Annotated in this window: 54 protein-coding genes and 4 pseudogenes (2 of these 58 only partly in view); 17 read left to right on the forward strand and 41 right to left on the reverse strand. The window is 71.4% G+C overall.

From position 1 onward, the window contains the following. The 3 genes in view from IEZ11_RS19140 to IEZ11_RS19150 are tightly spaced (at most 51 nt apart) and all read left to right on the forward strand, a layout consistent with a single transcriptional unit that may run on beyond the window. Positions 1–734, forward strand: the 3' end of a protein-coding gene (locus IEZ11_RS19140) for a sugar ABC transporter ATP-binding protein (protein WP_189264020.1). The gene continues 904 nt to the left of window position 1, outside the view; the window shows 734 of its 1638 coding nt (coding positions 905–1638); the start codon falls outside the window, past its left edge; its stop codon occupies positions 732–734. Next, the gene (locus IEZ11_RS19145; RefSeq protein WP_189264021.1) at positions 731–1711 is read left to right on the forward strand and encodes an ABC transporter permease; all 981 of its coding nucleotides are present in this window, start codon (positions 731–733) and stop codon (positions 1709–1711) included. The genes IEZ11_RS19140 and IEZ11_RS19145 overlap by 4 nt, the downstream gene beginning before the upstream one ends. A gap of 51 nt (positions 1712–1762) precedes the next feature. Beyond that, positions 1763–3460 (forward strand): amidohydrolase, encoded by a 1698-nt coding sequence (locus IEZ11_RS19150; RefSeq protein ID WP_189264022.1) that lies wholly within the window; start codon positions 1763–1765, stop codon positions 3458–3460. Between the two features lie 120 nt (positions 3461–3580). Here IEZ11_RS19150 and IEZ11_RS50955 read toward each other — a convergent pair whose 3' ends face one another. From IEZ11_RS50955 to IEZ11_RS19165, 4 genes and pseudogenes are all read right to left on the reverse strand, one after another. Next, complete coding sequence (locus tag IEZ11_RS50955; protein WP_229713168.1) at positions 3581–3925, reverse strand: MmyB family transcriptional regulator; 345 nt, start codon at positions 3923–3925, stop codon at positions 3581–3583. A 176-nt stretch (positions 3926–4101) separates the two neighbouring features. Further along, positions 4102–4197: pseudogene (locus tag IEZ11_RS50960) on the reverse strand (transcriptional regulator); the annotation flags it as partial. A 103-nt stretch (positions 4198–4300) separates the two neighbouring features. Continuing rightward, a pseudogene (locus IEZ11_RS19160) lies at positions 4301–4579 on the reverse strand (epimerase); the annotation flags it as partial. A gap of 120 nt (positions 4580–4699) precedes the next feature. Then, positions 4700–4903: pseudogene (locus IEZ11_RS19165) on the reverse strand (IS3 family transposase); the annotation flags it as partial. A gap of 267 nt (positions 4904–5170) precedes the next feature. On the opposite strand from IEZ11_RS19165, the gene IEZ11_RS19170 reads away from it, so the two are divergent. From IEZ11_RS19170 to IEZ11_RS19185, 4 genes and pseudogenes are all read left to right on the forward strand, one after another. Then, a complete protein-coding gene (locus tag IEZ11_RS19170) occupies positions 5171–5725 on the forward strand; it encodes a hypothetical protein (RefSeq protein WP_189264023.1) in 555 nt (184 codons plus the stop codon). Positions 5726–6156: 431 nt separating this feature from the next. Continuing rightward, positions 6157–7071, forward strand: coding sequence for a hypothetical protein (locus IEZ11_RS19175; RefSeq protein WP_229713171.1), 915 nt, complete (start codon positions 6157–6159; stop codon positions 7069–7071). Then, a complete protein-coding gene (locus tag IEZ11_RS19180; protein ID WP_189264024.1) occupies positions 7068–7373 on the forward strand; it encodes a hypothetical protein in 306 nt (101 codons plus the stop codon). The genes IEZ11_RS19175 and IEZ11_RS19180 overlap by 4 nt, the downstream gene beginning before the upstream one ends. A gap of 71 nt (positions 7374–7444) precedes the next feature. Then, a pseudogene (locus IEZ11_RS19185) lies at positions 7445–7657 on the forward strand (ISAzo13 family transposase); the annotation flags it as partial. Between the two features lie 138 nt (positions 7658–7795). On the opposite strand, the gene IEZ11_RS19190 reads toward IEZ11_RS19185, so the two are convergent. The 3 genes from IEZ11_RS19190 to IEZ11_RS19200 form a co-directional block, all read right to left on the reverse strand. Next, a complete protein-coding gene (locus tag IEZ11_RS19190; protein ID WP_229713174.1) occupies positions 7796–8989 on the reverse strand; it encodes an extracellular solute-binding protein in 1194 nt (397 codons plus the stop codon). A 91-nt stretch (positions 8990–9080) separates the two neighbouring features. Further along, a complete protein-coding gene (locus IEZ11_RS19195) occupies positions 9081–10298 on the reverse strand; it encodes a sensor histidine kinase (protein WP_189264026.1) in 1218 nt (405 codons plus the stop codon). Beyond that, on the reverse strand, positions 10295–10951 hold the full coding sequence (locus IEZ11_RS19200; protein WP_189264027.1) for a response regulator transcription factor: 657 nt from the start codon (positions 10949–10951) through the stop codon (positions 10295–10297). The genes IEZ11_RS19195 and IEZ11_RS19200 overlap by 4 nt, the downstream gene beginning before the upstream one ends. Positions 10952–11081: 130 nt before the next feature. Between IEZ11_RS19200 and IEZ11_RS19205 the strand changes: the two genes are divergently transcribed. Then, entirely contained in the window at positions 11082–11537 is a 456-nt protein-coding gene (locus IEZ11_RS19205; protein WP_189264028.1) for a hypothetical protein, read from the forward strand. A 130-nt stretch (positions 11538–11667) separates the two neighbouring features. Here IEZ11_RS19205 and IEZ11_RS19210 read toward each other — a convergent pair whose 3' ends face one another. After that, positions 11668–13107, reverse strand: a complete 1440-nt coding sequence (locus tag IEZ11_RS19210; RefSeq protein WP_189264029.1) for a gamma-aminobutyraldehyde dehydrogenase — start codon at positions 13105–13107, stop codon at positions 11668–11670. A 165-nt stretch (positions 13108–13272) separates the two neighbouring features. Between IEZ11_RS19210 and IEZ11_RS19215 the strand changes: the two genes are divergently transcribed. The 7 genes from IEZ11_RS19215 to IEZ11_RS19245 all read left to right on the forward strand — a co-directional run bounded on the left by IEZ11_RS19215 (position 13273) and on the right by IEZ11_RS19245 (position 20410). After that, entirely contained in the window at positions 13273–13791 is a 519-nt protein-coding gene (locus tag IEZ11_RS19215; RefSeq protein ID WP_189264030.1) for an Lrp/AsnC family transcriptional regulator, read from the forward strand. Further along, a complete protein-coding gene (locus IEZ11_RS19220) occupies positions 13776–15158 on the forward strand; it encodes an aspartate aminotransferase family protein (protein WP_229713176.1) in 1383 nt (460 codons plus the stop codon). The genes IEZ11_RS19215 and IEZ11_RS19220 overlap by 16 nt, the downstream gene beginning before the upstream one ends. A gap of 240 nt (positions 15159–15398) precedes the next feature. Further along, on the forward strand, positions 15399–16139 hold the full coding sequence (locus tag IEZ11_RS19225) for an ABC transporter ATP-binding protein (protein ID WP_189264032.1): 741 nt from the start codon (positions 15399–15401) through the stop codon (positions 16137–16139). After that, positions 16121–17842, forward strand: coding sequence for a hypothetical protein (locus IEZ11_RS19230; RefSeq protein WP_189264033.1), 1722 nt, complete (start codon positions 16121–16123; stop codon positions 17840–17842). Before IEZ11_RS19225 ends, IEZ11_RS19230 begins: the two co-directional genes overlap by 19 nt. A gap of 95 nt (positions 17843–17937) precedes the next feature. Continuing rightward, positions 17938–18345, forward strand: coding sequence for a VOC family protein (locus IEZ11_RS19235; protein WP_189264034.1), 408 nt, complete (start codon positions 17938–17940; stop codon positions 18343–18345). Between the two features lie 124 nt (positions 18346–18469). Beyond that, positions 18470–19546, forward strand: coding sequence for an LOG family protein (locus tag IEZ11_RS19240; RefSeq protein ID WP_229713210.1), 1077 nt, complete (start codon positions 18470–18472; stop codon positions 19544–19546). 138 nt (positions 19547–19684) lie between these two features. Then, on the forward strand, positions 19685–20410 hold the full coding sequence (locus IEZ11_RS19245; protein WP_189264036.1) for an LAETG motif-containing sortase-dependent surface protein: 726 nt from the start codon (positions 19685–19687) through the stop codon (positions 20408–20410). 83 nt (positions 20411–20493) lie between these two features. On the opposite strand, the gene IEZ11_RS19250 is transcribed toward IEZ11_RS19245, so the two are convergent. The 11 genes from IEZ11_RS19250 to rpsB all read right to left on the reverse strand — a co-directional run bounded on the left by IEZ11_RS19250 (position 20494) and on the right by rpsB (position 32805). Next, positions 20494–21513, reverse strand: coding sequence for an ABC transporter ATP-binding protein (locus IEZ11_RS19250; RefSeq protein ID WP_189264037.1), 1020 nt, complete (start codon positions 21511–21513; stop codon positions 20494–20496). Beyond that, the gene (locus IEZ11_RS19255) at positions 21513–23111 is read right to left on the reverse strand and encodes an ABC transporter permease (protein WP_189264248.1); all 1599 of its coding nucleotides are present in this window, start codon (positions 23109–23111) and stop codon (positions 21513–21515) included. Before IEZ11_RS19255 ends, IEZ11_RS19250 begins: the two co-directional genes overlap by 1 nt. Before the next feature lie 35 nt (positions 23112–23146). Next, positions 23147–24235, reverse strand: coding sequence for a thiamine ABC transporter substrate-binding protein (locus IEZ11_RS19260; RefSeq protein WP_229713177.1), 1089 nt, complete (start codon positions 24233–24235; stop codon positions 23147–23149). Between the two features lie 223 nt (positions 24236–24458). Beyond that, positions 24459–25565: a dual-specificity RNA methyltransferase RlmN gene (gene rlmN / locus IEZ11_RS19265; protein WP_189264039.1), complete on the reverse strand. Its 1107-nt coding sequence runs from the start codon at positions 25563–25565 to the stop codon at positions 24459–24461. A gap of 68 nt (positions 25566–25633) precedes the next feature. After that, positions 25634–26422, reverse strand: coding sequence for a VOC family protein (locus IEZ11_RS19270; RefSeq protein WP_189264040.1), 789 nt, complete (start codon positions 26420–26422; stop codon positions 25634–25636). A gap of 27 nt (positions 26423–26449) precedes the next feature. Beyond that, a complete protein-coding gene (locus IEZ11_RS19275; protein ID WP_189264041.1) occupies positions 26450–27694 on the reverse strand; it encodes a cytochrome P450 in 1245 nt (414 codons plus the stop codon). A gap of 220 nt (positions 27695–27914) precedes the next feature. Then, positions 27915–29219, reverse strand: a complete 1305-nt coding sequence (locus IEZ11_RS19280; RefSeq protein ID WP_373294940.1) for a phosphatidate cytidylyltransferase — start codon at positions 29217–29219, stop codon at positions 27915–27917. Continuing rightward, positions 29219–29776: a ribosome recycling factor gene (gene frr, locus IEZ11_RS19290; protein ID WP_093827946.1), complete on the reverse strand. Its 558-nt coding sequence runs from the start codon at positions 29774–29776 to the stop codon at positions 29219–29221. Before frr ends, IEZ11_RS19280 begins: the two co-directional genes overlap by 1 nt. A gap of 147 nt (positions 29777–29923) precedes the next feature. Next, positions 29924–30682 carry a UMP kinase gene (gene pyrH / locus IEZ11_RS19295; RefSeq protein WP_123973834.1) on the reverse strand — a complete coding sequence of 253 codons (759 nt, stop codon included), beginning with the start codon at positions 30680–30682 and terminating at the stop codon, positions 29924–29926. A 214-nt stretch (positions 30683–30896) separates the two neighbouring features. Continuing rightward, complete coding sequence (tsf, locus tag IEZ11_RS19300; protein ID WP_189264044.1) at positions 30897–31733, reverse strand: translation elongation factor Ts; 837 nt, start codon at positions 31731–31733, stop codon at positions 30897–30899. 133 nt (positions 31734–31866) lie between these two features. Then, a complete protein-coding gene (gene rpsB / locus IEZ11_RS19305) occupies positions 31867–32805 on the reverse strand; it encodes a 30S ribosomal protein S2 (protein ID WP_189264045.1) in 939 nt (312 codons plus the stop codon). A gap of 278 nt (positions 32806–33083) precedes the next feature. On the opposite strand from rpsB, the gene IEZ11_RS19310 reads away from it, so the two are divergent. Beyond that, entirely contained in the window at positions 33084–33665 is a 582-nt protein-coding gene (locus tag IEZ11_RS19310; protein WP_229713179.1) for a M23 family metallopeptidase, read from the forward strand. A gap of 224 nt (positions 33666–33889) precedes the next feature. Here IEZ11_RS19310 and IEZ11_RS19315 read toward each other — a convergent pair whose 3' ends face one another. From IEZ11_RS19315 to IEZ11_RS19395, 17 genes are all read right to left on the reverse strand, one after another. Continuing rightward, a complete protein-coding gene (locus IEZ11_RS19315; protein WP_189264250.1) occupies positions 33890–34447 on the reverse strand; it encodes a TetR/AcrR family transcriptional regulator in 558 nt (185 codons plus the stop codon). 127 nt (positions 34448–34574) lie between these two features. Continuing rightward, a complete protein-coding gene (whiG, locus tag IEZ11_RS19320; protein ID WP_189264046.1) occupies positions 34575–35417 on the reverse strand; it encodes an RNA polymerase sigma factor WhiG in 843 nt (280 codons plus the stop codon). A 328-nt stretch (positions 35418–35745) separates the two neighbouring features. Further along, complete coding sequence (dprA, locus tag IEZ11_RS19325; RefSeq protein WP_189264047.1) at positions 35746–36891, reverse strand: DNA-processing protein DprA; 1146 nt, start codon at positions 36889–36891, stop codon at positions 35746–35748. Then, entirely contained in the window at positions 36888–38498 is a 1611-nt protein-coding gene (locus IEZ11_RS19330; RefSeq protein ID WP_189264048.1) for a YifB family Mg chelatase-like AAA ATPase, read from the reverse strand. Before IEZ11_RS19330 ends, dprA begins: the two co-directional genes overlap by 4 nt. Before the next feature lies 1 nt (position 38499). Then, entirely contained in the window at positions 38500–38871 is a 372-nt protein-coding gene (locus IEZ11_RS19335) for a YraN family protein (RefSeq protein WP_189264049.1), read from the reverse strand. 142 nt (positions 38872–39013) lie between these two features. Beyond that, positions 39014–39322 carry a DUF2469 domain-containing protein gene (locus tag IEZ11_RS19340; protein ID WP_003965949.1) on the reverse strand — a complete coding sequence of 103 codons (309 nt, stop codon included), beginning with the start codon at positions 39320–39322 and terminating at the stop codon, positions 39014–39016. Positions 39323–39378: 56 nt separating this feature from the next. After that, a complete protein-coding gene (locus IEZ11_RS19345; protein WP_189264050.1) occupies positions 39379–39885 on the reverse strand; it encodes an NUDIX hydrolase in 507 nt (168 codons plus the stop codon). Further along, positions 39875–40660 carry a signal peptidase I gene (gene lepB, locus IEZ11_RS19350; RefSeq protein WP_189264051.1) on the reverse strand — a complete coding sequence of 262 codons (786 nt, stop codon included), beginning with the start codon at positions 40658–40660 and terminating at the stop codon, positions 39875–39877. Before lepB (IEZ11_RS19350) ends, IEZ11_RS19345 begins: the two co-directional genes overlap by 11 nt. Positions 40661–40797: 137 nt before the next feature. Then, positions 40798–41760, reverse strand: a complete 963-nt coding sequence (lepB, locus tag IEZ11_RS19355; RefSeq protein WP_229713181.1) for a signal peptidase I — start codon at positions 41758–41760, stop codon at positions 40798–40800. After that, entirely contained in the window at positions 41660–42802 is a 1143-nt protein-coding gene (lepB, locus tag IEZ11_RS19360; protein WP_229713182.1) for a signal peptidase I, read from the reverse strand. The genes lepB (IEZ11_RS19355) and lepB (IEZ11_RS19360) overlap by 101 nt, the downstream gene beginning before the upstream one ends. Beyond that, positions 42795–43490 (reverse strand): signal peptidase I, encoded by a 696-nt coding sequence (gene lepB / locus IEZ11_RS19365; protein ID WP_189264053.1) that lies wholly within the window; start codon positions 43488–43490, stop codon positions 42795–42797. The genes lepB (IEZ11_RS19360) and lepB (IEZ11_RS19365) overlap by 8 nt, the downstream gene beginning before the upstream one ends. Positions 43491–43573: 83 nt before the next feature. Beyond that, on the reverse strand, positions 43574–43924 hold the full coding sequence (rplS, locus tag IEZ11_RS19370) for a 50S ribosomal protein L19 (protein WP_143636014.1): 351 nt from the start codon (positions 43922–43924) through the stop codon (positions 43574–43576). A 136-nt stretch (positions 43925–44060) separates the two neighbouring features. After that, positions 44061–44894 (reverse strand): tRNA (guanosine(37)-N1)-methyltransferase TrmD, encoded by an 834-nt coding sequence (gene trmD / locus IEZ11_RS19375; protein ID WP_189264054.1) that lies wholly within the window; start codon positions 44892–44894, stop codon positions 44061–44063. Positions 44895–44897: 3 nt separating this feature from the next. Further along, positions 44898–45440, reverse strand: coding sequence for a ribosome maturation factor RimM (gene rimM / locus IEZ11_RS19380; protein WP_189264055.1), 543 nt, complete (start codon positions 45438–45440; stop codon positions 44898–44900). 125 nt (positions 45441–45565) lie between these two features. Beyond that, positions 45566–45805, reverse strand: coding sequence for an RNA-binding protein (locus tag IEZ11_RS19385; protein ID WP_003973401.1), 240 nt, complete (start codon positions 45803–45805; stop codon positions 45566–45568). A 5-nt stretch (positions 45806–45810) separates the two neighbouring features. Then, positions 45811–46230 (reverse strand): 30S ribosomal protein S16, encoded by a 420-nt coding sequence (gene rpsP / locus IEZ11_RS19390; protein WP_123973851.1) that lies wholly within the window; start codon positions 46228–46230, stop codon positions 45811–45813. Between the two features lie 290 nt (positions 46231–46520). Further along, positions 46521–47117, reverse strand: a complete 597-nt coding sequence (locus IEZ11_RS19395; RefSeq protein ID WP_089098503.1) for a hypothetical protein — start codon at positions 47115–47117, stop codon at positions 46521–46523. A 555-nt stretch (positions 47118–47672) separates the two neighbouring features. Between IEZ11_RS19395 and IEZ11_RS19400 the strand changes: the two genes are divergently transcribed. Next, on the forward strand, positions 47673–48533 hold the full coding sequence (locus tag IEZ11_RS19400) for an SAM-dependent methyltransferase (protein ID WP_189264056.1): 861 nt from the start codon (positions 47673–47675) through the stop codon (positions 48531–48533). A 107-nt stretch (positions 48534–48640) separates the two neighbouring features. Here IEZ11_RS19400 and ftsH read toward each other — a convergent pair whose 3' ends face one another. From ftsH to IEZ11_RS19425, 5 genes are all read right to left on the reverse strand, one after another. After that, the gene (gene ftsH / locus IEZ11_RS19405) at positions 48641–50578 is read right to left on the reverse strand and encodes an ATP-dependent zinc metalloprotease FtsH (protein WP_189264057.1); all 1938 of its coding nucleotides are present in this window, start codon (positions 50576–50578) and stop codon (positions 48641–48643) included. A gap of 49 nt (positions 50579–50627) precedes the next feature. Further along, positions 50628–52178 carry a signal recognition particle protein gene (ffh, locus tag IEZ11_RS19410; protein WP_189264058.1) on the reverse strand — a complete coding sequence of 517 codons (1551 nt, stop codon included), beginning with the start codon at positions 52176–52178 and terminating at the stop codon, positions 50628–50630. Positions 52179–52271: 93 nt separating this feature from the next. Further along, positions 52272–54728 carry a [protein-PII] uridylyltransferase gene (locus IEZ11_RS19415; RefSeq protein ID WP_189264059.1) on the reverse strand — a complete coding sequence of 819 codons (2457 nt, stop codon included), beginning with the start codon at positions 54726–54728 and terminating at the stop codon, positions 52272–52274. A gap of 35 nt (positions 54729–54763) precedes the next feature. Continuing rightward, complete coding sequence (locus IEZ11_RS19420) at positions 54764–55102, reverse strand: P-II family nitrogen regulator (RefSeq protein ID WP_089098508.1); 339 nt, start codon at positions 55100–55102, stop codon at positions 54764–54766. After that, a protein-coding gene (locus IEZ11_RS19425) for an ammonium transporter (protein WP_189264060.1) crosses the window boundary here: on the reverse strand, positions 55099–56002 show its 3' portion. Its footprint extends 434 nt past the window's final position; only the last 904 of its 1338 coding nucleotides appear in the window; the start codon falls outside the window, past its right edge; its stop codon occupies positions 55099–55101. Before IEZ11_RS19425 ends, IEZ11_RS19420 begins: the two co-directional genes overlap by 4 nt.

Here is a 56002-nt window from a genome sequence, read left to right on the forward strand (position 1 = left end):
TCGGCAGGCGCAGGTCCACCGGCGGCACGGTACGGCTCGGGGAGCGCGCCGTGGCCCCCGCCCGGCCCGCCCAGGCCCTCGCGGCCGGGATCGCCCTGGTGCCGGCCGACCGGCGGGCCCAGGCCCTCTTCCCGCCGCTGACCGCGCAGGACAACGTGCTCCTGCCCTCGATGCGGCCGCTCGCCCGCGGAGGTCTGCGCGCGCTGGGCACCGAGCGGCGCGTCTTCGGCGCCCTGGCCGACGCCGTAGGCCTGCGGCCCGCCCTTCCGGGGCTGCCCGCGGGCGCCTTCTCCGGCGGCAACCAGCAGAAGCTGGTCCTCGGCCGCTGGATCAACACCGCCCGACAGGTCCAGGTCCTGCTGCTCGACGAGCCGACCCAGGGCGTGGACGTCGGCGCCCGGCACGAGATCTACCGGGTGGTGACGGGGCTGGCGGAGGAACGCGGCACGGCCGTGCTGTTCGCCTCCAGCGACCCCGAGGAGATCGTCGCCCTCGCCGACCGGTGCCTGATCGTCGCCGGCGGCCGGGTGGTCGGCGAACTCTCCGGCGCGAGCCTTACCGAGCAGGCCTTGCTCTCGGCCGTCCACGACAGGGCCGTATCCGGCACGGCCGTCCACGACAGGGCCGCCTCCGGCACGGGTGGCACGGCCGACGTGGCCCCGGACCAGCACGCCGACCCGGGCGCCGACAACGATCCGGGGCCGCTCGCCCCGCCCGCCGAAGGAGCAGCATGACCACCGCCGACACCGCCCTGTTCCGACCCCGTGCCCTGGCCACCGGCGGCCTGGCCGCCGTACGACGCCACCCGCTGATCCTCGTCCTCGCCGCGATGGTGCTGGTCTTCCAGGTCTCCACCGGCAGCTTCCTCGCCCCGGCCAACCTCAGCGGCATCGCCACGGATGCCGCCGCCCTGGCCGTCGTCGCCGTACCGCTGGCGCTCCTCGTCATCAGCGGCTACCTCGACCTGTCGGTCGGCTCCACGCTCGCCCTCGGCGGACTCGTCGCGGGCAGGCTCGCGAACGAGGGGCAGTCGCCTGCCGTCGCCGTCCTGGGCGCGCTGGCGGTGGGCGCCGCGGTGGGCGCCGTGAACGGTGTGCTCTGCTGCTACCTCGGTCTCTCGCCGTTCATCGTGACCCTCGGCATGCTGACCGCCGTACGCGGACTGGACCAGCAGCTCTTCCCGCTGCCGCTGAGCGGCTTCGGCTCCGGTTTCGCATGGCTGGGCGGGGCGACGATCGCCGGGATCGCCGCGCCGGTCGTCATCGCGGCGCTCGTCCTGGTCGCGGGCGCCCTGTTCCTCGCGTTCGCCCCGGGCGGCCGGCACGTGTTCGCCATCGGGGTCAACCGGGAGGCGGCACACCTGTCGGGCATCAACATCCGCCGCACCCCCTTCCTCCTGTTCGTGGCCACCGGCGTGGCGGCCGCGCTGGCCGGGGCCGTCAAGGCGTCGGTGCTGGACAGCGTGGTGGCCGGCACCTCCGGCGCCGGGTTCGAACTGACCGTGCTGACCGCCGTCCTGATCGGCGGGGTCGCGCTCACCGGCGGCTCCGGATCGATCCTCGGCGTTCTGCTCGGCGTGCTCTTCCTCGGCGGACTGCAGAACGGCCTCACCCTGCTGAACGTGCCGACGTTCTGGCAGCAGATGGCGCAGGGCACGGCGCTGGTGGCAGGCGCCGCACTGGCATACCTCGCACCACGGACCGGCCGCTGACGCCATGTCCCGCCGCTTTTCTTCGTTCCCCTCCTCTCTGAAAGGCCCGCCGTGAGCGACACCGCTCCCACCCTCGTCCTGACCGGCGGTCAGGTCCTCACCGTCGACCGTGACTTCACCGTCGCGGAAGGCGTGGCCGTGCGCGGCCGGGACATCGTCGCCGTCGGCACGGACGCCCAGATGCGCGCGCTGATCGGACCCGGTACCCGGGTCGTCGAACTGGGCGGGCGGACGGTCCTGCCCGGAATCAACGACTCCCACCTGCACGGTGCCGCGTACGGGATGACGAAGCCGCCGTTCGCCCTCGCCGTGGGCCACCCGGCGGTCGGCTCGATCGACGACATCGCCGCTGTCGTCGGCGACGCGGTGCGCACCGCGTCGCCAGGGGAGTGGATCGTCGGCCTCGGCTGGGACCCCGGCTACCTCGACGAGTGCCTCTCGGACCAGGGCCGGTTCCCGCACCGCCGGGACCTGGACGCGGTGGCCCGGGACAACCCGGTCTGCCTGACCGACTTCTCCTCGCACATGGTGTGGGCCAACAGCGCGGCACTGCGCGCCTGCGGCATCGACCGGGACACCGTCGCCCCGCCCGGTGGTGTCATCGACCTCGGCTCCGACGGAGAGCCCACGGGCATCCTGCGCGAGGCCGCCCAGCGGCTGGTCCAGGCGGCCCTGCCGTCCCCGACGACCGCCCAGCGTCGGGAGGCCGTCCAGGGAGTCATCCACGAACTCCACTCCCGGGGCATCACCAGCTACACCGAGCCCGGCCTCGGCCCCGGCGGCGCGGGAACCCTGTTCGGCGGCCTGAGCACGGACAACTGGACCGCGTACGCCGAGCTGGCCGCCGAGGGTGAACTCGACGCCAGGGTCAGCGTGCTCCTGCTGCCCGCACCCATGGGCGGTTCCGCCGACGACGTCCGCAAGGGTCTTGCCGAGCTTGACCGTCCCGAGTCCGCCGACCCGCGCGTGCTCAACGCGATCGGTGTCAAGATCTTCGCCGACGGGGTACCCCCGAACCGCACCGCCTGGATGCGCGATCCCTACCCCGGCGGCGGCCACGGCGCGCTGTGCGTGCACGGCGAGAGCCCCGCGCTCCAGGTGGAGGAACTGCGCGAGATGATCCGCCTCGCCCACGAGGCGGGTTTCCAGCTCGGCGTGCACGTCACCGGCGACCGGGCCATCGACACCGTCGTGGACGCCTTCCTCGCCGCGGACGAGAGGGCACCCCGCCCCGACGCCCGCCACTACGTCATCCACGGCGACTTCGTCGGCCCGGCCAGCCTGGCCAAGCTCGCAGCGCACGGGTACGGCGTCAACATGAACCCCGGCATCAAGTGGACCATCGCGGACCTCATGGACGAGGTCGTGGGTCCGGTCCGCTCGGCCTACCAGTGGCCCGTGCGCTCGGCGATCGAGGCCGGTGTGACCGTCTGCGCCAGCTCCGACGCGCCGATCACCGAGCCCGACTGGCGCCAGGGCGTGGCCGCGATGATGCTGCGCCAGTCCAAGGCCAGCGGCCGGCAGAGCGGCCCCGACCAGTGCGTGCCGCTCGCCGACGCGCTGCGCGCCTACACGGCCAACGCGGCCTGGCAGGACTTCGCCGACGACTGGAAGGGCACGATCGAACCCGGCAAGGTCGCGGACCTCTGCGTCCTCGACCGCCCGCTGCTCGACCTCGACCCCCATGACATCACCGATGTGGAGGTGGTTCTCACGGTGTTCGACGGACGAGTGGTCCACGAACGGTGAGCTCCACGGGAATCCCGGCATCGGCTGGTTCCTCATGTCCGCCTGACGCGAGTCGCCGGCCGGGATTTGGCCCTCAGCCCTGGTGAGCTGTTCGGCTTCGGCCGCCGGCGCCGAGCACGCTCAGGACGGCGTCCGGTGGTTCTTCCTCTCCGGTGCCGTGCGTTCGGCAGAGGAGTCTGGGGTGGACGCGAGGGAGGCCAGGAAGGCGCGGCGTTCGGCGGACGGGGTGCCCGCCAGCGGCCCGACCTGCGGGTGTTCGAAGACGGTGGAGCGGCTGTGCTCGGGCCGGACGTCGTGCCTGGACCACAGCGTGCGGAAGTGTCCGCTGCGGACGGAGAGTTCGCCGACCAGTTCGGTGCGGGCGAGGTCGTCGACGTCGGGCAGGCTGGTGCCGGGGGTGAGGACAGGGGTGAGCGCCTGGGCGAGGGGATTGGCGGCGAGGACGTCCATGAGCCGGCCGTGCACGCAGGCGGGGGTGTACGGCCAGGTGTCGATGAGCCGCCGGATACCCGCCGGGACACGCTCGGGGCGGCGGGGCGCCGGGCACTTGCGGGAGCGCTCCGGGCCGGCGAGGCGGTGAGCTGGCGGGCGGCAGCGTCGTCGAGGCGCAGGGCGCGGGCGAGGGCGTCGAGGACCTGGGGTGAGGGGTTGCGGTCGCGGCCCTGTTCCCGACGCAGGTAGTAGTCGGCGCTGATACCGGCCAGCAGGGCCGGCTCGTCCCGTCGCAGGCCGGGCACCCGGCGCCGGCCGGACGCCGGCAGGCCATCGGAACCGTGCCGGTAGGGCTTGGCATCAGCATCTTGAGGCGCGGAATCAGAGACATAGTTGGCACTTTGGTACAGCCTCGTCGTTGGGGGCGTCGAAGCGGTGCGCGTACGCCGTGGCGGTGCTCATCTGCAGCCAGACCCGGGGCGGTCGGGCAGCGCCCGCGATCGCGGCGCCCACGACCCGGGTGGAGTCGACCCGGGAGTCCATCATTTCGTGCAGATTGGCCGCCGTGTATCGGCAACTCACCGTGCGTCCGGCCAGATTGATCACGACCTCGTGGCCGGCGGCGTCCAGTGCGCGCTTCAGGACCGCGCCGACCTGTCCGGTGCCCCCGGGAATCACCATCTTCATCGGCTCCCCCTCCTTCGTCTCGGGGGAGCCTGGACCAAAGAGTTGAACGCGTTCAAAACCATCTGGCACAATCCGCGATTTCAGCCAGCCTCGCCGTGAACGGGTCTGCTGCAGGTTCGGTCACGCGGCCTGGAGAGCCGGTGCGGTCATGACGGTCTCGAATTCGACGGGGGTCGGTCGGCCCAGTGCGGCTTGTCTGCGGCGCCGGTGGTAGGTCCTCTCGATCCAGGTCACGATCGCGATCCGCAGCTCCTCGCGGGTGGTCCAGCCCCGGCGGTCGACGACGTTCCTCTGCAGCAGGCTGAAGAAGGACTCCATGGCCGCCAGGCGGATGTGAGACAGGTGCCCGTGCGCCGCAGGCGCCCCTGCGGCGCACGTAAGCAGGTGGCCCTCACCACGGCCGCCGACTGCCTTCCCGACCTTCCTGGACCAGCACGGCGTCCCCCGGTCCAAGTCCTGGCGAACCCTCGCCAGCTGACCTCGACCACTCGAGATCGCCGGCAGAGTCAAGCTCAAGCCACGACTCCCCGCGGTGGGTGCGAATACTGCGATGCGGTTCCCTGACGCTGCGTGGCCTTCTAATCTCGGCTCATGGACTGGTTAATGGCCGCAGGGGTGGGGGTGGCTGGTGGCGCCACCATGGAGGCCGTCGATGTGATCAAGTCCGTCAAGTGGCACCGCACGATGCCATGGAACGTGCAGCCGGACACGATCGATCCTCCACGGCGCCAGCCTGATATGCGGCCGGGGGAGGAGCAGTTGCCCGCGCCCGGCTGGCAGGGGTATTGCGTTGCCACAGTGCTGCGGCTGTTCGTAAGTGGGGCTCCGACGGGCGTCCTCGCCGCGACGTACACGCACAGTGTGAACCCGCTCGTGGCCTACATGGTCGGCTTGGGGGCGCTGTCAGTCGTTCAACAACTCGCTTCGCTGGTGCCATTAGCGGTCAAGAACGCCGGCCGGGCAGCCTTGGGCGGTATGGCTGAGGAGGCACAACAGCAAGCCGCTCAGCCATACCCCAACGGTCATGGGCAGGCCAATGGTGTTCCTGAGCTGACGCAACCACGGGGTAGCACCACGCACGTTCCGCAGCCAGGCACGGGCATCACCGCGCCACAGGGACCAGCAGACGCCGGGGGGCAGGTATGACCCTGGCTGCTGAGTCCTTCGCCGGCCGTGTTCTGGCTGTCTTCTCGCGCCGGTCCCCAGGCTTTCGGCCGCCCGCAGCGTCGTTCAGGCTCGCTGCCGCTCGGGATCGGACCGTCGTTCCGCCCGTTCCTTCGCCTGCCAGCACCCCCGACCCGCCCGAAGCGCCGCCAACCGGCACAGACCGCGTTCAGGCAAGGCCAAGTGACGCCTCAACCCCACACCGGCCTCCCCTCGGTCGCCGTCTGCTCGCTTCGGCCCTGCGCATCCGGATGCATCCAGCGAAGGCGTCCGACACATCCGCGCGGGATGAAGGAGGGAAGGCTGCAGCACAGAAAACCGATCGCACGAGCAGCCCCACCGCGCCGCCGCCCACGCCGAGCCCGCGACCACGGCCCCAGCAGAAGGGACATCCCAGGTACGAAAGCGGTGCCGTGCCGCAACGCCTGCCGGGCGAGGACCGCCAGGAACACGGCGCGCGGCGGCAGGGGTCGGTTCCGCAGCACCTGCACAGCGAGGACCGCCAGGAGTACGAGCGGATCCTCGATGAGGCACTGCGCTCCGCACCGTACCGCCCGGAACTGGGCGCTGTGGGACAGCGTCTGAACACCGAACAGCTGCGCACCATGGCGCTCAACGCCGCCGCACTCATCACGGCGGCCGCGGCGACCGAGTACCAGCACTACGTGAAGGTCCGCGAGGAACTGCGCAACCCTGCGCGGTCCACCCCGGCCGCCGTCCAGGACTCCGGCTCCGCGGAGCCGGGCACGGGCGGCGCGCTGGGGCTCGCCACCACCCTCGGTGAGGCCACCGACAGTAAGCCTGCCGGCGCCGTCGCTGTCGTCGCGGTGCTGGCCCCCGTCCTCTCCGGCGCAGCCACAGCAATGCTGCTCCTCGTCGGCTACGTCCTGAAGATGCTGGACCCGCAGCCGGCATTCGCCCAGACCATGCTGACCGTCGGATGGGTGTTCGGCGCCGTGACGGCAGCCGCGATACTCGTAGCCGCCGTCGGGCTGCTGTTCACGGCTCTGCGCAACAGCCCCACGCTGGACGCCGGAGCCTACGGCGAGGCGAGCGGGGAGGTGGCCCGGGCCAGGGAGGCCTGGCGGGGGGCACTGCTGGAGCGCGGCATCCTGCCGTTCCTGAAGGCAGCGCTGGCAGACCCGGACACGAGCGCCATGCACCGCACGGCATCTTCGGCTCCGACTGGCCACATGCCGCATATCGGCTACGACCGCCCGGGCTTCACCAGCCCCGACGACGGCTCGGCCTGGGGATCGCGCCCGAGCTTCACCAGCCCCGACTACACCAGTCCGGACTTCGGGGGCCCGGAACACCAGCCGGAGTGACCAGACCGGCGACGAGCGGCTGGTGCCGCAGCAACACAGTGCTCGGATCCCGGGCCGTCTCTCCCTGTCCGGCACCGACGGCGGCGACCGGCTGGGACGTCGACTACCACGAGCGGCCCATCGTCTGGTTCACCTACTTCCTCCAGGAGGCCGGGCACGTCCTGCTCGACGAGCGGGACTGCGAGGGCTTGTGGCCGCGCGGGGTACGCCACGACGACGCCCCGTTCTGCGAGACCGGGATCACCCACCGTCGGACACTAGCCACCGGACACCGGGTAGGTCATTCCGTTAGGACCTCTTAGGGCGTGCCGGGAAACAAGTCGTGGCTTCCAACTCCGAGGATCGTTGCAGTGGTATGGGGAGACCGTAGGGCATCGAGGCCGTCCTGGCCGCGAAGTTCGAGACGCTGTTGCCGCATCTCGACGAGCGTCAGCGCCGGCTGGCCATAGGCGCGGAGGCTCGGTCACTGGGACACGGCGGAAACAGACTCGTCGCCCGTGCGGCCGGAGTCCAGGAGGGCACGGTCTCGCGCGGGGTGGCTGAACTGGAGTCCGGCCAGGACCCGTTGGGACGAGTGCCGTATCCGCGGGACCGATCTGACGCCGCCCGAGCTGCGTGCATCGAGGTGATGCGCCGCCACCTCGGCGAACGGTCGTGATCTTGGTGCCAACCATCCCACTTTTGTGCCAACCAAGAATCCTCGTCACAGAACCTGCCCCGGCCCCTACAGCCCCACGATCGCGTTCCATCGCTTGGCGAAGTCGACCCGTTCCTCCGAGGTGATGTCGCGGGCGATGGCGAGGCGCTTGCGCATGGCGGTGTTCGGGAAGATCAGGGGATTGTCGGCGAGGGCCGCGGTGTCCTTGTCCTTGGAGTCGGCGAGGACCTGCTGGGCGGCCGGGACGGGGCAGACGTAGTTGACCCAGGCGGCCAGCTCGGCGGCGACCTGCGGGTCGTAGTAGTAGTCGATGAGACGTTCCGCGTTGGCCTTGTGGGCGGCGCGGTCCGGGATCATCAGGGAGTCCGACCAGAGCTCCGCGCCCTCCTCGGGGACGACGAACCGGATGTCGGGGTTGTCGGCCTGGAGCTGGATGACGTCGCCGGAGTACGCCTGGCAGGCCAGGACGTCGCCGCTGACCAGGTCCTTCGTGTAGTCGTTGCCCGTGAAGCGGCGGATCTGGCCCCGGTCGATCTGCTTCTGCACCTCGTCGCAGACGTCGTGGAAGTCGTCGGCCGTCCACTGGGTGATGTCCACGCCGTTGCCCTGCATGAGCAGCGCGAACGCCTCGTCGAGGCCGGAGAGCAGGGTCACCCGGCCCTTGAGGTCGCTCGCCCAGAGGTCCTTGACGTGCCGGATCTCGCGGCCGAGCTTCCTGCGGTTGTACGCGATGCCGGTGATGCCCGACTGCCACGGCACGGTGTAGAGGCGGCCCGGGTCGAAGGCGGGCGAGCGGAGCAGCGGGTCCAGGTACTTCGCCACGTTCGGCTGCCGGGCGCGGTCCATCCTCTGGACCCAGCCCAGACGGACGAAGCGCGCACACATCCAGTCGCTGATGACGATCAGGTCCCGGCCGGTGGACTGGTGGTTCATCAGCGCGGGGCTGATCTTGCCGAAGAACTCGTCGTTGTCGTTGATCTCCTCGATGTAGTCGACGGAGATCCCGGTGTGCTTCTCGAAGGCGTCCAGGGTGGGCCGCTTGTTCGGGTTGTCGTCGTCCACGTCGATGTACAGCGGCCAGTTCGCGAAGACCAGTCTGTGGTCCGTGGCGGACAGGTCGGTGACGGCGCGGTCGCCTGCCTTCACGTAGGCGGCCGGCACCCCGCAGCCCGCCAGCGCACCGAGCGCGGCGGTGCCGCCGAGCGCGCGCAGCAGGGAACGACGGGAGAGCGCGGGCGTTCGGGGAGGATTCTGGGGCACCCCTGCAGCATGCCGCCGATGCCGGTGATCGGACAATCGACGCTGCGTCGAGCGCCCCGACGCGGACCGGACACCTTGTCGATGACCCATGTCAACACCGGGTTACGTGGGCGGTCACCGGCGGTAGGGCCAGCTCGACGGTGAGTCCTCCCGTGGGGTGCGGGTGCGCCCGTACCCGGCCGCCGTGGGCCGCGACGACCGCCGCCGCGATGGACATCCCGAGGCCGAGACCGTCCCGATGGGGGCCCCTCCCGCGCGAGCGTGTTCGAGCGTGGGGGAGCACCCGGTCCTCCGCGCCGAGCCGCCGGAACGGCTGGAACAGCTCCGCCGCCCGGTCCGCCGGGATCACCGGCCCGCTGTTGGCGATCCGCAGCCCCGGCCGCCCGGCCGCGTCCACCCCCGTCCACACCCGCACCCAGCCGCCCTCCGGGAGGTTGTGCCGGACGGCGTTGTCGGCGAGGTTGACGACGAGCCGTTCGATGAGCTGCGGATCTCCGTACACGGGCGCGTGTTCGAGCCGCACCGCCAGCCGTACGCCGGTGTGCGGGAGCCACGCCTGTACGACCTGCGCCAGGTCGACCAACTCCCGCCGCTCCAGACCGCACTGGCTGCGGGCCAGGGTCAACAGCGCGTCGATGAGCCGCTCCTGCTCCTGCCCGGCCGCCCGCACTCGCAGCAGGGCAGCCCGCAACGCGTCCACGGAGGCGTCAGGGTCGGCGAGAGTGACGTCGACGACCGCCTGTTGGAGCGTGAGCGGGGTGCGCAGCTCGTGCGAGGCGTTGGCGACGAACCGCTTCTGGGCCTCGAACGCGCCCTCCAGCCGGGCGAGTACACCGTCGATGGTGTCCGCCATCGCCTTCAGCTCGTCCCCCGGTCCGGTCACGGCGAGCCGTTCGTGCAGGTTGTCGGCGGAGATCCGGCGGGCGGCGGCGGTCATGGTGCGCAGCGGCGCCAGCACCCGCCCGGCCATCAGCCAGCCCAGGGCGACCGACAGGACGACCATCACGGCGAACGCGACACCGGCCTCGATGAGGAGCTGCCGCATCTGGTCCGCGCGGACGGCCTCGGCGAACGCGCGGACGGACGGCGGGACCGGCGCGCCGGTTGCCGAGGAGTCCCCGTCGGGTACCGGACCGTCGCCGCTCCCGCCGGAGGCAAAGGTCTCGCCGCCCTCCGCGCTCGCGGCGAGGAAGTAGGTGAATCCCAGCAGCAGCGCGCCGGCCACCGTGAACAGGGCGCTGTAGAGGAGGGTGAGACGCCAGCGGATGCCGCGCGGACGCCAGGAGACCCACGGGATGCGGCCGTTCATCGGATCCGGTACCCCGCCCGCTCCACCGTCTCGATCAACGGCGGTGTCCCCAGCTTGCGTCTGAGCCTGCTGACCGTCACCTTCACGGTCTGGCTGAACGGATCGGCGGCCTCGTCCCATGCCCGCTCCAGCAGTTCCTCGGCCGACACGACGGTTCCCTGTGCGCCCAGCAGCAGTTCGAGCACGGCGAACTCCTTGGGGCTGAGCGCCAGTCGGAGTCCGCCCCGGGTCGCCTCCCGTCGAGCCGGGTCGAGCCGTAGCTCGCCGCGAACCAGGACCGGCGGCAACGAGGGCTGCGCACGCCGCGCCAACGCCCGTATGCGGGCGACGAGTTCGGCGAACGCGAACGGCTTGGGCAGATAGTCGTCGGCGCCGAGCCCGAGCCCCGCGACCCGGTCGGCCACCGTCCCGGACGCCGTCAGCATCAGCACCCGCGCCCGGCCGCGCCCCTCGGCGAGGGTCCGGCACACCTGGTCGCCGTGCAACCCGGGCAGATCGCGGTCCAGTACGACGACGTCGTAACCGTTGATCTCGGCCCGCTCCAGCGCGGTCGGACCGTCGAAGGCCAGGTCGACCGCCATGCCCTCGCGGCGCAACCCGGCAGCCACGGTCGCGGCGAGCTCCTCGTGGTCCTCGGCCACCAGCACACGCATGCGGTCAGTGTGGCCGGTCGGCGGTTACAACGCGATAAGCCCGGCCGTTCCCGCGCCGTAACCGTCCCGCCGGTTGCCTGGAGTCCGTCAGCACGACAGTGCGAACACCACGACCACCACGGAGGAACCCATGCGTGCACTGGCAACCCGGCCGCGACGGATCGCCATCGGCATCGCCGTCGTATCGGCCGCCGCACTCGGCACGGTCAGCGCGGCGGCGGCGCAGTCGTCGCCCGCTCCCGGCCACTCGGGCGGCGGCCACCCGGGCAGGGGAGGGGCCTCCCTCGCCGTCTCCTACCGGCCGACCGGGAACGCCCCCGCCGACGTGAACGCGGTCAACGACGACTTCGCCGCCTGCATGCGCGCGCACGGTGAGCCGGCGGTCCCCGTCTTCCACGCCACCGGGAACGCCGCCAGGAACGCCGCCGGCAAGGTGACCCTGGAGGTGCAGGGGGGACCCGACAAGAACGGGGCCACCCCGAACCCGAAGCTGTTCCAGAAGGCCCTCAGGTCCTGCGCCCCGATCCTCAAGGACGTCGGCATCACCCTGTCGACCGACGCCGACGAACCGCCGGCGCTGCCGTAGCCCGGCGAGGGCACCGGGGGGCACCGGGGGGCACCGGGGGGCACCGGGGGGAACCGGGGGGAACCGGGGGGAACATCGCGGCCCCGGACGGAACTCGATCCGTCCGGGGCCGTGTCGCACGCTGTGGGAACTACGCGTCCAGCGACGTCATCACGTGCTTGATCCGCGTGTAGTCCTCGAACCCGTACCCGGACAGGTCCTTGCCGTACCCCGACTTCTTGAACCCGCCGTGCGGCATCTCCGCGACCAGCGGAATGTGCGTGTTGATCCACACGCACCCGAAGTCCAGCCTCTTGGACATCCGCATCGCGCGCCCGTGGTCCTTGGTCCACACCGAGGACGCCAGCGCGTAGTCGACGCCGTTGGCCCACTCCACGGCCTGGTCCTCGTCCGTGAAGGACTGGACGGTGATGACCGGTCCGAAGACCTCGTTCTGGATGATCTCGTCGTCCTGCTTCAGCCCGGAGACGACGGTCGGCGCGTAGAAGTAGCCCTTGTCGCCGACCCGTTGGCCACCGGCCTCGACCTTGGCGTGGGCGGGCAGCCGCTCGATGAAGCCGGCGACCTGCTTCAGCTGGTTCGGGTTGTTCAACGGCCCGTAGAGCACGTCCTCGTCGTCCGGCCGGCCCGTCTTCGTCTCGGCCGCGGCCTTCGCGAGCGCCGCCACGAACTCGTCGTGGATGGACTCCTGGACGAGCACCCGGGTGGCGGCCGTGCAGTCCTGGCCCGCGTTGAAGTAGCCCGCCACGGAGATGTCCTCGACGGCCTTGGCGATGTCCGTGTCCTCGAAGACCACGACCGGCGCCTTGCCGCCGAGCTCCAGGTGGACCCGCTTGAGGTCCCTGGCCGCGGACTCGGCGACCGACATGCCGGCCCGCACGGAGCCGGTGATGGAGGCCATCGCCGGGGTCGGGTGCTCGACCATCAGCCGGCCGGTGTCACGGTCGCCGGTGACGACGTTGAAGACACCCTTCGGCAGGATCCCGCCGAGGATGTCGGCGATCAGGACGGTCGACGCCGGCGTGGTGTCCGACGGCTTCAGCACCACCGTGTTGCCCGCGGCGATCGCCGGGGCGAACTTCCACACGGCCATCATCATCGGGTAGTTCCACGGCGCGACCTGCGCGCAGACACCGACCGGCTCACGGCGGACGATGGAGGTCATCCCCTCCATGTACTCGCCGGCCGAGCGGCCCTCCAGCATCCGGGCCGCACCGGCGAAGAACCGGATCTGGTCGACCATCGGCGGGATCTCCTCGGAGCGGGTGAGCCCGGTCGGCTTGCCGGTGTTCTCCACCTCCGCCGCGATCAGCTCCTCGGCCCGCTCCTCGAACGCGTCCGCGATCTTCAACAGGGCCCGCTGGCGTTCGGCGGGCGTGGTGTCGCGCCAGCCCGGGAAGGCCGCGGCGGCGGCCGCCATCGCGGCGTCGACGTCGGCCGCCCCGGACAGCGGGGCCGTCGCGTACGCCTCGCCGGTCGCGGGGTTGACCACCTCGGTGGTCCGTCCGTCGGCGGCGTCCCGGAACTCACCGTCGATGTAGTTGCGCAGACGACGCAGCTCGGTGCTCACTGCCGGCCCTCCAAGTTCGGGTGTCCAATGGCTGAGACACCCACACTAATCCGAGATCCCACGTTTTCAACACCCCCGCGGGCGCCACGTCTGCGAAATCCGCAATCCACGACACCTCAAACAACGAATTTCATCGATACGGCCTTGCGGAACCGTCAGGGCGTCGTGCACAGTGAGGTCGTGGCCAGTCGAAACGCAGACCAGAGGGACTCGTCCCGCGAGTCCAGGAACGGCACCCCCCAGTTGGACGCCGTCTCCCTCGCCATCATCCAGCAGCTCCAGGAGGACGGCCGCCGTCCGTACGCCGCGATCGGCAAGGCCGTCGGCCTGTCCGAGGCCGCCGTGCGCCAGCGCGTCCAGAAGCTGCTGGACCAGGGCGTGATGCAGATCGTCGCCGTCACGGACCCGCTCACCGTGGGCTTCCGTCGGCAGGCGATGGTCGGCGTCAACGTCGAGGGCGATGTCGAGTCCATAGCGGACGCGCTGACGGCCATGTCGGAAGTCGAGTACGTGGTGATGACCGCGGGCTCGTTCGACATCCTCGCGGAGATCGTCTGCGAGGACGACGACCACCTGCTGGACGTCATCAACAAACGCATCCGGGCGCTGCCCGGCGTGCGCTCCACCGAAAGCTTCGTCTATCTGAAGCTGAAGAAGCAGACCTACATGTGGGGAACCCGATAACCGTGAGCCAGAAGGACCTCAGCCGCACCGCGTACGACCACCTGTGGATGCACTTCACCCGCATGTCCTCGTACGAGCACTCCCCCGTCCCGACCATCGTCCGGGGCGAGGGCACCTACATCTACGACGACAAGGGCAAGCGCTACCTCGACGGTCTCGCCGGTCTGTTCGTGGTCCAGGCCGGTCACGGCCGCACGGAACTCGCCGAGACCGCCTTCAAGCAGGCCCAGGAGCTGGCGTTCTTCCCGGTGTGGTCGTACGCCCACCCGAAGGCCGTCGAGCTGGCGGAGCGACTGGCCGACCACGCCCCGGGCGACCTGAACAAGGTCTTCTTCACCACCGGCGGCGGCGAGGCCGTCGAGACCGCCTGGAAGCTCGCCAAGCAGTACTTCAAGCTCCAGGGCAAGCCGACCAAGTACAAGGTCATCTCCCGCGCGGTCGCCTACCACGGCACCCCGCAGGGCGCCCTGTCGATCACCGGTCTCCCGGCTCTCAAGGCTCCCTTCGAGCCCCTCGTGCCCGGCGCCCACAAGGTCCCGAACACCAACATCTACCGCGCCCCGATCCACGGCGACGACCCGGAGGCCTTCGGCCGCTGGGCCGCCGACCAGATCGAGCAGCAGATCCTGTTCGAGGGCCCGGACACGGTCGCCGCGGTCTTCCTGGAGCCGGTCCAGAACGCGGGCGGCTGCTTCCCGCCCCCGCCCGGCTACTTCCAGCGCGTCCGCGAGATCTGCGACCAGTACGACGTGCTGCTCGTCTCCGACGAGGTCATCTGCGCCTTCGGCCGGCTGGGCACGATGTTCGCCTGCGACAAGTTCGGCTACGTCCCGGACATGATCACCTGCGCCAAGGGCATGACCTCGGGCTACTCCCCGATCGGCGCGTGCATCGTCTCCGACCGCGTCGCCGAGCCGTTCTACAAGGGCGACAACACCTTCCTGCACGGCTACACCTTCGGCGGCCACCCGGTCTCCGCGGCGGTCGGCCTCGCCAACCTCGACCTGTTCGAGCGCGAGAACCTCAACCAGCACGTCCTGGACAACGAGGGCGCCTTCCTCTCCACCCTGCAGAAGCTGCACGACCTGCCGATCGTCGGCGACGTCCGCGGCAACGGCTTCTTCTACGGCATCGAGCTGGTCAAGGACAAGGCCACCAAGGAGTCCTTCAACGACGAGGAGACCGAGCGCGTCCTGTACGGCTTCCTCTCCAAGGCCCTGTTCGAGAACGGCCTGTACTGCCGTGCCGACGACCGCGGCGACCCGGTCGTCCAGCTCGCCCCGCCGCTGATCTCCAACCAGGAGACCTTCGACGAGATCGAGCAGATCCTGCGCGCCACCCTCACGGAGGCGTGGACGAAGCTCTGATCGAGCCCGATCAAGCTCTGATCAAGCTCTGATCAAGCTCTGATGATCGGATCAGCGGTCCGATCCGGCCCCGGCGCCGTCCGTTCGAGTGAGAACGGCGGCCCGGGGCCGTGTGCTGTCCGGGCTCCGCCTCCGGTCCTGCCTAGCGTGCACGTGACCGATCGGCCCAGCCTTCGTTCCCCCGGACGTGGGAAGGCACGGAAGGCACGGCAAAACGGATCAGAACCGAGGTGTACGCCCATGGAGGCCCCGCCGGACAACGACGTGCTGTGGGCACGCTCCCTGCACTTCCGCCACCAGGACGGCTCACCCGGTGTCGCCGGCGTCTCGCTCGGCGTGCGGGAGGGCGAGATCCTCGCCGTCAGCGGCCCGCGCGGCAGCGGCAAGACGACGCTGCTGAGCTGTCTGGCCGGCCTGGTCCCGGCACAGGGCGGCGAGGTCTGGTTCAACAGCCAGGCCGTGCACCGGATGGGCCCCTTCGCCCGTGAGCGGCTGCGCCGGGACCGCTTCGGCTGGATCGACCCGGCCCCGACGCTCGTCCCCGAACTGAACGTCTGGGAGAACACCGCCCTGCCGCTGATGCTGCGCGGCACCGGCCGGCGCCGGGCCAAGGTGGCCGCGCTGGAGTGGCTGGAACGCCTCGACGTCGGCGACAAGGCCCGCAGGCACCCGGCCGAGCTTCTGCAGGCCGAACGCCAGCGCGTCGCCATCGCCCGCGCCCTGGCCCCCGCCCCCACGGTCCTCTTCGCGGACGAGCCGACGGCCCCGCTGCACCGCGCCGACCGCGCCCACGTCCTGCGCACGCTCACCACCGCGGCCCGCTCGCACGGCATCACGGTCGTCCTCGCCACCCACGACGCGGAGACGGCGGCCCTCGCCGACCGCAAGGTCACGCTCCTGGACGGCCGCCGGGTGAAGACGGTCCACCTGCCGCCGGTCCCCGAAGCGGAAGGCCGGGCCGAGTGCTCGCTCTCCGTCTGACCCGCGCCGCCCGCCCGGCCGTCCACCTGCGCCGCCTCCTGGTGGCCACGGCGGCGGCGGGCACGGGCTTCCTCCTCCTCGCCGCCCTCGGCTACGCGCTGGCCCACCCGGACCACTCCACGGCGGCGCTGCTGCGCCTGTCCTGGTGCGCGATCCCGGTCGCCGCCACCGTGCACCTGGCGGTCGCGGTGGCCCGAACCGACCCCGCTGCCAGGCCTCGCTCCGGCCTCTCGGCCTTCGGCCTGGGCCCGGCCCGCCTGATGGCGATCGCCGCCCTCAACACGGCCCTCGCCTGCGTCCTGGGCTCCCTGCTGGCCCTCCTGGTCTTCCTGCACCTGCGCGGCGACCTCACGGGCATGCCCTTCGACGGCGCGGCGAAGGACTTCCTGGCACCGGACAGGCCCCTCCCCCTCCCGGCGGCCCTGACCCTCCTGACCGTCCTCCCGGTCCTGGCCTCCACGACGGTCGCGATGGCGCTCCGCCCCCGAGACCTGCCCCACCCCGGCACCCGCTCCCGCAGGTACGGCCGCTTCGGCGCCTACGAGACAACGGCGAGACGCGAATCCTTCGGCACCTACGGCCGCTTCGGAGCCAACTTCTTCCGCGCCCCGACAACAGCCCCCCGCCCGCCCGACAACGCCACGCCGACCCTCCAGCCATCCCACACCCCCACGACCGGCAGCCAGCTGCCCCACACCCCCACGACGGACACCGACTCACCGCACGCCCCCACCACCGACGCCCAGTCGCCGCACGTCCCCACGACGGGCACCCAGCCACCCCTCGCCACCGGCGGCCAGCCCCCCTCCGCCCCCACGACCGGCAGCCGGTCGCCCCTTCGGCCCCTGGGCGGCGCCCAGCCCGCACGTCATCCCGCGGGCGGTCGTGCCGCTGTGGCGGCACGGGTGGGCGCGGACGGCACCCTGCAAGCGCCGGGAAGCGACACCCCGCCCACCCCCGCCCCCACGGACGGCACCCTGTCGGCGCCGGTGAGCGAAACGCACCCCCCGGCCCCCGCCGACCGCACCGAGGACACCCCGGACCAGCTCCCCGGCCTCCCCGGCCTCCCCGCCGCCACCCCTCTCGCCGCCGCCACCCTCGCCGGCCTCCCCTGGGGCGTCGCCGTCCTCGCCGCGGGCCTCGCCGTGGAGTCCTACGCCGGCTTCACCGGGACCACCCCGCAGACGGCGCTCCCCGGCGGCCTCGCCGTAGGCCCCGTCGGCGTCCTCGTCGGCTGGTCGCTCACCGCCCTCGGCCTGGTCCTCGCCGCCCCCGGCCTCACCCACGTCTGCGGCCTCCTCCTCCAGTCCGTCCGCCCCGGCGCCCGCCGCCTCCTCGCCGGCCGGGTGCTGATGGCGGAGGCCACCCGCATCGGCCGCCCCCTCGGCGTCGTCTGCGCGGTCGCGTCGGCGGCCTTCGCGGCCACCACCCTCGACGGCGACGACGGCAGCGCCCCCGCCTTCGGCCCCCTCACCGTGCTCGGCGGCCTGCTGGTGGCCGGCTGCACGGTCGCCACCCTCCTCACCACGGCCGTGGCGGCCCGCCAGTCCCGCGCCGACACCACCTCGGCCCTGCTCCGCCTCGGCGCCCCGACGACCGTGCTGCGCAGCGCCGCGGCCCTGCGCGCCGGCGCCCTGGTGGCCTTCTTCGGCCCCCTCACCCTGCTGGTCGCCGAGCTCGCCGCGCTCCCGCTCGCCCGCTGAAAGACCGTACGAGAAAGGTCCGGGCCCGGCGATGACTTTCGCCGTGGCCCCCGGTCTATCCCCGCGAACGGCACGACACCAGAGGGAGAGACCCCATGTACCAGCAGATGATCTTCGTGAACCTGGCCACCGACGACGTCGCCGCGTCCCGGAAGTTCTTCACGGAGCTGGGCTACTCGATCAACCCGCAGTTCAGCAACGACGACTGCTCCTGCGTCGTGATCAGCGACACGATCATCGCGATGCTGCTGAGCAAGCAGCGCTACGCCGACTTCACCAAGAAGGAGATCGCCGACTCCACGAAGACCAGCGAGGTGCTGATCTGCCTCAGCGCGGAGAGCCGCGAGAAGGTCGACGAACTGGTGGAGAAGGCGGTCACGGCCGGCGGCACCGCCAACGACGACGTCCAGGACCAGGGCTTCATGTACGGCCGTTCCTTCGAGGACCTCGACGGCCACTCCTGGGAGGTCGTGTGGATGGACCCGGCGGCGGTGCAGGGCTGATGTCTAGCATGGGCGGGTGCCTCAGACACCCGCCCAGCCGCAGCCCGGCCGACCGCGGCCCGGCCCGCCTCGCCCCGGTCGGCCGCGCCCCGCACTCTCGCACCGGGCCGCCCGCGACCGTGAGATCGAGTCCCTCGCCGAGTTCGACGAGGTCGTCGCCGCGCACAGGACGCTCGCCCGGTACCGCCTGCAGGCCGTCGACCTGACGGACCGTACGGACGTCCTGCTGGCCACCGACACCGCCGGCGCCGTCTTCCTCGGCTGCCCGATGTCCCCCGAGGCCGCCGCCCGGGTCGGCGCGTCCGGCGCCCTGGTGTTCCCGCCGGTCCCGGACCTCCCCTTCGACCCCTACCGCGCCTTCGCCTACACGCCCGGCGAGCTCTTCGACTCGCTCGACGCGGGGTACGAGGCGACCCCGGACGCCCGCTCGTACGCCTGGTTCGAGCAGACCAGAGCGGACGGCGACATATTCGCCTCGATGCTGCGCTCGATCCACGACGACGCGGTCTCCGACGCGCTGGACGAACTCCTGTCCGGCGCCCGGGTGGTGGGCGTGATGGGCGGCCACGCGATGGCGCGCGGCACGGCGGAGTACGCCGGTGCCGCCCGGCTCGGCCGGGAGCTGGCGCGGTCCGGCTTCACGGTGGCGACCGGCGGCGGACCGGGCGCGATGGAGGCGGCGAACCTCGGCGCGTACGCGGCCCCCTTCGACGACGCGATGCTCGACGAGGCGCTGCGACTCCTCGCCAAGGCACCGTCGTTCCGGCCGTCCGTCACCGACTGGGCGCGCGCCGCCTTCGAGGTCCGCGACCGCTGGCCGGACGGCGGCCCCTCGGTCGGCATCCCCACCTGGTTCTACGGCCACGAACCGCCGAACGCCTTCGCCGCGCACATCGCCAAGTACTTCGCCAACGCCACCCGCGAGGACGGCCTGCTGGCCCGTTCCAACGCCGGTGTGGTGTTCCTGCCGGGCGCCGCCGGGACCGTACAGGAGATCTTCGACAACGCGACGCCCAACTACTACGAGTCGCGGGGCGAGCCGACCCCGATGGTGCTCGTGAACGAGGCGCACTGGAGCCGGGAACTGCCGGCCTGGCAGCTGCTGACCTCGCTCGCGGGGAAGCGGACGATGGCGTCCCGTATCGCCCTCGTTGACCGGATCGAGCAAGCTTCACAAGCGCTGAAACGTCTCAGCTGTTAAAGCGCGGGTAAAGTCAACACCCGTGGACCGCATATGCGTTGACACTACTTACGGCGCACTTATAGACCTGAGGGACTCTTGGGGATTCTGATGCCTCACCTCACTGTTGCTTCAATTCCCCTTCAGCCCCCCTCAGTTATGCACTCAGTAAGGACAAACGTGTCCATATCCCGCCGCAGTGCACGTAGTTCCGTGCGCATCCTGGGTGTTGCCTCCGCGTCGGCCGCGCTGGTCCTGGGCGTCTCCAGCACCGCCCTCGCGTGCAACATCAAAGAGTTCTCCGCCGAAGCCACCTGCGACGGCTCCAACGGTGTCATCACGGTGACCGACAAGGACGCCTCCGGTACTCCGGCCACCATCAGCGTCTTCCTGGAGAGCAACGGCGCCGACGCCCGCCAGGTCGGCGACGCGAAGCCGATCAAGGGCACCAAGGAGGGCGCCACGGTCAGCTTCTCCGAGGACTGGGCGCCGAACGCGGTGTACCGGATCCGCGTCACGACCGACAACGGCAAGGTCGACGCGGACATCACGCCCAACCTGACGACCCCGTCGACGGCGTGCAAGTCCGACGAGAGCTCCAGCCCCTCCCCGTCGGAGTCGGCGACCCCGTCGCCGTCGGCGTCCGAGTCCACCCCGGCCGAGTCGGACTCCCCGACCCCGTCGGCCTCGGACAGCAGCAGCACCGCTCCGGCGTCCACGTCGAGCAACGCCCCGTCCCCGGCCGTCGGTGAGTCCAACCTCGCCGAGACCGGTGCCAACTCCAACACCGGCCTGATCGCCGGCATCGCGGCCGCGCTCGTGGTGGCCGGCGGTGGCGCCGTCTGGTTCGGGATGCGCCGTCGTGGGGCGCACAGCGGTAACTGACGCACCTCTGGCTCGAACACCGTCGAGGCCCGTCCCCGTGTCCAGGGGGCGGGCCTCGGCCGTACCCGCGCACGCGCACCCGGTCAGTCCAGTACGACGGTCTCCGTCGCGTCGAACTCGACGCCCACCGCGTCCCCGGCCGCCGGGGCCTCCCGCAGCGTGCAGGCCGCCTCCAGGCGAGGGCCGTCCTGGGGCTGGAGGTGGACGGTGACATGGGTGCCCTGGAAGGTGCGGGCGGCCACCGTGCAGGGCAGCCCCGCGTCGACGGCGACCAGCCGTACGCCGGCCGGCCGTACCAGCAGGGTCCGGGTCCCCTGCCCGGAGCCCTCGGGCACCGGCACCTTCCCCCACGGCGTCACGGCGACCGTCCCCTCGACGGTCGCCGGAACCACGTTGCCGAAGCCGAGGAAGCGGGCCACGAACTCGTCCGCGGGCCGCTGCCACACGTCGAGCGGCGTACCGGTCTGGGCGATCCGCCCGTCCCGCATCACCACCACCCGGTCGGCCAGCGCGAACGCCTCGCCCTGGTCGTGCGTCACGGCGAGCACGGTGGTACCCAACCGCCCGAACAGCTCCCGGAGTTCGACCACGAGCCGCTCCCGCAGCGAACGGTCGAGCTGCCCGAGCGGTTCGTCGAGCATGAGCAGCCGGGGCCGGGGGGCCAGCGCCCGCGCGAGCGCCACCCGCTGCTGTTCACCGCCGGAGAGAGCGGCCACCGCCCGCCGAGCGGCCCCCGGCAGCCCCACCAGCTCCAGCAACTCGCCCGTCTCAGTGTCCTGTCGCGCCTTGGACGCGCCCCGCATCCGCAGCCCGAAGGCCACGTTCCCGCCCACGTCCCGCTGCGGGAACAGCTGATGGTCCTGGAACATCAGCCCGACCCCCCGCCGATGCGCCGGCACCCGGGCCTGGTCGTGCCCGTCGAGCAACACCCGCCCGGAGTCGAGCGGTTGCAGCCCCGCCACCGCCCGCAGCAGCGTCGACTTGCCGCTCCCGCTCGGCCCCAGCACGCACACCACCTCGTGCTCGGCGACATCGAGTCCGACGGCGTCCAGCACGGCCCGCCCGCCGAACCGCACGGTGGCCGCGTCCAGCGTCAGCAGCATCAGAACTCCCCCGTCCGGTCGGTCCGCAGCCGTTCGAGAAGCAGCAGCGCACCGGCGCACACCAGCATGAGAATCGTGGAAAGGGCCATTGCCTGGCCGTAGTTGAGATCACCGGGCCGGGACAGCAGCCGGGCCACGGCGACCGGCAGGGTCGGGTTGTCGGGCCGGGCGATGAACACCGTCGCCCCGAACTCCCCCAGCGACACCGCGAACGCGAAGCCCGCCGCGATCAGCAGCGCCCGCCGCACCAGCGGCAGGTCGACCTCCCGCCACACCCGCCACGGAGCGGCCCCGAGCACGGCCGCCGCCTCCCGCAGCCGCTCGTCCACGGCCCGCAGCACGGGCAGCATGGTCCGTACGACGAAGGGGACGCCGACCAGCGCCTGGGCGAGCGGCACCAGGATCCACGACTGGCGCAGATCCAGCGGCGGCCTGTCGAGCGCGATCAGGAACCCGAAGCCGACGGTCACCGCGGACACCCCGAGCGGCAGCATCAGCAGCGCGTCGAAGCCCCGTACCAGCCGCCCCGCGTCCCGTCGGGCCAGTGCGGCGGCGGCGAGCCCGCCGATCAGCACCGCGAAGGCGGTGGCGGCGGCCGCGTACTCCAGCGAGTTCACGACCGACTCGATCGGCGCTACCAGGAAGGTCCCTCCGTCGGCGTCGCCCAGCGCCCGGTAGTACCCGAACCCCCCGTCCAGCGACCGCCGTACCAGCACGGCCAGCGGCAGCACCAGGAGTACGGCGATGCTGGCGAGGACCCCGGCGAGCAGTGCCCACTGCCCGGTCCCGCGCGGCCGGCGGGCCGTCACCGACGGGTCCACCAGGCGCAGCGCGCTCTCCCGGCGTCGTACCGTCCAGGCGTGCACGGCGAGGATCGAGCCGACCGCGGCGAACTGGACGATCGTGAGGACGGCGGCCGTGGAGAGGTCGAAGATCTCGGAGGTCTGCCGGTAGATCTCCACTTCGAGGGTGGCGAAGGTGGGCCCGCCGAGGATCTGCACCACACCGAAGGAGGTGAAGGTGAACAGGAACACCATCAGCGCGGCGGCGGCCACGGCGGGCGCGAGCGCGGGCAGGGTGACCTTCCGCCAGGAACCGAACGCAGACGCGCCGAGCATCCGGGCGGCCTCCTCCTGCCGCGGGTCCAGTTGCGCCCAGAGCCCGCCCACCGTCCGCACGACGACCGCGTAGTTGAAGAAGACGTGCGCCAACAGGATGGCCCAGACAGTGGTGTCGAGCCGTACGCCCCACAACTCGTCCAGCAGCCCGCCCCGTCCGACGAGGGCGAGGAAGGCGGTGCCCACCACGACCGTCGGCAGCACGAAGGGAACCGTCACCACGGCCCGCAGCACCTGCTTGCCCGGGAAGTCGAGGCGGGCGAAGACATAGGCGGCGGGCAGCGCGGCCAGCAGGGTGAGCGCGGTGGAGGCGAGCGCCTGCCAGGTGGTGAACCACAGCACGTGCCGGATGTCGGACTGGGCCACCACGTCGGCGATCCGTCCGAACCGCCAGACCCCGTCGACCTTCAGTCCGCGGGCGACGATCGCCGCGACCGGCCAGGCGAAGAAGACGGCGAAGAACGCGACGGGCAGGGCCATCAGCCCGAGCCGCGCCGCGCTCCCGCGCCGGCCGCTCACCTGAGTACGAGTGACGTCCACGTCTTGACCCACTGGTCACGGTTGGCGGCGATGCTGTCCGGCGCCATGGTCTCGGGGTCCTTGGCGGCGGGCCCGTACTCGGTGAACTCGGCGGGCACCGTGGCCCCCTTGACCACCGGGTACACGAACATGTTCAGCGGCATGTCCTCCTGGAACTCCTTGGAGACCAGGAAGTCGATGAGCGCCTTGCCGCCCTCGGTGTTCCGCGCGTTGCTGAGCAGTCCGGCGAACTCGATCTGCCGGAAGCAGGTGCCGGTCGCGACCCCGGTGGGCGCGGTGCTCGGCTTCGGGTCGGCGTAGATGACCTCGGCGGGCGGGGAGGAGGCGTACGACACGACGAGCGGCCGGTCGCCGCCCGCCTTCCTGCCGCCGGCCGAGCCGGAGAACTCCTCGTTGTAGGCCTGCTCCCAGCCGTCGACGACCTTGACGCCGTTGGCCTTGAGCTTCTTCCAGTAGTCCGGCCAGCCGCCGTTCCCGTACTCGGCGGCGGACCCGAGCAGGAACCCGAGCCCCGGCGAGGAGGTGGACGCGTTCTCGGTGACGAGGAGGTTCTTGTACTGCGGCTTGACGAGGTCGGCGTAGGACGTCGGCGGGGTCAGCTTGTGCTTGCTGAAGTACGCCTTGTCGTAGTTGACGCAGATGTCGCCGTAGTCGATGGGCGTCACCCGGTGCCTGGCCGCGTCGAGCTGGTACGCCGTACCGACCGTGCCGAGCCCCTTGGCCGCGTACGGCTGGAAGAGACCGTTGTCGAGGGCCCGGGACAGCAGGGTGTTGTCGACGCCGAAGAAGACGTCCCCCTGCGGGTTGTCCTTGGTCAGGATCGCCTTGTTGACGGCCTGTCCGGCGTCACCGTCCTTGAGGACCCGGACCTGGTAGCCGGACCGCTTCTCGAAGTCCTTGAGCACGTTCTTGGAGACGGCCCACGAGTCGTGGCTGACGAGGGTGACGGTCTTCGACCCGGCCCCGTCGTCCGACGACGAGGGCGAGGACGAGCACGCGGACAGCGTCACGAGCCCGAGGCCGACCGCGGCGGCCACGAAGGTTCTGGTGTGCGTGGTGTGCACGGGTGTTTTCCTCCTGGAGTTGACCAGGAAGAGACGCGGCCCCGCCCGCGGTGTGCGGGCAGGGCGCAACAGCTTGAGTGATGACCGAACTTCCTACCCAGAATGACCTGGGCGAGGTTCAGAGGGTCTGCGGCCCGATTGCCGCACTCTCAGCGCTGTGGCGCTCCCCTGTCGGAATATGAAGATGTGGTGGCCTGATCCTACCGCCCGGCCCCCACGGCGGTTACCTCTCGGTCGCCGCGAGCTGACCACAGGCGCCGTCGATCTCCTGACCCCGGGTGTCCCGTACGGTGACGGGCACCCCGTGCGCCTCGATCGCCTCGACGAACGCCTTCTCGTCCTCGGGCCGCGAAGCGGTCCACTTCGAACCCGGCGTCGGGTTCAGCGGGATGAGGTTGACGTGCACGGGCTTGCCGCGCAGCAGCCGCCCCAGCCGGTCGCCGCGCCAGGCCTGGTCGTTGATGTCGCGGATCAGCGCGTACTCGATCGACAGCCGGCGCCCGCTCTTCTCGACGTACTCGAACCCGGCGTCGAGGACCTCGCGCACCTTCCACCGCGTGTTCACGGGGACGAGGGTGTCGCGCAGTTCGTCGTCGGGGGCGTGCAGCGAGATCGCCAGCCGGCACTTGAAGCCCTCGTCGGCGAACCGGTGGATGGCGGGGACCAGTCCGACGGTCGAGACGGTGATCCCGCGCTGCGAGAGCCCCAGCCCGTCCGGGGCGGGGTCGGTGAGCGCCCGGATGGCGCCGACCACGCGCTTGTAGTTGGCGAGCGGCTCGCCCATCCCCATGAAGACGATGTTCGACAGCCGCGCGGGCCCGCCGGGCACCTCGCCGTCCCTGAGCGCCCGCATCCCGTCGACGATCTGGTGGACGATCTCGGCGGTGGACAGGTTCCGGTCCAGCCCCGCCTGCCCGGTCGCACAGAACGGGCAGTTCATCCCGCACCCCGCCTGCGAGCTGATGCACATGGTCACCCGGTCCGGGTAGCGCATCAGCACCGACTCGACGAGCGTGCCGTCGAACAGCTTCCACAGCGTCTTGCGGGTCGTCCCCTCGTCCGTCGACAGATGCCGTACGACGGTCATCAGCTCGGGGAACAGCGCCTCCCGCAGCCTGTCCCGCGAGCCGGCCGGGATGTCCGTCCACTGCTCGGGGTCGTGCGTGTACCGCGCGAAGTAGTGCTGCGAGAGCTGCTTGGCACGAAACGGCTTCTCACCGGCCTCGGCCACCGCGTCCTTGCGCTCGGCGGGCGAGAGATCGGCGAGATGCCGCGGCGGCTTCTTGGCTCCGCGCGGCGCGACGAAAGTGAGTTCTCCGGGCTTGGGCATGGTGGTACCAGTGTCGCAGATCCACTTGGGTGACCCGCGACCGTGGATTCCCGGGGAGGTCCGGGGGCTCAGCGCCCGGCGGTCGTGATGGCGGCGAGGAGGGCGCCGACGGGGTCGAGGAACATGGCGAAGCGGCCGATGCCGGGGGCGTCGGTGACCGGGACGAGGACGGTGGCTCCGGCCTCGGTGGCCCTGGCGAGCGTGGCGTCGCAGTCGCTCACCTCGAAGTACGGGTGCCATTCCGGGGTCGATCCGGCGTCGAGGTTGGCCTGGGGCAGTTGCATCAGCCCGCCGTGGGCCGCCGTCGGACCGGCGCCGGCCGGGGCGAGGACCGTGTAGGTCAGTTCCGGGCCCATCGGCACGTCGCGGGTCTGCCAGGAGAAGACCGAACCGTAGAACGCCTTCGCCGCGGCCGCGTCCGTGGTGTACAGCTCCGTGCGGGCCAGGCTGCCCGGGACCGCGACGAGGTCCAGGCCCTGGGTGTCGCCCGGCTGCCAGACCGCGAAGTCCGCGCCGGCGGGGTCGGTGAAGGCGGCCGCCCGCCCGGCGGTGAGGACGTCGGCCGGGGCGACCCGCACGCTCCCGCCCGCCCGCTCCACAGCCTCGGCGGTGGCGTCCGCGTCCGGGGTGTGGAAGTACACCGTCCAGGACGGGCTCGCGCCCTCCTCGGTGAGCGGGCCGATCCCGGCGACCGTCCCGCCGTCCTGCTCGAAGAAGCCGTAGCCGCCCGCCGCCGGTCCGGCGGAGCGGTGCTGCCAGCCGAAGACGGCGGAGTAGAAGGCCACGCTCGCGTCGATGTCGGGGGTGCCCACGTCGAGCCAGTTCGGGGCGCCGGGGACGTATGGGGTCATCAGCATGGCGGGGGCCTCCTCGGTCCGCCTCGGTCACCAGGTCACGGGCAGCGTACGCGGTCCCCGGATCAGGCCCCGGCGCTGGAACTCGACCTCCTCCGAAGGTACCGCGAGCCGGATCCCGGGGAAGCGGGAGAGCACCGAGCCGATCATGGTCTCGGCCTCCATGCGGGCCATGATCGCGGCCATGCAGTGGTGCGGGCCGTGCCCGAAGGCCAGGTGGGGGCCGTTGGTGCGGTCGAAGTCCAGGTCGTCGGGGTCGTCGAAGACGGCGGGGTCGCGGTTGGCGGCGACATAGGCGTTGTAGACCACCTCACCGGCCCGGATCAGCCGGCCGCCGACCTCGACGTCCTCGACGGCGACACGCGGGATGCCGACGCCGTTGCGGTGCGGGACGTAGCGGAACAGCTCGTCCACCGCCTTGGGGAGCAGTTCCGGTTCACGGCGCAGCCGGTCCAGGTGCTTGGGGTGGGTGAGCAGCGCGTACATCATCGAGCCGCTGTTGTTGCGGACCGCGTGGCCGCCGCTGACCTGGATGGCGGTGGCCAGGGAGATCGCCTCGTCACGGGTGATCTCGCCGTCCGCGGTGGCCTGGGCGAGCACCCCGGCGAGGTCCTCGCGGGGCTCCTCGCGGCGGCTGTCCAGGAGCTCGGCGATCCGGGCCCGGGTGGTCCGGGCCGCCTCCCGGGCGCGCTCCTCGGCGTCGGGGCCCGCGGAGAGCAGCGCCTCGCCGGTGGCCGCCCAGCGGTGCCAGTCCTTCTCGTCGACGCCGAGGAAGTCCCGGATCACGGCGATCGGGAAGGGGCCGTGCAGATGCTCCATGAGGTCGGCCGGCGGGCCCGCGGCCTCCATGGTGTCGAGGAGTTCGCCCGCCCGGCGCTCCGCCATCGGCCGCAGCCGCTGCATGGCCCGCCCGGTGAAGGCACGGGCGACGACCCGGCGCAGCCGGTTGTGCCGGGGCGGGTCGATGTACTGGAGGCCGGCCGTCTGGGAGGCCACGGGCGCCGGACGCATGCTGGTGATGTCGCGGCCGACGACCGCCTCCCGGGAGAAGCGCGGGTCGGAGGTGACGAACCGGACGTCCTCGTACCGGGTGATCAGCCAGGCGTCCCCCTCGCCGTGCGCGAGCCTGATCCGGGTGACCGGCTCGTCGCGCAGCAGCTCGTCCAGGAACGGGTCCGGGTCGAGGGCGGGCAGATCGTCGACGGGCCAGAACCGCGCCGGCGGAGGAGTCGTGGTCGGGGACGGGGTGGAGGCCGGGGCCGGGTCGAGGGGCATGGGCACACTCCCTGCACGTCGGAGAACACAGCGTCCTCACTGGGAGTCTGCCTCCGACCGGCGCGACCCTGCGATTTCTGCTGCGTCATCCGGGGCCGGCACACCACCGAGCCCCCGCCCTGCGAAGGACGGGGGCTCCCCTGCGACACCTATGACATCTATGACACCTATGACGCCTATGACACCTGTGCGCAGACCGCCGTCGAGGTCTGCGCGTGCCTCAGCCGCTGCCGACGAACAGCACCATCAGCAGCCACACCACCGGAGCCGTCGGCAGCAGTGAGTCCAGGCGGTCCATGATGCCCCCGTGCCCGGGGAGCAGCGTGCCCATGTCCTTGATGCCCAGGTCCCGCTTGATCATTGACTCGCCGAGGTCGCCGAGGGTGGCGCTGGCCGCGACCGCGAGGCCCAGCAGCAGGCCCTGCCACCAGGTGCCGTCGTCGATCAGGAACTGCATGCACAGCGCGCCCGCGACCATCGCGAACAGCACCGCGCCGACCAGGCCCTCACGGGTCTTGCCGGGGCTGATGCGCGGGGCGAGTTTGTGGGTGCCGAAGCGCCAGCCGACCGCGTAGGCGCCGGTGTCGCTGACCACCGTGAGCAACAGGAAGGTCATGACCCGGAACGCGCCGTCGTCGGCGGTGAGCATCATCGCGACGAACGTCGCCAGGAACGGGACGTAGAACGCCGCGAAGAGTCCCGCCGTGACGTCCTTGAGGTAGCCCTCCGGCGGTTCCGTCATCCGCCAGACCAGGACCGCGAGCCCGGTGAGCGCCAGGGCGACCCAGGCGCCCTCGGCACCCCGGGCGTAGCCCGCGACCACCATCGCCGCGCCGCCGAGGGCCAGCGGGACCAGGGGCGCCTTGATGCCCTTGCGCTCCTGGAGCCGGCTGGTCAGCTCCCACAGGCCCACCACGACCGCGACCGCCACCACACCGACGAACACGGCCTTGACGACGAACAGGGACGCCACGATCACGACGCCCAGTCCGACGCCGACGCCTATGGCCGCACCCAGGTCGCGTCCCGCGCTCTTCTTCTGCGGCGGGGGCGCCGGCTGCGGGGCGTCGGGCATGGGCTCCGGATTCTGTTGCGCCGCCGCCTGAGGCAGTGGCTGCGCCGACGGGGTGTCGTTGCGGAACGTCTCGTCTCGGAACAAGGGGCCGCTCAGCCGAGCGGCCCCCCGGTCGTCGTCCTGGTCTGAGCCGTACGCGGGTACGTCGTCGGGCACGATGGGCATGGGGCGAGTCTGCTGCGCGTCATGCGCATCGTACGCGGGACCCGCCGGGGCGGCTCCCGGGACATACCCCTGGTCATAGCCGTGGGCACGGCCGGTGTCGTACCCCTGGCCGGGACCCTGGACAGGGCCCTGGCCATAGCCCTGGCCCGGGTCGTAGCCCTGGCCGGTGCCCTGATCGGCCGGTCCCCAGTACCCGGCCGGTGACCCGGCCGGTGCGGAGGGTGAACCGGCCTGCCCGGCCTGCGGCCCGGCGTGCGGCGGGGCTCCCCAGGATGAGTCGTTCATCAGACTTCGAGAAGCTCCGCTTCCTTGTGCTTGAGGAGCTCGTCCACCTGCGCGACGTACTTCGCGGTGGTGTCGTCGAGCTCCTTCTCGGCGCGGCGGCCCTCGTCCTCGCCGACCTCGCCGTCCTTGACCAGCTTGTCGATGGCGTCCTTGGCCTTGCGGCGCACGGAGCGGATGGAGACCTTGGAGTCCTCCGCCTTGCCCTTGGCGACCTTGATGTAGTCGCGACGGCGCTCCTCGGTGAGCTCGGGGAACACCACCCGGATGATGTTGCCGTCGTTGCTCGGGTTGACACCCAGGTCCGAGTCGCGGATCGCCTGCTCGATGTTGCGCAGGGCCGTCTTGTCGAACGGGGTCACGACCGCCATACGCGGTTCCGGCACGGAGAACGAGGCCAGCTGGTTGATCGGCGTCGGCGCGCCGTAGTAGTCGGCCACGATCTTGTTGAACATCGCCGGGTGCGCACGGCCGGTGCGGATCGCGGCGAAGTCCTCCTTGGCGACCACGACGGCCTTCTCCATCTTCTCCTCGGCTTCGAGGAGGGTCTCTTCGATCACCACTTGCTCCTGCGTGTCTTGAGTAAGGCCCGGCTGCGGTTCCGTTGCGGGGGCGGCGGCCGGCTGCGTCGCGTCTGCTTTCCCTGACGGTTCCCGACCGGCAGGACATTGTCCATCCCCCGGTCAGGGTGCGTCAGGCGTTGCCGGTCAGGCCCGGCTGCCCTGGTCACCCACCAGCGTGCCGATCTTCTCACCCTTGACAGCGCGTGCGATATTGCCCTCCGCGAGCAGCTCGAACACGAGGATCGGCAGCTTGTTGTCGCGGCAGAGCGTGATCGCGGTGGCGTCGGCGACCTTGAGCTCGCGGGTGATGACCTCGCCGTAGCCGAGGGAGTCGAACTTGACGGCGTCGGGGTTGGTCTTGGGGTCGGAGTCGTAGACCCCGTCCACACCGTTCTTGCCCATGAGCAGCGCCTCGGCGTCGATCTCCAGGGCGCGCTGGGCGGCGGTGGTGTCGGTGGAGAAGTACGGCATGCCCATACCGGCGCCGAAGATGACCACGCGGCCCTTCTCCAGGTGGCGCACGGCGCGCAGCGGGATGTACGGCTCGGCGACCTGCCCCATGGTGATCGCGGTCTGCACCCGGCTGTCGATGCCCTCCTTCTCCAGGAAGTCCTGGAGGGCGAGGCAGTTCATGACGGTGCCGAGCATGCCCATGTAGTCGGAGCGGGCCCGGTCCATGCCGCGCTGCTGGAGTTCGGCGCCGCGGAAGAAGTTGCCGCCGCCGATGACGACGGCGACCTGCGCCCCGTCCCGCACGACGGCCGCGATCTCGCGGGCGATCTTGTGCACCACGTCCGGGTCCACGCCCAGGCCGCCGCCACCGGAGAAGGCCTCTCCGGACAGCTTCAGCAGAAACCGGCCGTGTACTTTGCCGTCGTCGCTCTTCTGGGCCTTGGTGGTCATGGAGATCCCGCCTCTTTCACGTGTTGCACATACGCATACGAAGAAGGCCATTGCCGGTGGGGTCGCTTTTCGCTGCCCATGCGCGGCAATGGCCTCCTCGTCAGATCTGCCGCCGTCCGTCACGTCCCTGGGTGTGGCGGTGTGTACGGACGACTGCTGTCGACCGACCCTATCGGGATTTCCCCGGGGGTCGCGCGTCGATCGTGGTACGGACTCAGATGCCGACCTTGATGCGCGTGAAGCGCTTCAGGGTGACACCGGCCTCGTCCAGGACCTTCTGGACCGACTTCTTGTTGTCGAGCGCGTACGGCTGGCCGAGCAGCGTGGCGTCCTTGAAGAAGCCGTTCAGACGACCCTCGACGATCTTGGCGATCGCGCCCTCGGGCTTGCCCTCGGCGCGGGTGGTCTCCTCGGCGACGCGGCGCTCGGTCTCGACGACCTCGGCCGGCACGTCCTCCTTGGCCAGGTACTTCGGGGCGAAGGCGGCGATGTGCTGCGCGATGCCCTTGGCGACCTCGGCGTTCGGCTTGTCCAGCTCGACGAGGACACCGATCTGCGGGGGCAGGTCGGGCATCGTGCGGTGCATGTACGCGAGCACGAAGCCGTCGGAGAACTGCGCGAAGCGGTCCAGGACGATCTTCTCGCCGAGGTTGGCGTTGGCCTCGTCGACGTACGCCTGGACGGTCTTGCCGGCCTCGATCTCGGAGGCGAGCAGGGCCTCCAGGTCGGCCGGGGAGGTCTTGGCGACGTGCTCGGCGATGGTGTTGGCGACGGCCTGGAACTTCGTGCCCTTGGCGACGAAGTCCGTCTCGCACTTCAGCTCGACGATGACGCCGGAGGAGTTGTCGTCGGCGATGATCGAGACCACGGCGCCGTTCTCGGCGGAGCGGCCCTCGCGCTTGGCGACGCCCTTCTGGCCCTTGATGCGGAGCGCCTCGACAGCCTTGTCGACGTCGCCCTCGGCCTCGTCCAGGGCCTTCTTGCAGTCCATCATGCCGGCGCCGGTGAGCTCACGGAGCTTCTTGACGTCAGCGGCGGTGTAGTTCGCCATGAGTCGTTAAGTCTTTCTCGAAGTCGGGAGATCTGCCCGATCCACGATCCACACGTAGATGTAGAGCGCGAATCTGTGGGTGAACGGCGGGGGCGTTCGGGATGTCGCCGCCCCCGCCGTCAACGCTGACGGGTCAGGCCTGCTCGGCGTCCGCGGCCGGGGCCTCGGCCTCGGCGGCCGGAGCCTCGACAGCGGCCTCGACAGCGGCCTCGGCGGCGGCCGGAGCCTCGGCCTGCTCGGCGTCGGCGACCTTCTCGGTCTCGGCAGAGGTCTGGACCTCGGCCTCGTCCGCCTTCTTCTCGCCCTCGAGCAGGTCGCGCTCCCACTCGGCGAGCGGCTCGGCGACGGCGGCCTTCTCGCCCTTGTCGCCGGTGGCGACACGGGAACGGGAGATGAGGCCCTCGGCGACCGCGTCGGCGATCACGCGGGTGAGCAGGGTGACGGAGCGGATCGCGTCGTCGTTGCCCGGGATCTTGTAGTCGACCTCGTCGGGGTCGCAGTTGGTGTCGAGGATCGCGACGACCGGGATGTTGAGCTTCCGGGCCTCACCGACCGCGATGTGCTCCTTCTTGGTGTCCACGATCCAGACGGCGCTGGGCACCTTGGACATCTCGCGGATACCACCGAGGGTCTTCTCCAGCTTGGCCTTCTCGCGCGAGAGCACGAGAAGCTCCTTCTTGGTCAGACCGGACGCGGCGACGTCCTCGAAGTCGATCTGCTCAAGCTCCTTGAGGCGCTGCAGACGCTTGTAGACGGTCGAGAAGTTGGTGAGCATGCCGCCCAGCCAGCGCTGGTTGACGAAGGGCATGCCGACGCGGGTGGCCTGCTCGGCGATGGCCTCCTGCGCCTGCTTCTTCGTGCCGACGAACATGACCGTGCCGCCGTGGGCGACGGTCTCCTTGACGAACTCGTAGGCGCGGTCGATGTACGACAGCGACTGGAGCAGGTCGATGATGTAGATGCCGTTGCGCTCGGTGAAGATGAAGCGCTTCATCTTCGGGTTCCAGCGACGGGTCTGGTGACCGAAGTGGACGCCGCTCTCCAGCAGCTCCCGCATCGTGACGACGGCCATGGCCATCTCCTTGAATTTCTCGGTTGTGCCGCGGATGCCGGACGGCTCCCGCGCCTGACGCCCGGGTGCGCTGTGCCGCAAAGGACCGAGAAGCGCTGACACCGGCTGTTGAGGGCCAGGTGTCGGGGCGTGCGAAGTCGACCCGGTGACCCGGATCGCCAGAAGAAGTGTACGGGACCGGCGAGGTACCGGGTGACGCCGCTGTCCACAACCCGGGAGTAATCCACAGGTACCGGCCATGATCGGCCGGGTCGCGGGACGGTTTGACCATGTTGGTCATGCGACGCGCGATGCGATGGATGTGGGCGGCGACGGCGCTGCCGCTGGCTCTGGGGGCGACCGCGGCCCGGGCCTGGGTCGGGGCGGACGGCCCGCCGGCCCCGGCCGCGCCGCCCGATCCGCCGGTGCCGGCGGTCGGCCGTGCCTGGCCGGTGGGGGTACGACCGCCGGTCCTGCGCGGCTGGCAGCCGCCGGCGACGGTGTACGGCGCCGGGCACCGGGGGGTCGACCTGGGCGCGGCGCCCGGGGAGCCGGTACGGGCGGTGGCGGCGGGCCGGGTCTCCTACGCGGGGCGGGTGGCGGGGCGGGGGGTGGTGTCGGTGCGGCTGACGGGCACGGATCTCCGCACGACCTACGAGCCGGTGACGGCGACGGTGGAGAAGGGGCAGGAGGTGGCGGCGGGGGAGGTGGTGGGGACGGTGGCGGCGGAGGGAGCCCACTGCCCGACGGTGTGCGTGCACTGGGGGCTGCTCAGAGGTGACGCGTATCTGGACCCGTTGCTGCTGTTGCCGCCGTGGCTGTTGAACGGGGGGCCGTCGAGACTGCTGCCGGTGCTGGGGGTTGCGCTGCCGAATGGGTGATTGCGGAGGGTTGCGCGGCTGCGGGTGGGTGAGGGCTGATCGCGCAGTTCCCCGCGCCCCTTACGGGGCGCTACGCCCGCCGCTTCCACACAGCCGCAGGCCGCCTCACAGCTACCCAGCTGCGGGCAGGCGTGCCGCAGGGCGGCACGGGTGGGCGCAGCGGCACCCTGCAAGCGCCGGTAAGCGTCCCCACCCCCGGCCCCAGCCCCAGCCCCGGCCCCCGCTCAGCCCCGCACACCCCGCAGCGCCATGGCCACCGCCGCCTCGGTGATCACCGTCGGGTCCTCCGCCGCCCCCAGCTCGATCCGCCGGACCGCCGCGTCCACGACGCCCTGTACGAGCATCGCCGCCAGCCGGGGCTGCGCATGCCCCAGCTCTCCCAGCGCCTCCACGATCATCGCGACGAGCCCGCCGTGCGCGGCCCGGATCTTCTCCCGGGCCCCCGCGTCCAGCTCGCTCGCCGAGATCGCGACCACCGCGCGGTGCCGCCGGTCCCCGACCAGGGCCAGCTGCCGGCGCACATACGCCTCGACCTTGCCCTCGGCCGAACCGGCCCGCTCCATCGCCGCCTCGACCTCCGTCGCCCACACGGGGAAGTCGACCTCGCACAGCTCCTCGACCACGGCGGCCCGGGACCGGAAGTACTCGTAGACGGACGACCGGGCCAGCCCCGTGCGCTCGGCGAGCGCGGGGAAGGTCAGCGCCTCCGTCCCGCCCTCGGACAGCAGGGACCGCGCCGCGTCCAGCAGGGCGGCTCGCTGCATCGACCGGTGCTCGGCCACGGAGGCCGCTCGAATCCTTGGCACGTCGACCACTCTACGGACGCGCCGGGCCGGGCGGGAGACAGCACGACCGGGATCCGGTGCGCCCGGCCGCGGCCGACGGCCGAAAACGTCCGCCGGTCCCCGCTCAGCGGCCGAAACTCGCCAGCTTCGCCCGCAGCTGGAGCACCGACTTGGTGTGGATCTGGCTGACCCGGCTCTCGGTGACCCCGAGCACGTTCCCGATCTCGGCGAGCGTGAGCCCCTCGTAGTAGTAGAGGGTCACCACGGTCTTCTCCCGCTCCGGCAGCGTGTTGATCGCCCGCGCCAGGAACCGCCGCAGCTCCCGGTCCTCGGCCACCTCCACGGGGTTGTCCGCGGCGGTGTCCTCCAGCGTGTCCATCACGCTCAGCCCGTCGCCGCTCTCACCCCCGACGTGCAGCAGTTCCTCCAGCGCCACCACGTTGGCCAGCGACAGCTGGCTGAAGACGGCGTGCAGTTCCTCCACCTCGATGCCCAGCTCGGCGGCCACCTCGCCCTCCAGGGGCGTGCGCCGCAGCCGCGCCTCCAGCGTGGCGTAGGCCCGCTCCACGTTCCGCGCCTTCTGCCGGACCGAGCGCGGGATCCAGTCCAGCGCCCGCAGCTCGTCGATCATCGCGCCCCGGATCCGGGTGATCGCGTACGTCTCGAACTTGATCTCGCGGTCGACGTCGAACTTCTCGATGGCGTCGATCAGCCCGAACACCCCGGAGGAGACGAAGTCGGCCTGCTCCACATTGGGCGGCAGACCCACGCTCACCCGGCCGGCCACGTACTTGACCAGCGGCGAGTAGTGCAGGATCAACTGTTCCCGCAACCGGTCGTCCCCCGTCGCCTTGTACGACCGCCACAGCTCGTCGAGCGTCGAGGGAGCGGGCGGCCGCACGCTGCCACCGTCACGGGCGGCTGGGGGGATCGCCGCCCGGTCGGACCCGGAGGTGTGCTGGGGCATTCGTCGCCTTGTGCCGTTCTGCCGTGAAGTGCCAGGAAGTGCCGCGATGTGCCGTGGGGTGGGGTGAGGTGGGCGGGGAGTGAAAGCGATGGGTCGGGCGAGGTGTCGGTCTCGTGCCGGTCGGCACGGTCCGCGCCAGGCCTTTCGTGAGCGTAGCGTGACTGAGGAGTCGCGGTGCGCGAACAACGAGGCTCCACCCCTGCGCGAACCCCCTGCACGGAGCGCTCCACGGCCCTCGCCGCGTCGCTGTGCGTGATCGGCCGGAAGGGTCAACTCCGGGAATTCCCAAGGGCGTCGGGGGTTCCCCCGGACGGCCGAACACGCTCGGTCAGCACCGGCTCCGACCGGCCCGGACCGAGATCATCGCCTGGCGTGTCAACTTCCAGCCGTCGCCGTGTCGTTCGACGTAACCGAGTGCTCGGAGTTCGTACAGCCTCGCGACGGCCTCGTCCGCGGACGTCTGCGCGCCGCGTGCCACCTCTTCGGGTGAGGCCGGCCGGTCCCCGGGCAGCGCGGCCAGAACCTGCCGGGCGGCGGGCTCCAACAGGTCGCGCGGGAGGACGGGGCCGCGCCTGGCCGGGGCCAGCTCGCCCATGTCGCCCACGAGTTCGACGACCTCGTCGGCATCGGTGACCAGCACGGCATCCCCGCGCAGCAGCTCGTGCACCCCGGCCGAGAGACCGCTGGTGGCCGGTCCGGGCACGCCCATGGTGAAGCGGCCGAGCCGCTGTGCCGCCCGTGCGGTGACCAGTGAGCCGCTGCGGTGGGCGGCCTCCACCACGACGGTTCCTCTGGTGAGCGCCGCGATGACCCGGTTGCGGAGCACGAACCTGCTCGGTGTCGGATGCTCGCCGGGCGGCAACTCCCCCACCACCAGTCCCTGTTCGGCGATCCTGTTGATCAACTCGGTGTGGCCCCGGGGGTAGGGCCGGTCGACCCCGCAGGCCAGCACGGCGACGGTGGCCCCGCCGGCGCCGAGTGCTCCACGGTGCGCGGCGCCGTCGACGCCGTAGGCACCGCCGGACACCACCACCCAGCCGCGCTCGGCGAGCCCCGCGGCGAGGACGGCCGCCATGTGGGCACCGTACTCGGTACAGGCCCTGGCCCCGACGACGGCGACGGCGCGGAGCGCCCAGAGCCGCAGTCCCGGCCGGCCGCGCACCCACAGGCCGAGGGGACGGGCGTCACCGAGGTCGTCGAGCTGGCTGGGCCACTCGGTGTCGCCGGGGCACACGAACCGCGCACCCGCCTCCCGCGCGACGGCGAGGTCCGTCCGGGGATCGGCCTGCGCCGCCCGGGCCAGCAGCCCCGCCCACCGTCTGCCGCCGACGCCCGGCAGGGCCCGGCCGCCGCCGCGCAGCCGGCCCGCCACCTCGGGCACGCCCAGCTCCCGCACCCACCGCCCGGCGACCTCGTCACCGGGCTCGACGACCCGGGCCAGGAAGACCCGGGCGAGCAGCTCGGCGTCGCTCATGTGGCGAGCCCTTCCAGGACCGCGCCGCGCCGGACCCCGGTGCGCAGCTCCAGGGCCAGGTTGACGTCGTTGGCCGAGGGCCGGTCGTGGCCCGCCAGGTCGGCGAGGGTCCAGGCGACCCGGAGCACCCGGTCCAGGCCGCGGGCGGTGAGCAGGCCCCGGTCGAGGTCCAGCTCGGCCTTGAGGAGCGCGCCCGGCCGGACGTGCCAGCGGGTGCGGAGCTCATGGCCGGGGACCTCGCTGTTGGTGCGCCAGGGCAGCCCGTCGTAGCGGTGGGCGGCCCGCTCCCGGGCCGTGCGCACCCGGTCGGCCACGGCGGCGGAGGGCTCCGCGCCGGTGTGCAGCCGGAGCAGTTCCTCCCTGGCCACCGGTTCGACGGTCACCCTGAGGTCCACGCGGTCCATCAGGGGACCGGAGAGCCGCGCCCGGTACCGCTTGATCGAGGAGGGCCGGCACTCGCAGACGTCACCGGCGGTGCCGTAGCGGCCGCAGGGGCAGGGGTTGGCGGCCAGGACCATGAGGAACCTCGCGGGCATCCGCAGTATCCCGGCGGCCCGGGCGATCACGACGTGCCCCGACTCCAGGGGCTGGCGCAGGGCGTCCAGGACGCTGCTGTGGAACTCCGCGGCCTCGTCCAGGAAGAGCACGCCGTGGTGGGCCAGGGAGACCGCTCCGGGGCGTGGCAGGCCGGTTCCGCCGCCGACCAGGGAGGCCATGGTGGCCGAGTGGTGCGGGGAGCAGTAGGGCGGCCGGTCCACCAGGGGGTGGCCGGGTGGCAGTATCCCGGCGACCGAGTGGACGGCGGTGACCTCCAGGGACTCCTGGCGGCCCAGCTCGGGCAGCAGCCCCGGCAGCCGCTCGGCCAGCATGGTCTTGCCGGCGCCGGGCGGTCCCTTGAAGAAGACGTGATGGCGCCCGGCGGCGGCCACCTCCAGCGCGGCCCGGGCCACGTGCTGCCCGGCGACGTCCGCGAGGTCGGGTGCGTGGTCGCCGGTGACCATGCCGGTGCCGAGGCCCATGCCGGGCAGGGCGAGCCCGGCGAGGAACGGGTCCGGGCGGATCTCGCCGGGGACGGGCTCCTCGTCGGGCACCGGTTCGTCGGTCAGGACCGCGATCAGCTGACGCAGGCTGCGGACGCCCAGCACGGACACCCCCGGCACCAGCGAGGCCTCGGGCGCCGCGCTCTCCGGCACCACCACCTGCTCGTATCCGGCCTCGGCGGCGGCCAGCACGGCGGGCAGGATGCCGCGGACCGGCCGGACCCGGCCGTCCAGGCCCAGCTCGCCGATCATCACGATCTCGGCGAGCACCCGGGGGTCGATCCGCTCGGCCGCCCCGAGCACGGCCGCGGCCACCGCGAGGTCGAAGCCGCTGCCGCTCTTCGGCACGGACGCCGGGCTCAGCCCGACGGTGAGCTTCTTCGAGGGCCAGACGGCGCCGGAGTTCACCACCGCCGCCCGGACCCGGTCCCGGCTCTCGGTCAGGCTCTTGTCCGGCAGCCCCACCAAGGTGAAGGCCGCCACCCCCGGCTCCAGGTCGGCCTGGACCTCGACCACCACGCCCTCGACGCCCACCAGAGCCACCGAGCAGGTACGCGCGAACCCCATCTCACGCCACCCCCCGGGCGTGCTCGACCACGGGGGCCCCGCGCCTGGGCAGCAGCACGCCGACCACGTCGATGCGGACGCCGCCCGGCGGTGCCCCGCCGTGCGCGTGGATCCAGTGCTCGGCGAGGCCGCGCAGGCGCCGCGTCTTCTCCGGGGAGACCGCGGCCATGGGATGCTCGAAGGCACCCGCCCGCCGGGTCTTGACCTCGCAGACGACCAGGACGTCCCCGTCCCGCGCCACGATGTCGATCTCGCCCGTCCTGCCGCAGCGCCAGTTGCGCTCCAGGACCGTCAGACCGGCCTCGGCCAGCCGTCGTGCGGCCAGCGTCTCGCCGTACCTGCCGAGTGCGCTGCGTGCCCGATTCGTGTTCATGTCGGCACCACCTCCGGCACCAACCGTCACGCATCGCCCGCCACGGAGTTGATCTTGGTGAGCTACTCAGCGGTTGTGGACAACTCCGTCACCCGCACGAGCGACCCCACCGCAGCGACCCGACCGTGCCGTCGACAAGCCGTCACCCGCCCGGAAGCTCCAGGTCGCTCTTGTTCAGCTCCTCGATGTTCACGTCCTTGAACGTGAGGACACGGACCTGCTTCACGAACCGAGCCGGCCGGTACATGTCCCAGACCCAGGCGTCCGCCATGGACACCTCGAAGAACACCTCGCCCTGGACCGAGTGGACCTGCATCTCGTAGTCGTTGGTGAGGTAGAACCGCCGCTCGGTCTCGATCACGTATTTGAACAGACCGACGACATCGCGGTACTCCCGGTAGAGCTTCAGCTCCATCTCGGTCTCGTACTTTTCGAGGTCCTCGGCGCTCATGGCATGTTCCCCTTCAGCCGTGCGATCCCACCATTGTGCGCCAGTCCCGCGCGCCCCTAGACGATTTCCGTGTCAAGGGTGACGGGACCGACGGGGGGACCTTCGTCGAGCAGCCTACGGAACAGCTCGGCGAGTCTGGTCGGATACACCGTCTCATGCGCCCGGGTCAGTTCCTGGCACGTCCACCAACGTGCTCCGGCCATACTCCGCCGCTCCAGTTCGGTCAGGGCCGTGGCCCCGGTGACCGTCTGGGTCGTACGGGCCAGGTAGTACCACTCGTCCTGGTCCCAGCGGCGGCCGGCGAACGGGAAGGAGCAGGTCCGCCGCCACAGCACCGGGCCGAGTTCGACGTCCGTGATGCCGGTCTCCTCGACGAGTTCCCGCAGCGCGGCCTGCTCATGGGTCTCGTCGCCCTCCAGACCGCCGCCGGGCGTGAACCACCAGTCGTCGGCCGGGTCGTCCGGCTCATGGCCGTGCAGGAGCAGGATGCGGTCCTCGGGGTCGAGCAGCACCACCCGGGCCACCTTGCGCAGGCCGCCCTCAGACCGGGCCTCAGCGGGCACCGGCGGGCTCCGTACGGGCGCGGTTGCGGGCGCGGCCCACCAGGTTCGCGACCGGGCCGTAGGCGCCGCCCGCGAGGACCAGGACGCCACCGGCCACGATCATGAACTCGATGATGCGCAGCGGGCCCGGCTGCGAGAGGGTGCCCAGGGCCTCGAAGCCGGTGGGGCGCTTGAGCAGGCCCTTCATCGGCCAGATCACGGCGTCCACCCGGGCGCTCACGGCGCTGCGCGCGACCGTGCCCTTCGCCGCGTCCGTGAGGTGGGCGGTGGAGTCCAGGGAGCCCTGGCGCTCGTCGCCGAGGAGGAAGAGCCGGCCCTTCGGGACCGTGACCGTCGGGAAGCCCTGGAGCTCGGCCAGGCTGCCCGCCGGCAGATACGGCTCGTCGATCTGCTTGCCGTTGACCGTGAGCTTGCCCTTGGTGCAGCAGGAGACCGTGTCCCCGCCGACCGCGACCACGCGCTTGACGACGTCCGCGTTGGTGACCCAGCTCGTGTCGCGGAAGATCACGACGTCGCCCCGGCGCACCTCGCTGCCGTCGATGCGCTGGCCGAGGACCCGGTCCCCGACCCCGATCGTCGGCGTCATCGAACTGGTGGGCACGGTGTACGGCCGGTAGACCACCGCCGCCCAGCCGAACCCTCCGAGGAACAGCACGATGCCCAGCGCGACGGCGATCCCGGACAACCGGTGTCCGAGCCCGCCGCCGGACTGTGCCGCGCTCGTGCTGGTGCCTGCGCCGCTGCGCGGGGCCGTACGTATCGTGCTGTCGCCCATGAGGCCGCACCCTACCCGGCGGTACCGGGCGGGGGCAGCCCTTCTTCGGCGCCCCTGGTCACAAGCTCCCCAAGGGCTTCACATGAGTCGGTCAGCAGCCGTACGCGGAAGGCACTCGCACGGGCGGGCGCATGCCCTCAGCGCTTGTCGGCAGCCACGCGCTTGTCGAACTTCCGCTCGATCCGCTCACCCCGGCGGCGGCGCCACACCACGACCGGCAGGACCGCGGCGACGGTCACGCCCTGCGGTGCCACCGAGAGGGAGGCCGCGGCGGACGACTGCGTGTTGATGCCGCTCTGGTCGAAGGTGTCCGGGATCGGCAGCGTGCCCCAGCGGTTGATCGGCCAGGCCTTGACGATGGCGCGGCCGACGACGTCCTTCACCGGGACCATGCCGTGGTGCTTGTCCGACTGGTTGTACCGCGAGTCACGGGAGTTCTGGCGGTGGTCGCCCATCACCCAGATGTAGCCCTTGGGCACGTGCACCGTGAACTGGCCGCCCTGGTCGTCGACGCTGCACGGAGTGTTGCCCGGGTACACATAAGGCTCGTTCAGCGCATGGCCGTTGACCATGAGGGGGCCGCTGTTCTTGCAGGACACCGTGTCGCCGCCGACGCCGATGACGCGCTTGATCAGGTCCCGCTCCTGGGCGGACGGCATCAGTCCGATCCAGCTGAGGAACGTCTGGATCGCGTTCGGCTGGGCGGTGGGCTCGCCCGCCAGCCAGTCGTCCGGGTCGTGGAAGACGACCACCTCGCCGCGCTCCGGCTCGGAGCCGAACCACGGGGTGAGCTTGTCGACCAGGACCCGGTCACCCTGCTGGAGGGTGTTCTGCATCGAGTCCGACGGGATCGAGAACGCCTGCACCAGGAACGTCTTGATCAGCAGCGCCAGCACCAGCGCGATGACGACCAGGATCGGCAGCTCCTTCCAGAAGGAGCGGGGTTTCTTCGGTGCGGGCGCGGCCGAGCCGCCGGGGTCCCCGTCCGTGCCCGCGCCGTCACCGCCGGAGTGCGGACCGTCTGCCGGGGTGCCGTCCCCGCCGGGCCCGATACCGTTTCCGGACGTCGAGTCGCCGTCTGCGGAGGGGACATTCTCCACGGGGCGCCCGCTGTGCTCCTCGCCGTCGTGTCCCGACCGTGCGCCAACCGCCACATCCCCCACGCCAACTCCTTACTCCGTGCCGCCGCCCGCGCCGTCCCCGACGCAGGCCCACCACTCCCATAACGAGCGGGAGTTCCGCAGGGCTCGGGAGTTGGATGTATCCGTTCGGATCGTCGGAGGCAACCCTATGCGACAGCCGGGGAGCCGCGGTCGACCCCGACGCGGAGTCAGAAACGCTTGCGAAGGTTTTAGGTTCATCGAGCTTGGTCCAGTGGCCGACGGGCCAGCCGATCATCATGGCCCGGCCCACCACCGAGGTCACGGCGACCGTGCCGCCGTAGTCGGTGTTCTGGTGGTAGCGCGAGTCGGCGGAGTTCCCCCGGTGGTCGCCCATCACCCACAGCCGGCCCTTCGGGACCGTGATGTCGAACTCCTGGGTGGAAGGGGCGTTCCCGGGATACAGGTAGTCGCCCTCGGTCAGCGGTACGCCGTTGACGGTCACCCGGCCCTGCGTGTCACAGCACTTGACGCGGTCGCCGCCGACGCCGATGACCCGCTTGATGAGGTCCTTCTCGTTGGCGGACGGCAACAGGCCGATGAAGGTGAGCCCTTCCTTGACCTGCTTGACCACGATCGGGTCGTTCGCCTTGGTGGTCTGCTCGTCGTTCAGCCAGCCGCCCGGGTCGTGGAAGACGACGACGTCGCCGCGGTGCGGTTTCCACCCGAACCACGGGGTGAACTTGTCGACCAGGACGCGGTCGCCGATCCGGATCGTCTGCTCCATGGAGCCCGACGGGATCACGAAGGCCTGGACGAGGAACGTCTTCAGCACCAGCGCTATCAGGACGGCCACGCCGACCAGCAGCGGTATCTCCCGCACCGCACCGCGCCTGCGCTTGCGCTTGACCTTGCGCTGCAGCTTGCGCCGCTCCGCGCGGGAACGGCCGCCGGAGGAGCCGGAGGTGCGCCGGGCCCCGGTGGGCAGCAGGTTGGCGGCGCCGTCGGTCGACAGGCCGCGGGGCCTGCCCCGGTTACCCATGGGACGCCCCGGCCCCCGGCACGCGCGCGTAGGCGGCGGGACGGGTGAGGTGGGTCCAGTGGGCGTACGGCAGGATGATCCAGTCGGCCCGGCCGATGACCTTGTCGACGGGGACCATGCCGCCGCCGGGCGAGCCGAGGTGGTCGCGGGAGTCGCTGGAGTCGCTGCGGTGGTCGCCGAGGACGAAGAGCCTGCCGCCGGGTACGACGACGTCGAAGGCCACGGTGGAGGGGGTGTCCCCGGGATAGAGGAACGCGGTCTCGTCGACCGGCCGGCCGTTCACTTCGATCCTCCCCTTCTTGTCGCAGCAGACCACATGGTCTCCTCCCACACCGACGACGCGTTTGATGTAGTCGGCGTCCCCGAAAGAGCCGGAGCCGTCGAACACCACGACATCTCCCCGGCGCGGCCCGGCACCGAAACGGTACGCCAACTTATTTACGAGAACGCGGTCCCCGATCCTCAATCCCTGTTCCATGGATCCGCTGGGAATCTGGAATGGTTGCGCCACGAAAGTGTTGAGGACGAGCAAAAACGCCAGGCAGGCGAAGAGAGTGAGGGTGAACCAGCCACCCGGCAGCCAGTCGGCGAGCCGCGCCACCAACGCGAAACGCGACCGGTCCTCCACGGCCTCTGGTGCGGGGCGGGAGGAGCGGTCGCGCTCCGTCTGCTGTGCTTCGGTGTCCATCGGGGCCAGATGCTATCCGGCCTCGATGAGACTCCCTCTTACCGGCTCGGCCGCCCAAGGCTTCCGGGTGCCGGCACGCGACATCAGTTGTCGCGCTTCTCCTTGATCTTCGCGGCCTTACCGCGCAGCTCGCGCAGGTAGTAGAGCTTGGCGCGACGCACGTCACCGCGGGTGACGAGCTCGATCTTCTCGACGATCGGGGTGTGCACCGGGAAGGTGCGCTCGACGCCGACGGAGAAGGAGACCTTGCGGACCGTGAAGGTCTCGCGGACACCGCTGCCCTGGCGGCGGATCACAACGCCCTTGAACTGCTGCACACGGGAGCGGTTGCCCTCGATGACGCGGACGTGGACGTTGACGGTGTCACCCGGGCGGAAGGCCGGGACGTCGCTGCGCAGCGACGCGGCGTCGACGGTGTCGAGCAGGTGAGACATTTCGTCTGCTTTCTTCGCTGATGCCACAGGTCATCAACGGAAACTAGGTGTTCCATGAGGACTGCCGTGCGGGTCGGGGCGGGCGTCGTCTCCCCCTGCGGCAGGGGCGCACGCCGGACGGACGCACAACAGCGGTCTATTCTTCCACGCCCTCTGGCCTGCGCCAAAATCGGCCGTGGGGTGCGCCCTCCGGGTCCGGGGCCCAGCCCAGGATGGAGAGCATCTCGCGGTCCTTCTTGTCGAAGGCCTTGGGGTCGCAGCGCTCGATCAGGTCGGGCCGGTGCGCGGCGGTCCGCTTGAGGGCCTCGTCGCGGCGCCAGCGGGCGATCTTGCCGTGGTGGCCGCTGAGCAGCACGTCGGGGATGTCCAGGCCGCGCCAGACGGGCGGCTTGGTGTAGACGGGCCCCTCCAGCAGGTTCGCCATGGCGCCGGGCGCGAAGGAGTCGTCACGGTGCGACTCGGCGTTGCCGAGGACACCGGGCAGCAGCCGCGCCACGGCCTCCGTGATCACCAGGACGGCCGCCTCGCCGCCGGCGAGGACGTAGTCGCCGATGGAGACCTCGTAAACCGGCATCCGGGTGGCGTACTCGTCCATGACGCGCCGGTCGATGCCCTCGTAGCGGGCCGGCGTGAAGATCAGCCAGGGCCGCTCGGAGAGTTCGACGGCGAGTTCCTGGGTGAACGGGCGGCCGCTCGGGGTGGGCACGATCAGCGCGGGCGCGTGCGAGCCGGTCTCGTAGCCGTCGGCGAGCACGGTGTCGAGGGCGTCGCCCCAGGGCTCGGTCTTCATGACCATGCCCGGCCCGCCGCCGTACGGGGTGTCGTCGACCGTGTTGTGCCGGTCGTACGTCCAGGCGCGCAGGTCGTGGACGTGGACGCCGAGCTGCCCACGCGCGCGTGCCTTGCCGACCAGCGAGACGTTCAGGGGGTCGAGGTACTCGGGAAAGATCGTGACGACGTCGAGGCGCATCTCTTACGACTCTTCCCGTGCCGACGCGATCTCTGCCTGGTCGTCGATCAGGCCCGGCGGGGGCGCGATGACCGCCTTCTGCTCCTCCAGGTCGATCTCGGTGACGATCTCCTCGACGAAGGGGATCATCACCTCGCTGCCGTCGGGGCGCTCGACGATGAACAGGTCCTGGGAGGGCAGGTGCGAGATCTCGGTGATCCGGCCGACCTCGGTGCCGTCGACGGTGACCACGTCCAGGTCCATGAGCTGGTGGTCGTAGTACTCGTCCTCGCCCTCGGGCAGTTCCTCCGGGTCGATCTCGGCGATCAGGAGGGTGTTGCGCAGGGCCTCGGCGCCGGTGCGGTCCTTGACGCCCTCGAAGCGCAGGAGCAGCCGGCCGCTGTGCACCCGGCCGGTCTCGATGGTGAGCGGTCCCGTGGACGCGGGATCGGTGGCGAGTACTGCGCCGGGCGCGAGCCTGAGCTCCGGCTCGTCGGTACGTACCTCGACGGTGACCTCGCCCTTGATGCCGTGGGCGCGGCCGATCCGTGCGACTACCAGCTGCACTGTGCCTGTTCTCCTGTCGTCTCCTGCCCGTACGGCTCGTCTCCTGCTCGTACGGCCTCATACGACTACGGGCCGGGGACGGCCGGTAGCGGCCCTCCCCGGCCCGAGCCGGTGCTGCGAAAGCGTCAGCGGACGTGGTCGACGTCGACGAGGTCGACGCGGACTCCGCGACCGCCGATGGCGCCCACGACGGTACGCAGGGCACGCGCGGTGCGGCCGTTGCGGCCGATCACCTTGCCGAGGTCGTCGGGGTGCACCCGGACCTCCAGCACGCGCCCGCGGCGCAGGTTGCGCGAGGCGACCTGCACGTCGTCAGGGTTGTCGACGATGCCCTTCACGAGGTGCTCAAGCGCCTCTTCGAGCATGCTGCTCAGGCCTCGGTCGACTCGGACTCAGCCGCGGCCTCGTCCTTCTTCTCAGCCTTCTTCTTCTGGGTGATCGCCTCACCCTTGCCCTCGTCGTCACCGCCGAGCGCCTCGAACGACGGACGCGTGGCCTTCGGAGCCGCCACGAGCAGCGGCGCCGGGGCGGGCTCGCCCTTGAACTTCTGCCAGTCGCCGGTCTTCTTCAGGATGGCGAGCACGGGCTCGGTCGGCTGGGCGCCGACGCCGAGCCAGTAGGCGGCGCGCTCGGCGTCCACCTCGATGACCGACGGGTTGTAGGTCGGGTGGTACTTGCCGATCTCCTCGATCGCACGGCCGTCACGGCGGGTGCGGGAGTCGGCGACGACGATGCGGTAGTGAGGCGAACGGATCTTGCCCAGACGCTTCAGCTTGATCTTGACTGCCACGGGAGTGGGTTCTCCTGGTTTTGACGTGGTTGGGCACGGCGAGACTGCCGCGTGGGGTTGCGGTACCCGAGTGCCCGATGGACGCGTCAGCCGGAGGAGAGAGGGGTCCTGTGCGGCTGTCGAGTACAGCTAGCCATTGTGCCACACCCCGCGGGTCGCTTTTGGCCGACGGGTGGGCAGGGCGGCTCCGGGCATGCCGGAGAGGCACCCGGCGTGGAGGTGAAGTCACGTCGGGTGCGCTGACCGGCGCCGACAGCGTGCCGTCCGCGGCTGCCACGAGCAGCCGTGGCCTATGCCGCTCCCACGACCTCCGGGATGCGGAACGGCTTGCCGCAGCCGCCGCAGACGATGGGTGCCTGGGCCAGGACCGACGGGACCACCCGGACGTTGCGACCGCAGTCGCACACCGCCTTGACGCGTACGCCGCCGCCGGAGGAGCCGTGGCGGGCGGCCGGGCCGCGGAAGGTGCGGGAGGTGTCGGCGGACGTGGCCACCGTGTGCGCCTTGAGAGCGCGCTGGAGTCTCTCGATGGTCGGGCGATAGCGTCGCTTGGCCTCGGGGTTGAGCGTGACCAGCGAGAAGCCGCTGCTGGGATGCGGCTCGTCGGGGTGGTCCAGGCCCAGCTCCTCGGCGATCGCGAGGAATCGGCGGTTGTGGTAGCGGCCGGCCCGTGAGGTGTCGCGCACTCCGCGGGAGGCGGCGATGCCGTGGACTGCCTCATGGAGCAGCCGCTCGAAGGAGAGCTCGTGACCGCACGCGGACGACGACTCCCCGATCAGGGACTCTGGCGCGGCAAGGTCCGGCAGCTCGGGGTGGTACCGCTGAATGTCGGCCCACGCCTGCGCCAGCTCTGCGGCGAGTACAGGTGGTGTCTGTGTCGTGCTCACGTAATGAGAACGAGCGGGAGTGCCCCTGTGTTCCTATTCCGGGCCATCCCAAATAATTTGCACGTACCCGTCAGTTGCCGCTGATGCGTGGAGACGAGCACGGGTGCGCTGATCTGCGGAGAAGCCTCACAGCTCATACCAAGCCGGTGCGTAGTCTGACGTACGACCCGCCGCGTACCCCTGGCCCGGACGCCTCGGCGACGGAGGCCGGCGGATACGCAAGAGGCGTTTCGGTCGCTCTCGTGGCGGAAGCCCCACTCCGGTCAGCGTCCGCGACGGCCACGACGTTACTTGCCGGCGGCCGGACTCCGAGCGGTCGCCATGTCGGCCGGCCATGGCCGGAACCGCCGTGTCGTGGGTCCGATGGTAGAGCCCCAAGTTGCCGGGATGTGAAATCTCGCCACAGTCACAGCGCCCGTACAAGCCGGGACCCGCGACCCCTGGACGCCACCGCGAGCCCGGAGTTATGTGGCATAGGTGGGAAGTGCGAGCGCACGGCACGGGGGCCACAGAATCGGTCAGTGCGTAACTCTCGGCGGATTGGGGCGCTTACCTATGACACCTACGCTCGTGCGGCAGCACCGGTCTCACGCGGACTCCTCCCCCCGCGTGGACCTGTGGGCACGCGCGCGTGACTGGTCCGAGATCCAGGAGCGGATGCTGGTGCCGCTCTACGAGACCGTCCACGAGCGACTCGAAGTGGGCCCCGCCACCCGGCTGCTCGGCCTGCGCTGCGGTTCCGGTCTCGCCCTGCTGATGGCGGCGGCCAGAGGGGCCGCGGTCACCGGTGTCGACTCCGCCCCCGAACGGCTCGCCCTCGCCCGTGAGCGGCTGCTGCCCGACCCCGCCGCCGGCCCACGCGCGCGTGGCCGTGCCGCCCGGATCGTCGAGGGCAGGCCCGGGGACGCGGCGGATCCACGGGCGCCGGGGTACGACGTGATCACCGCCTTCGACCCGATCGGCTGCCGGGCCGGCGACGCCGAGGGGCTCGGGGGCCTGCTCGCCGAGGCGACGCCGCTGGCGGAGCGCGGGGCGGCCGTGGTGCTGGCCGGCTGGGGTCCGCCGGAACGGTGTGCGACCTCGTCCGTGCTGCGCGTGGCCGCGAGATTGGCTGATCCTTTGCGAAGCTCCGGAAGGTGGCGTCCGGCGCGCCGTGACGATCTGGAGGAGGTCGCCCAGCGGGCCGGTCTGCGGATCGACGGCTCCGGGCGGGTCTCCTGCCCGTTCGGGTACGCCGACACCGACAGCGCGGTGCGGGGGCTGCTGTCGACCGGGCTGTTCGACGCGGGGATTTCGGCGGCCGGCGAGGAGCAGGTCGGCAAGGAGCTGGCCGAGGCGCTCCACCCGCACCAGCGTGCGGACGGCACGGTGTGGATGCCGAATGTGTTCCGGTACCTGATCGCACGGGTTCGCTGACACCGGGTCTCGGCCGACCTTTCGGGTGCGGCGCCGTGGAGCCGCACATCGACACAGCCCCGCGCCCCTTTCAGGGCGCCGAAGCCGGGGCGCTCAAGCCGGGGCGCTCACTCCGAGTCCTTGGTCAGGCGGGTGATCCCCGCGATGCGGTACGCGTCCGCCTCCTCCAGGGTCTCGTTCTCCAGCAGGGCCTGGGCCAGGGCGTCCAACTGGTCGCGATGGTCGCGGAGTTTGCGGCAGGCCTCCTCGTAGCACTCGTCGACGATGCGGCGCATCTCGGTGTCGATGACGTCGAGGGTCTGGGGCGCCGCGGCGAGTCCGTAGGCCTGCTGGGCGTCGTTCGGGAGGGCGGAGAGGCGGCCGACCTCCTCGCTCATGCCCCAGCGGGACACCATGCCGCGCGCGATGTTGGTGACCTGTTCGAGGTCGCTCTCCGAGCCGGTGGTGATGACGTCGTAGACGACCTGCTCGGCGGCCATGCCACCGAGGGCGCCGATGATCCGGCCGCGCAGGTACTCCTCGGTGTAGGCGTACTTGTCGGCGTCCGGGGTGGAGAGCGTGACGCCCAGCGCGCGGCCGCGCGGGACGATGGTGATCTTGCGGACCGGGTCGGCGCCGGGCTGGAGCATGCCGAGCAGGGCGTGTCCGCTCTCGTGGTAGGCGGTGCGCCTGCGCTCCTCCTCGGGCATGACCAGCGGCCGTTCGGCACCGAGCTGGACCTTCTCCAGGGCCTCCGAGAGGTCGGACTGGGTGACCTCGTCCTGCTTGCGCTTGACCGCGAGCAGGGCGGCCTCGTTGGCGAGGTTGGCCAGTTCGGCGCCGGTCATGCCCGGGGTGGTGCGGGCGACCTGGGCGAGGTCGACGCCCTCGGCGAGCGGGATCTGCCGGGTGTGGATCTGGAGGATCGCCTCGCGGCCGGTGCGGTCGGGGGGCGAGACCTGGACGACCCGGTCGAAGCGGCCGGGCCGGGTGAGCGCGGGGTCGAGGATGTCGGCGCGGTTGGTGGCCGCGATGACGATGACGCCCTCGGAGCCGGAGAAGCCGTCCATCTCGGTGAGGATCTGGTTGAGGGTCTGCTCGCGCTCGTCGTGACCGCCCATGGAGGCGCCGCCGCCGCGCGCCCGGCCGATGGTGTCGATCTCGTCGATGAAGATGATGGAGGGAGCGACCTTGCGGGCCTCGGCGAACAGTTCGCGCACCCGGGAGGCGCCGACGCCCACGATCATCTCGATGAACTCGGAGGCGGAGGCCGAGAAGAAGGGCACGCCCGCCTCGCCGGCGACGGCCCGCGCGAGCAGCGTCTTGCCGGTACCGGGCGGGCCTGCCAGAAGCACGCCCCTCGGCATCTTGGCGCCCATCCTGCGGTAGGCGTCCGGGTTCTTGAGGAAGTCGACGACGTCGTTGAGCTCGCCCTCGACCTCGTCGATGCCGGCCACGTCCTCGAAGGTGGTCCGCTGCTGTCCGGGCTCCAGTTCGACCGGCTTGGGCGGCGTCTTGCGGCCCAGCATGCCGCCCGCGCCGCCGAGCCCCGCGCTCATCCGGCGGGCGATGAAGACCCACACCGCGACCAGCAGGATGATCGGCGCCAGTGAGATCAGCAGATTGGCGAGAAAGCTGCGGTGCTGGACGACCGGTTCGGCGGTGACGGTCACGTCGTGCTTGGTCAGGCTGGACCAGAGGTCGTCGCCGGCGAACGAGGGGCGTTCGGTGTTGAACTTGGTGTAGTTCCCGCCGCCCTCGGGGTTCTTCTGTTCCTTCTTCAGCTGACCCTGGATCGAGTCGCCCTTGGCGTAGATCTTCTCGACGTTGCCCGCGTCCACCTGCTTGGTGAACTCGGTGTAGGAGACCGTCGGCTCGTTCGCCTGGTCGAAGTACGACAGCACCAGGTTGGCCAGCAGGTACACGACCAGCGCGGTGACGATCAGCCGCCACCAGCCGCCGTGCATCCGCCGCCCGCCGTTCGGCGGCTTCGGGGGCTCCTCGGGAGCGCCCTCGGTACGCCAGGGCTGGTCGGGCGACTTGCGCGGCGGCGCGGGGTTGGTCATATCCGGACCGTACGACACCGACCAACCCCTGGCACCCGCACAGGTGAACTCAGCCCATGAACTTCTTGAACTCGTCCGGCAGCTCGAAGTCCTCGGCGCCCTGCTGCGGCAGCCCGAAGGCGTTCCCGCCCTGCGCGGCGGCCTCGCGGCGCTGCGCCTCCTCCAGCTCCTGCTGCCTGCGCTTCATCGGGTTGCCGGAGCGCTGCTTGCCCTTGGCCTGCTTCGGCTGCTTCTTCTGCCGGCCGGGGCCGCCGCCCATGCCCGGGATCCCCGGCATGCCCGGCATGCCGCCGCCCTGGGCCATGCGGGACATCATCTTGCGGGCCTCGAAGAACCGCTCGACGAGCCCCTTCACCGCGCTGACCTCGACACCGGAGCCCTTGGCGATGCGGGCGCGGCGCGAGCCGTTGATGATGTTCGGGTCCTGGCGCTCGCCCGGGGTCATCGACTTGATGATCGCGGCGGTGCGGTCGACGTCCCGCTCGTCGAGGTTGTTGATCTGGTCCTTGATCTGGCCCATGCCGGGCAGCATGCCGAGCAGCTTGCTGATGCTGCCCATCTTCCTGACCTGTTCCATCTGGGCCAGGAAGTCGTCCAGGGTGAAGTCCTGGCCCTTCTTGGACGCCAGCTTGGAGGCCATCTTCTGGGCCTCTTCCTGGCTGAACGTCTTCTCCGCCTGCTCGATGAGGGTGAGCAGGTCACCCATGTCGAGGATGCGGGAGGCCATCCGGTCAGGGTGGAAGGCGTCGAAGTCGTCCAGCTTCTCGCCGTTCGACGCGAACATGATCGGCTTGCCGGTGACCTGGCGGATGGAGAGCGCGGCACCACCGCGGGCGTCGCCGTCGAGCTTGGACAGCACGACACCGTCGAAGCCGACGCCGTCCCGGAAGGCCTCGGCGGTGGTGACGGCGTCCTGGCCGATCATGGCGTCGACGACGAAGAGGATCTCGTCGGGCGACACGGCGTCCCGGATGTCCGCCGCCTGCTGCATCAGCTCCTGGTCGATACCGAGCCGGCCGGCGGTGTCCACGATCACGATGTCGTGGACCTTCTGCTTGGCGAACTCGATGGAGTCCTTGGCGACCTTGACCGGGTCGCCGACGCCGTTGCCCGGCTCGGGCGCGTAGACGGCGGCACCGGCACGCTCGGCGACCACGCTCAGCTGGTTGACGGCGTTGGGGCGCTGGAGGTCGGCGGCGACCAGGAGCGGGGAGTGCCCCTGCTGCTTCAGCCAGTGGGCGAGCTTGCCCGCCAGGGTGGTCTTACCGGCACCCTGGAGACCGGCCAGCATGATCACGGTGGGCGGCTGCTTGGCGAACCGCAGCCGGCGGGTCTCGCCGCCGAGGATCGTGACCAGCTCGTCGTTGACGATCTTGAGGACCTGCTGGGCCGGGTTCAGCGCCTTGGAGACGTCGGCGCCGAGGGAGCGCTCCTTGACGTTCTTGATGAACGTGCGGACGACCGGGAGAGCGACGTCGGCCTCGAGCAGCGCGATCCGGATCTCCCGGGCCGTGGCGTCGATGTCGGCTTCGCTCAGACGCCCTTTGCCGCGCAGGTTCTTGAAGGTCGCTGAAAGGCGGTCGGAGAGAGTGTCGAACACGGCGGCGTCGGTCCTCGGAGTCGGGGTCGGTGAGCGTCTTCCAGGGTATCCGGCCGCGCAAGGAAGTCGCCCCCGCCTTGCACGACCGCTCGGTCACGCCCGCAGCGTCTCCTCCAGCTTGCGCGCGACCGACGTCGCCTCCTCGGCGGGCAGTGGCGCGTGGTCGGGGCCGGTCACGTAGAAGGCGTCGACGGCGTTGGACCCGAGCGTACTGACATGCGCGCTGCGCACCCGTACCTCGGCGTCCTCCAGCGCCCGCCCGATCCGGAAGAGCAGGCCCGGCGCGTCCTGGGCGCGCACCTCGAAGACCGTCGCGTGCCGGGAGGCCGCGGAGGCCACCGTCACGCGGGGCGGCGGCGCCACCCAGCCCCGGCGCCTCGGGTAGGCCGCGTCCCGCTCCGCGAGCCGCCCGGCGATGTCCAGGGAGCCGTCCAGGGCGCGGACCAGGTCGGCGCGGAGCCGGGCCGCCTGGGGCAGGGAGCCGTACTCGGCCGCGACCCGCCAGTTGAGGAGCAGGACGGTGCCGTCGTCGACGTCGCTCGGGAGCTGGAGGGCGCGCAGTTCGGCGGTGCGGACGGTGAGCCGGTGCATGGCCAGCACGCCGGAGACGGCGGGCAGGACACCCGGCTGGTCGGGTACGGCGATGATCAGCTCGACGCCGAGCGGTTCGGGCTCGCCGGACGGTGCCTCGTCGACGGCCGCCGGCTCGGTCTGGGCGCGCAGGGCCAGCACCGGGGCGCCGGTACGGAAGGCCTCGATGGCCAGCCGCTCCTGCTCGGCGGTGGGCGCGCCCGGCTCGGGCTCGTCGTCGGCGTCCCCGGCGAGGACCGCCGAGACCCGCTTGACCAGGTCGGCGACGAGCGAGCCGCGCCAGGTCGACCAGGCCGCCGGGCCGGTGGCCAGGGCGTCGGCCTCGGTGAGGGCGTGCAGCAGCTCCAGGGTGCCCTGGGTGCCGACCGCCTCGGCGACCAGGCGGACGGTGGCCGGATCCTCCAGGTCGCGCCGGGTGGCGGTCTCGATGAGCAGCAGGTGGTGCAGGACGAGCGTCGACAGGACCGCCACGTCGGCGCGGTCGAAGCCGATCCTGGCCGCCACGTCCTTGACGATGATCTCGCCGGCCACCGAGTGGTCGCCGGGCCAGCCCTTGCCGATGTCGTGCAGCAGGGCGGCGACCAGGAGCAGGTCGGGGCGGTGCACGCGGCGGGCGAACTCGGAGGCGCGCACGGCGGTCTCGATGAGGTGCCGGTCGACGGTCCAGATGTGCACGGCGTTGCGCTGCGGCCGGCAGCGCACCCGCTCCCAGTCGGGCAGCAGGCGGGTGATCAGGCCCTCGGCCTCCAGCGCCTCCCAGACCTCGACGGTCGGGCGGCCGGAGCCGAGCAGGGTGACCAGTTGCTCGCGGGCCTCGGCGGGCCAGGGCGTGGGCAGCGGGCGGCCGGTGGCGGCCATGCGCCGGACGGCGTGCAGGGAGAGCGGGAGGCCGGCCTGGGCGGCGGCGGCCGCGGCGCGCAGCGGGAGCACGGGGTCGCGTTCGGGGCGGGCGGCGCGGGCGAGCACCACCTCGCCGTCCTGTTCCACCACGCCCTCGGCGAGCGGGGAGCGCTCGGGGACCGGCTTGCCGCCGCCCAGCATGGCGCGCAGCCGGGGCCGGACGGCGCGCGAGCGCAGCACCCGCCCCACTTCACGCCAGGTGACGTCACTGGCGTACGAGATGACGCGCGCGGACTCGTAGACCTGGCGCAGCAGGGTGTCGGCGTCGAGGAGGTCCAGTTCGGCGGCGACCTGGTCCTGCTCCTGGAGCGCGAGGCGGTCGGTCGCGCGCCCTGTGGTCAGGTGCAGGGCGTCGCGGACGTCGAGGAGGCGCCGGCGGGCGTCGGCGAGGCCCTCGCGGGGCGCGTCGGCGAGCCAGGAGGCGGCGACGGCACGCAGGGCGGTGGCGTCGCGGAGGCCGCCGCGGGCCTCCTTGAGATCGGGTTCCAGGAGGTACTGCAGCTCGCCCTGGCGTTCGGCGCGCTCGGCGCAGAGCTCCTGGAGTTCGGGGAGACGTTTCGGCGCCTGGTTGCGCCAGTCGGCGAGGATCGCGGTGCGCAGGCCGGAGGTCAGGCCGAGGTCGCCGGCGATGTGCCGGGCGTCTAGGAGGCCCAGCTGGACCTTGAGGTCCTCACCGGCGGTTCTGCGGGCCTCGGCGGGGGTGCGCACGGAGTGGTCGAGGGCCAGGCCGAGGTCCCAGACGGGGTACCAGAGCCGGTCGGCGACGGCGGCCACCGTGCCGGCGTCGCCGCCCTCGTGCAGCAGCAGGAGGTCCAGGTCGCTGCGTGGGGAGAGTTCGCTGCGGCCGTAGCCGCCGACGGCGACCAGGGAGACGCCGCCCCCGATGCCCTCGGTGGCCGCCGCGAACAGCCCGGTCAGCCATTCGTCGGTCAGCTCGGCGAGGGCGGTACGGCGCGGCGGCCCGGACCGCGCCTCCTCGGTGAGGAGGCGCAGCCGGGCCGCCGCGTAGCCGCTGGGTCCCGTGTTCTCTGTGTCGTTCCGAACTTCCGTACCCGTCACCCAGCGACTCCTGCCTGTATTCAGGTGGTTCTGTTCTACAGAGCGTCCGGACCGCGCTCGCCGGTGCGGACCCGTACCGCGGTCTCGACCGGAACCGACCAGACCTTGCCGTCACCGATCTTGCCGGTGCGGGCGGCCTTGACCACGACGTCGATCAGCTGCTCGGCGTCCTCGTCCTCGGCCAGCACCTCGATGCGGATCTTGGGCACCAGGTCGACCGTGTACTCGGCACCACGGTAGACCTCGGTGTGGCCGCGCTGCCGACCGTAGCCGCTGGCCTCGGTGACCGTGAGGCCGTGGACGCCGAAGGCCTGGAGGGCCTCCTTGATCTCGTCGAGCCGGTGGGGCTTCACGACGGCGGTGATGAGCTTCATGCGTCCACCTTCTTGCTCGTGCCGGCCAGCGCCGCGGAGACGGAGCTGACGACACCGCCGCCCGCACCGCTGAAGTCGTATGCAGTCTCGGCGTGCTCGGCCTGGTCGATGCCGGAGACCTCCTCGTCCTCGGTGACCCGCATGCCGAGGGTCTTGTCGAGGAGGAAGGCGAGGACCGCGGAGGCGACCAGGGAGTAGCCGAGGACCGCGCCGACACCGGCGAACTGCTTCCACAGCTGGGTGAAGGAGTGGTCGCCGTAGAAGACGCCGGTCGCGGTGGACTGGCCCTTGCCGGTGGCGAAGAAGCCGATGAGCAGGGAGCCGATGATGCCGCCGACCATGTGGACGCCGACCACGTCGAGCGAGTCGTCGTAACCGAACTTGAACTTCAGGCCGACGGCCGCGGCGCAGGCGACACCGGCGATGGCGCCGACGGCGATGGCACCGAGCGGGGAGACCGCACCACCGGACGGGGTGATCGCGACCAGACCGGCGACCGCGCCGGAGGCGGCGCCCAGGGTGGTGAACGCGCCGTGCCGGATCTTCTCGTAGGCGAGCCAGGCGAGCATGGCGGCGGCGGTGGCGACCTGGGTGTTGACGAACATCAGCGCGCCGACGCCGTCGTCGTTGCCGAGCCACGAGCCGGCGTTGAAGCCGAACCAGCCGAACCACAGCAGACCGGCGCCGAGCATCACCAGCGGAAGGCTGTGCGGGCGCATCGGGTCCTTCTTGAAGCCGACGCGCTTGCCGATGACCAGGATGACGCCGAGGGCGCCGGCACCGGCGTTGATGTGGACCGCGGTACCACCGGCGAAGTCGATCACACCGAGCTTGAAGGCCCAGCCGTCGGCGCCCCAGACCCAGTGGGCGACCGGGACGTAGACGATCGTCAGCCACAGG

The organism is Streptomyces fuscichromogenes (assembly GCF_014645815.1).
GTDB classification, from domain to species: Bacteria; Actinomycetota; Actinomycetes; order Streptomycetales; family Streptomycetaceae; genus Streptomyces; species Streptomyces fuscichromogenes.

What these genes read in the sequence shown, in the direction of transcription:
- IEZ11_RS19205 (WP_189264028.1), top strand. Translation starts at nt 11,082, where the DNA reads ATGCGTGCACTGGCAACCCGGCCGCGACGGATCGCCATCGGCATCGCC.
- trmD (WP_189264054.1), bottom strand. Translation starts at nt 44,894, where the DNA reads ATGCGCCTCGACGTCGTCACGATCTTTCCCGAGTACCTCGACCCCCTG.
- IEZ11_RS19255 (WP_189264248.1), bottom strand. Translation starts at nt 23,111, where the DNA reads ATGGCCCTGCCCGTCGCGTTCTTCGCCGTCTTCTTCGCCTGGCCGGTC.
- whiG (WP_189264046.1), bottom strand. Translation starts at nt 35,417, where the DNA reads ATGCCCCAGCACACCTCCGGGTCCGACCGGGCGGCGATCCCCCCAGCC.
- lepB (WP_229713182.1), bottom strand. Translation starts at nt 42,802, where the DNA reads ATGGGTAACCGGGGCAGGCCCCGCGGCCTGTCGACCGACGGCGCCGCC.
- IEZ11_RS19310 (WP_229713179.1), top strand. Translation starts at nt 33,084, where the DNA reads ATGCGACGCGCGATGCGATGGATGTGGGCGGCGACGGCGCTGCCGCTG.
- IEZ11_RS19170 (WP_189264023.1), top strand. Translation starts at nt 5,171, where the DNA reads ATGGACTGGTTAATGGCCGCAGGGGTGGGGGTGGCTGGTGGCGCCACC.
- IEZ11_RS19275 (WP_189264041.1), bottom strand. Translation starts at nt 27,694, where the DNA reads ATGCCCCTCGACCCGGCCCCGGCCTCCACCCCGTCCCCGACCACGACT.
- IEZ11_RS19340 (WP_003965949.1), bottom strand. Translation starts at nt 39,322, where the DNA reads ATGAGCGCCGAGGACCTCGAAAAGTACGAGACCGAGATGGAGCTGAAG.
- rplS (WP_143636014.1), bottom strand. Translation starts at nt 43,924, where the DNA reads ATGTCTCACCTGCTCGACACCGTCGACGCCGCGTCGCTGCGCAGCGAC.
- IEZ11_RS19145 (WP_189264021.1), top strand. Translation starts at nt 731, where the DNA reads ATGACCACCGCCGACACCGCCCTGTTCCGACCCCGTGCCCTGGCCACC.
- IEZ11_RS19280 (WP_373294940.1), bottom strand. Translation starts at nt 29,219, where the DNA reads ATGAACGACTCATCCTGGGGAGCCCCGCCGCACGCCGGGCCGCAGGCC.
- pyrH (WP_123973834.1), bottom strand. Translation starts at nt 30,682, where the DNA reads ATGACCACCAAGGCCCAGAAGAGCGACGACGGCAAAGTACACGGCCGG.
- IEZ11_RS19250 (WP_189264037.1), bottom strand. Translation starts at nt 21,513, where the DNA reads ATGCTGCTGACGCTGGACGCGGCCACCGTGCGGTTCGGCGGGCGGGCC.
- rpsB (WP_189264045.1), bottom strand. Translation starts at nt 32,805, where the DNA reads ATGGCCGTCGTCACGATGCGGGAGCTGCTGGAGAGCGGCGTCCACTTC.
- IEZ11_RS19195 (WP_189264026.1), bottom strand. Translation starts at nt 10,298, where the DNA reads ATGAACGGCCGCATCCCGTGGGTCTCCTGGCGTCCGCGCGGCATCCGC.
- IEZ11_RS19420 (WP_089098508.1), bottom strand. Translation starts at nt 55,102, where the DNA reads ATGAAGCTCATCACCGCCGTCGTGAAGCCCCACCGGCTCGACGAGATC.
- rlmN (WP_189264039.1), bottom strand. Translation starts at nt 25,565, where the DNA reads ATGCCCAAGCCCGGAGAACTCACTTTCGTCGCGCCGCGCGGAGCCAAG.
- tsf (WP_189264044.1), bottom strand. Translation starts at nt 31,733, where the DNA reads ATGGCGAACTACACCGCCGCTGACGTCAAGAAGCTCCGTGAGCTCACC.
- IEZ11_RS19330 (WP_189264048.1), bottom strand. Translation starts at nt 38,498, where the DNA reads ATGGGGTTCGCGCGTACCTGCTCGGTGGCTCTGGTGGGCGTCGAGGGC.
- IEZ11_RS19400 (WP_189264056.1), top strand. Translation starts at nt 47,673, where the DNA reads ATGACACCTACGCTCGTGCGGCAGCACCGGTCTCACGCGGACTCCTCC.
- IEZ11_RS19235 (WP_189264034.1), top strand. Translation starts at nt 17,938, where the DNA reads ATGTACCAGCAGATGATCTTCGTGAACCTGGCCACCGACGACGTCGCC.
- IEZ11_RS19245 (WP_189264036.1), top strand. Translation starts at nt 19,685, where the DNA reads ATGCACTCAGTAAGGACAAACGTGTCCATATCCCGCCGCAGTGCACGT.
- dprA (WP_189264047.1), bottom strand. Translation starts at nt 36,891, where the DNA reads ATGAGCGACGCCGAGCTGCTCGCCCGGGTCTTCCTGGCCCGGGTCGTC.
- IEZ11_RS19385 (WP_003973401.1), bottom strand. Translation starts at nt 45,805, where the DNA reads ATGCTCGAAGAGGCGCTTGAGCACCTCGTGAAGGGCATCGTCGACAAC.
- lepB (WP_189264053.1), bottom strand. Translation starts at nt 43,490, where the DNA reads ATGGACACCGAAGCACAGCAGACGGAGCGCGACCGCTCCTCCCGCCCC.
- IEZ11_RS19335 (WP_189264049.1), bottom strand. Translation starts at nt 38,871, where the DNA reads ATGAACACGAATCGGGCACGCAGCGCACTCGGCAGGTACGGCGAGACG.
- lepB (WP_189264051.1), bottom strand. Translation starts at nt 40,660, where the DNA reads ATGGGCGACAGCACGATACGTACGGCCCCGCGCAGCGGCGCAGGCACC.
- ftsH (WP_189264057.1), bottom strand. Translation starts at nt 50,578, where the DNA reads ATGACCAACCCCGCGCCGCCGCGCAAGTCGCCCGACCAGCCCTGGCGT.
- IEZ11_RS19225 (WP_189264032.1), top strand. Translation starts at nt 15,399, where the DNA reads ATGGAGGCCCCGCCGGACAACGACGTGCTGTGGGCACGCTCCCTGCAC.
- IEZ11_RS19200 (WP_189264027.1), bottom strand. Translation starts at nt 10,951, where the DNA reads ATGCGTGTGCTGGTGGCCGAGGACCACGAGGAGCTCGCCGCGACCGTG.
- IEZ11_RS19270 (WP_189264040.1), bottom strand. Translation starts at nt 26,422, where the DNA reads ATGCTGATGACCCCATACGTCCCCGGCGCCCCGAACTGGCTCGACGTG.